This is a genomic window from Hymenobacter baengnokdamensis (assembly GCF_008728635.1).
Classification (GTDB): Bacteria; Bacteroidota; Bacteroidia; order Cytophagales; family Hymenobacteraceae; genus Hymenobacter; species Hymenobacter baengnokdamensis.
This window is the reverse complement of sequence record NZ_CP044285.1, coordinates 3,607,798-3,665,468: the sequence shown is the minus strand read 5'-3', so window position 1 is coordinate 3,665,468 and position 57,671 is coordinate 3,607,798. Positions and strand designations below refer to the sequence as shown.

The 57,671-nt window shown below is 59.5% G+C and carries 47 protein-coding genes (2 of these 47 only partly in view); 21 read left to right on the top strand and 26 right to left on the bottom strand.

Annotated features, from left to right (window positions below):
* The 7 genes from F6X24_RS15725 to F6X24_RS15695 all read left to right on the top strand — a co-directional run.
* A protein-coding gene (locus tag F6X24_RS15725) for a CBM35 domain-containing protein (protein ID WP_151088922.1) crosses the window boundary here: on the top strand, positions 1-796 show its 3' portion. It extends 617 nt beyond the left edge of the window; 796 of the gene's 1,413 nt are visible here — the last part of the coding sequence; its start codon lies off the left edge, out of view; the stop codon is at positions 794-796.
* 553 nt (positions 797-1,349) lie between these two features.
* Entirely contained in the window at positions 1,350-4,265 is a 2,916-nt protein-coding gene (locus tag F6X24_RS15720) for a PKD domain-containing protein (protein ID WP_191906355.1), read from the top strand.
* Positions 4,266-4,857: 592 nt separating this feature from the next.
* Entirely contained in the window at positions 4,858-9,810 is a 4,953-nt protein-coding gene (locus F6X24_RS15715; protein ID WP_191906354.1) for a DUF6443 domain-containing protein, read from the top strand.
* 2 nt (positions 9,811-9,812) lie between these two features.
* Positions 9,813-10,451, top strand: coding sequence for an Imm26 family immunity protein (locus F6X24_RS15710; protein ID WP_151088919.1), 639 nt, complete (start codon positions 9,813-9,815; stop codon positions 10,449-10,451).
* A gap of 946 nt (positions 10,452-11,397) precedes the next feature.
* On the top strand, positions 11,398-12,495 hold the full coding sequence (locus F6X24_RS15705) for an RHS repeat-associated core domain-containing protein (protein ID WP_191906353.1): 1,098 nt from the start codon (positions 11,398-11,400) through the stop codon (positions 12,493-12,495).
* A 38-nt stretch (positions 12,496-12,533) separates the two neighbouring features.
* Positions 12,534-13,244 carry a hypothetical protein gene (locus F6X24_RS15700; protein ID WP_151088917.1) on the top strand — a complete coding sequence of 237 codons (711 nt, stop codon included), beginning with the start codon at positions 12,534-12,536 and terminating at the stop codon, positions 13,242-13,244.
* Between the two features lie 598 nt (positions 13,245-13,842).
* Positions 13,843-15,315: a T9SS type A sorting domain-containing protein gene (locus F6X24_RS15695; RefSeq protein WP_151088916.1), complete on the top strand. Its 1,473-nt coding sequence runs from the start codon at positions 13,843-13,845 to the stop codon at positions 15,313-15,315.
* A 1,359-nt stretch (positions 15,316-16,674) separates the two neighbouring features.
* Here the strand turns inward: F6X24_RS15695 and F6X24_RS15690 are convergent.
* The 4 genes from F6X24_RS15690 to F6X24_RS15675 all read right to left on the bottom strand — a co-directional run bounded on the left by F6X24_RS15690 (position 16,675) and on the right by F6X24_RS15675 (position 22,165).
* Entirely contained in the window at positions 16,675-19,071 is a 2,397-nt protein-coding gene (locus F6X24_RS15690; RefSeq protein ID WP_151088915.1) for a GAF domain-containing protein, read from the bottom strand.
* Between the two features lie 102 nt (positions 19,072-19,173).
* A complete protein-coding gene (locus F6X24_RS15685) occupies positions 19,174-19,758 on the bottom strand; it encodes a hypothetical protein (RefSeq protein ID WP_151088914.1) in 585 nt (194 codons plus the stop codon).
* A gap of 102 nt (positions 19,759-19,860) precedes the next feature.
* Entirely contained in the window at positions 19,861-20,517 is a 657-nt protein-coding gene (locus tag F6X24_RS15680; RefSeq protein WP_151088913.1) for a hypothetical protein, read from the bottom strand.
* A 211-nt stretch (positions 20,518-20,728) separates the two neighbouring features.
* Positions 20,729-22,165, bottom strand: coding sequence for a dicarboxylate/amino acid:cation symporter (locus F6X24_RS15675; RefSeq protein WP_151088912.1), 1,437 nt, complete (start codon positions 22,163-22,165; stop codon positions 20,729-20,731).
* Between the two features lie 124 nt (positions 22,166-22,289).
* Here F6X24_RS15675 and F6X24_RS15670 point away from each other — a divergent pair, with 124 nt between their 5' ends.
* Complete coding sequence (locus F6X24_RS15670; protein WP_151088911.1) at positions 22,290-23,297, top strand: enolase C-terminal domain-like protein; 1,008 nt, start codon at positions 22,290-22,292, stop codon at positions 23,295-23,297.
* A gap of 118 nt (positions 23,298-23,415) precedes the next feature.
* On the opposite strand, the gene F6X24_RS15665 is transcribed toward F6X24_RS15670, so the two are convergent.
* The gene (locus F6X24_RS15665; protein WP_151088910.1) at positions 23,416-23,985 is read right to left on the bottom strand and encodes a DUF6799 domain-containing protein; all 570 of its coding nucleotides are present in this window, start codon (positions 23,983-23,985) and stop codon (positions 23,416-23,418) included.
* 149 nt (positions 23,986-24,134) lie between these two features.
* Here F6X24_RS15665 and F6X24_RS15660 point away from each other — a divergent pair, with 149 nt between their 5' ends.
* The 4 genes from F6X24_RS15660 (at position 24,135) to F6X24_RS15645 (ending at position 27,879) form a co-directional block, all read left to right on the top strand.
* On the top strand, positions 24,135-24,581 hold the full coding sequence (locus F6X24_RS15660) for a MarR family winged helix-turn-helix transcriptional regulator (protein WP_151088909.1): 447 nt from the start codon (positions 24,135-24,137) through the stop codon (positions 24,579-24,581).
* A gap of 84 nt (positions 24,582-24,665) precedes the next feature.
* The gene (locus tag F6X24_RS15655; protein ID WP_151088908.1) at positions 24,666-25,310 is read left to right on the top strand and encodes a YceI family protein; all 645 of its coding nucleotides are present in this window, start codon (positions 24,666-24,668) and stop codon (positions 25,308-25,310) included.
* 572 nt (positions 25,311-25,882) lie between these two features.
* The gene (locus F6X24_RS15650) at positions 25,883-26,704 is read left to right on the top strand and encodes an alpha/beta fold hydrolase (RefSeq protein ID WP_151088907.1); all 822 of its coding nucleotides are present in this window, start codon (positions 25,883-25,885) and stop codon (positions 26,702-26,704) included.
* Positions 26,701-27,879: a sensor histidine kinase gene (locus tag F6X24_RS15645; protein WP_151088906.1), complete on the top strand. Its 1,179-nt coding sequence runs from the start codon at positions 26,701-26,703 to the stop codon at positions 27,877-27,879. Before F6X24_RS15650 ends, F6X24_RS15645 begins: the two co-directional genes overlap by 4 nt.
* A 186-nt stretch (positions 27,880-28,065) precedes the next feature.
* Here the strand turns inward: F6X24_RS15645 and lpdA are convergent, their stop codons facing one another.
* Positions 28,066-29,460: a dihydrolipoyl dehydrogenase gene (gene lpdA / locus F6X24_RS15640; protein ID WP_151088905.1), complete on the bottom strand. Its 1,395-nt coding sequence runs from the start codon at positions 29,458-29,460 to the stop codon at positions 28,066-28,068.
* A 202-nt stretch (positions 29,461-29,662) separates the two neighbouring features.
* Between lpdA and F6X24_RS15635 the strand changes: the two genes are divergently transcribed.
* Positions 29,663-30,520, top strand: coding sequence for a tetratricopeptide repeat protein (locus F6X24_RS15635; RefSeq protein ID WP_151088904.1), 858 nt, complete (start codon positions 29,663-29,665; stop codon positions 30,518-30,520).
* A gap of 39 nt (positions 30,521-30,559) precedes the next feature.
* On the opposite strand, the gene F6X24_RS15630 is transcribed toward F6X24_RS15635, so the two are convergent.
* Positions 30,560-31,084 carry a YfiT family bacillithiol transferase gene (locus F6X24_RS15630; RefSeq protein WP_151088903.1) on the bottom strand — a complete coding sequence of 175 codons (525 nt, stop codon included), beginning with the start codon at positions 31,082-31,084 and terminating at the stop codon, positions 30,560-30,562.
* A gap of 41 nt (positions 31,085-31,125) precedes the next feature.
* Positions 31,126-32,475 (bottom strand): YfcC family protein, encoded by a 1,350-nt coding sequence (locus tag F6X24_RS15625; protein WP_151088902.1) that lies wholly within the window; start codon positions 32,473-32,475, stop codon positions 31,126-31,128.
* 74 nt (positions 32,476-32,549) lie between these two features.
* Between F6X24_RS15625 and F6X24_RS15620 the strand changes: the two genes are divergently transcribed.
* A complete protein-coding gene (locus tag F6X24_RS15620; protein ID WP_151088901.1) occupies positions 32,550-32,792 on the top strand; it encodes a hypothetical protein in 243 nt (80 codons plus the stop codon).
* A gap of 30 nt (positions 32,793-32,822) precedes the next feature.
* On the opposite strand, the gene F6X24_RS15615 is transcribed toward F6X24_RS15620, so the two are convergent.
* Positions 32,823-33,176 carry a hypothetical protein gene (locus F6X24_RS15615; protein WP_151088900.1) on the bottom strand — a complete coding sequence of 118 codons (354 nt, stop codon included), beginning with the start codon at positions 33,174-33,176 and terminating at the stop codon, positions 32,823-32,825.
* A gap of 204 nt (positions 33,177-33,380) precedes the next feature.
* The gene (locus F6X24_RS15610; protein ID WP_151088899.1) at positions 33,381-34,646 is read right to left on the bottom strand and encodes a PAS domain-containing protein; all 1,266 of its coding nucleotides are present in this window, start codon (positions 34,644-34,646) and stop codon (positions 33,381-33,383) included.
* Positions 34,647-34,861: 215 nt separating this feature from the next.
* On the opposite strand from F6X24_RS15610, the gene F6X24_RS15605 reads away from it, so the two are divergent.
* From F6X24_RS15605 to F6X24_RS15590, 4 genes are all read left to right on the top strand, one after another.
* Positions 34,862-37,096, top strand: a complete 2,235-nt coding sequence (locus F6X24_RS15605; protein WP_151088898.1) for a TonB-dependent receptor — start codon at positions 34,862-34,864, stop codon at positions 37,094-37,096.
* A 162-nt stretch (positions 37,097-37,258) separates the two neighbouring features.
* Positions 37,259-37,966: a hypothetical protein gene (locus F6X24_RS15600; protein ID WP_151088897.1), complete on the top strand. Its 708-nt coding sequence runs from the start codon at positions 37,259-37,261 to the stop codon at positions 37,964-37,966.
* A 77-nt stretch (positions 37,967-38,043) separates the two neighbouring features.
* Complete coding sequence (locus F6X24_RS15595) at positions 38,044-39,135, top strand: sensor histidine kinase (RefSeq protein WP_151088896.1); 1,092 nt, start codon at positions 38,044-38,046, stop codon at positions 39,133-39,135.
* A gap of 8 nt (positions 39,136-39,143) precedes the next feature.
* Positions 39,144-39,938 (top strand): LytR/AlgR family response regulator transcription factor, encoded by a 795-nt coding sequence (locus tag F6X24_RS15590; protein WP_151088895.1) that lies wholly within the window; start codon positions 39,144-39,146, stop codon positions 39,936-39,938.
* A 53-nt stretch (positions 39,939-39,991) separates the two neighbouring features.
* Here the strand turns inward: F6X24_RS15590 and F6X24_RS15585 are convergent, their stop codons facing one another.
* Genes F6X24_RS15585 through F6X24_RS15565 form a run of 5 tightly spaced genes read right to left on the bottom strand, consistent with a single transcriptional unit; the run spans position 39,992 to position 43,797 of the window.
* On the bottom strand, positions 39,992-40,576 hold the full coding sequence (locus F6X24_RS15585; RefSeq protein WP_151088894.1) for a Uma2 family endonuclease: 585 nt from the start codon (positions 40,574-40,576) through the stop codon (positions 39,992-39,994).
* A 37-nt stretch (positions 40,577-40,613) separates the two neighbouring features.
* The gene (locus F6X24_RS15580) at positions 40,614-41,432 is read right to left on the bottom strand and encodes a LytR/AlgR family response regulator transcription factor (protein WP_229725154.1); all 819 of its coding nucleotides are present in this window, start codon (positions 41,430-41,432) and stop codon (positions 40,614-40,616) included.
* Complete coding sequence (locus tag F6X24_RS15575) at positions 41,425-42,447, bottom strand: sensor histidine kinase (RefSeq protein ID WP_151088893.1); 1,023 nt, start codon at positions 42,445-42,447, stop codon at positions 41,425-41,427. The genes F6X24_RS15580 and F6X24_RS15575 overlap by 8 nt, the downstream gene beginning before the upstream one ends.
* A 35-nt stretch (positions 42,448-42,482) precedes the next feature.
* Positions 42,483-43,337 carry a hypothetical protein gene (locus F6X24_RS15570; protein ID WP_151088892.1) on the bottom strand — a complete coding sequence of 285 codons (855 nt, stop codon included), beginning with the start codon at positions 43,335-43,337 and terminating at the stop codon, positions 42,483-42,485.
* Entirely contained in the window at positions 43,315-43,797 is a 483-nt protein-coding gene (locus F6X24_RS15565; protein ID WP_151088891.1) for an ABA4-like family protein, read from the bottom strand. The genes F6X24_RS15570 and F6X24_RS15565 overlap by 23 nt, the downstream gene beginning before the upstream one ends.
* A gap of 187 nt (positions 43,798-43,984) precedes the next feature.
* On the opposite strand from F6X24_RS15565, the gene F6X24_RS15560 reads away from it, so the two are divergent.
* Together F6X24_RS15560 and F6X24_RS15555 are read left to right on the top strand one after the other, a co-directional pair.
* Positions 43,985-45,529: a TlpA family protein disulfide reductase gene (locus tag F6X24_RS15560; RefSeq protein ID WP_191906351.1), complete on the top strand. Its 1,545-nt coding sequence runs from the start codon at positions 43,985-43,987 to the stop codon at positions 45,527-45,529.
* A gap of 126 nt (positions 45,530-45,655) precedes the next feature.
* Positions 45,656-46,342, top strand: a complete 687-nt coding sequence (locus F6X24_RS15555) for a hypothetical protein (protein ID WP_151088889.1) — start codon at positions 45,656-45,658, stop codon at positions 46,340-46,342.
* A 52-nt stretch (positions 46,343-46,394) separates the two neighbouring features.
* Here F6X24_RS15555 and F6X24_RS15550 read toward each other — a convergent pair whose 3' ends face one another.
* From F6X24_RS15550 to F6X24_RS15530, 5 genes are all read right to left on the bottom strand, one after another.
* The gene (locus F6X24_RS15550) at positions 46,395-47,252 is read right to left on the bottom strand and encodes a DUF481 domain-containing protein (RefSeq protein WP_151088888.1); all 858 of its coding nucleotides are present in this window, start codon (positions 47,250-47,252) and stop codon (positions 46,395-46,397) included.
* A 9-nt stretch (positions 47,253-47,261) separates the two neighbouring features.
* Positions 47,262-48,383, bottom strand: a complete 1,122-nt coding sequence (locus tag F6X24_RS15545) for an AMP-binding protein (RefSeq protein ID WP_151088887.1) — start codon at positions 48,381-48,383, stop codon at positions 47,262-47,264.
* Positions 48,384-48,393: 10 nt separating this feature from the next.
* On the bottom strand, positions 48,394-48,723 hold the full coding sequence (locus tag F6X24_RS19495; RefSeq protein ID WP_394349949.1) for a DUF3368 domain-containing protein: 330 nt from the start codon (positions 48,721-48,723) through the stop codon (positions 48,394-48,396).
* Positions 48,724-48,799: 76 nt separating this feature from the next.
* On the bottom strand, positions 48,800-49,072 hold the full coding sequence (locus F6X24_RS15535; RefSeq protein WP_191906350.1) for a UPF0175 family protein: 273 nt from the start codon (positions 49,070-49,072) through the stop codon (positions 48,800-48,802).
* A gap of 37 nt (positions 49,073-49,109) precedes the next feature.
* On the bottom strand, positions 49,110-50,459 hold the full coding sequence (locus tag F6X24_RS15530; RefSeq protein ID WP_229725152.1) for an alpha-amylase family glycosyl hydrolase: 1,350 nt from the start codon (positions 50,457-50,459) through the stop codon (positions 49,110-49,112).
* Positions 50,460-50,589: 130 nt separating this feature from the next.
* Between F6X24_RS15530 and F6X24_RS15525 the strand changes: the two genes are divergently transcribed.
* Entirely contained in the window at positions 50,590-50,790 is a 201-nt protein-coding gene (locus F6X24_RS15525; RefSeq protein WP_151088884.1) for a hypothetical protein, read from the top strand.
* 74 nt (positions 50,791-50,864) lie between these two features.
* Here F6X24_RS15525 and F6X24_RS15520 read toward each other — a convergent pair whose 3' ends face one another.
* From F6X24_RS15520 to F6X24_RS15500, 6 genes are all read right to left on the bottom strand, one after another.
* On the bottom strand, positions 50,865-51,236 hold the full coding sequence (locus F6X24_RS15520; protein WP_151088883.1) for a hypothetical protein: 372 nt from the start codon (positions 51,234-51,236) through the stop codon (positions 50,865-50,867).
* Positions 51,237-51,462: 226 nt separating this feature from the next.
* Complete coding sequence (gene menB / locus F6X24_RS15515; protein ID WP_151088882.1) at positions 51,463-52,287, bottom strand: 1,4-dihydroxy-2-naphthoyl-CoA synthase; 825 nt, start codon at positions 52,285-52,287, stop codon at positions 51,463-51,465.
* 104 nt (positions 52,288-52,391) lie between these two features.
* A complete protein-coding gene (locus tag F6X24_RS15510; protein ID WP_317132488.1) occupies positions 52,392-53,708 on the bottom strand; it encodes a thiamine pyrophosphate-dependent enzyme in 1,317 nt (438 codons plus the stop codon).
* On the bottom strand, positions 53,705-54,172 hold the full coding sequence (locus F6X24_RS19355) for a thiamine pyrophosphate-binding protein (protein WP_317132487.1): 468 nt from the start codon (positions 54,170-54,172) through the stop codon (positions 53,705-53,707). Before F6X24_RS19355 ends, F6X24_RS15510 begins: the two co-directional genes overlap by 4 nt.
* Before the next feature lie 70 nt (positions 54,173-54,242).
* On the bottom strand, positions 54,243-56,393 hold the full coding sequence (locus F6X24_RS15505) for a M20/M25/M40 family metallo-hydrolase (RefSeq protein WP_151088881.1): 2,151 nt from the start codon (positions 56,391-56,393) through the stop codon (positions 54,243-54,245).
* Positions 56,394-56,447: 54 nt separating this feature from the next.
* Positions 56,448-57,671 carry the 3' portion of a chorismate-binding protein gene (locus tag F6X24_RS15500; protein ID WP_229725149.1) on the bottom strand. The gene runs 12 nt beyond the window's last position, so the window shows 1,224 of its 1,236 coding nt (coding positions 13-1,236); its start codon lies off the right edge, out of view; it ends in the stop codon at positions 56,448-56,450.

The window sequence follows — 57,671 nt, the reverse complement described above, 5'->3', positions numbered from 1 at the left end:
GTTTCCTCAGGAAATAACGGTTGATAAATTCACGGGGACGGCCCAGCTATATGTACCGCTCCATACGGTACAGGCCGGTAACGTTACCGTGCCACTGGGCCTGGCCTATGCGGCTGCCGGGGTACAGGTTGATGACCAAGGGGGGAAAGTGGGTATGAACTGGGCGTTGACCGGGCAAGTGAGCATCCATCGAGAAGTACGCGACTTACCAGATGACCGGCAAGTACTTGGCCCAAATCAAAATCGGTATGGCTGGCTGTTGTACCCATCGACTAGCACTGCTGTCCAAGCGACTATCGATGCGGTTCCCAATCCGCCGGCTGCGCTGGATGCTGCCGGCTGTACGGCGGGGGAACAAACCGCCTATCAGCTACTCACGCAGATAGGCAATATTCCGCAGGCGCTTGCCGGCGCTTCTCCCCTGAACCTGTATGACTCAGAGCCCGACGTCTTCTCGTATTCTCTGCCGGGGCATACGGGCAAGTTTGTCTTTGATGGGCAAGGCCGGGCGCGCACCATCCCCTACGACCCTATTACGATTACGGTGGGCTCTATTGACATAGGTGCAGGCATTTCGGCCTTTACTATTCAGACGACCGATGGGACAAGCTACGTGTTTAACAAACCTGAGACGATAACAAAAAAAGCAACCGATGTTACGGCCAGTCCCAGCTATTTCCTGCGGGACTATAGCTTGTATAAGTTTTCGGATACTAACACGGCGCTAACCTATATTTCTTCCTGGCAGGCTTCTACTATAACGACTAGTGCTGCGTCAGGCAAGTTCCTTACCTAATCGTTCTGGTGGGCGCCTCACCCCCCGGCCCCCTCTCCGAAAAGGAGAGGGGGAGCCAGTCGATTCTTTAGGTAATAAATTTCCCTGACACAGCACTAGCGCGGGCGACCAGATAAACTTCACCTATCTAGCCACTGCTACGCCCGATGGTCAATCGGATAAGACCTCGCGGCGTATGGCGCGCGGCGCAGACAGTGGCGCTGGTACCGAGGATTACAAACTGGAAACGACTAGTACGCAGTACTGGCTTCAGTCCGTCAGCTCTGCCGCAACGACCATCACCTTTGACCTAACCTTAACCGGCCAAACCGATTATTTCGCTACAGCGGCGACGATAACTTCCTCCCTTACGAGACAATTAGTAAAACAATATTTATTTGATTATATTAACCCAGTTCCCCTCGGGGGACTCTGGTATGATAAAAAGGGAGGTCCATTAGTAGACTTCTACAATCCGCGTCGGTTTCTAACGAGTATTCGCGTCAGTAATGGCTGTGCCACGCAACCTCTTTACACCTTTACCTATGACCAGACAACCGCTACAACGGTTGCCTTGCCGCCCTTTGGAGCAAATGACCGGGACTACTGGGGTTTTTACAACGCCAATGGCAGTAGTACGCTGATTCCCCAGCTGTATGTTTATCCGCAATTACTAGGGCAAGCTACTGTCGTTCCCGCGGCACCTTACCGCCTCTACGAATCGCCTACGTATGCCGGCGGTGGCTTTACCCTACCGGGGGCTGACCGTCGACCAGCCCCCAATTTCAAAACGGCTCTAGCGGGCACCCTTACCGGCGTAAGCCTACCGGGTGGTGGTAAAGCCCTGTTAGAGTACGAAGCTCCCCGCTTTTACGACCCGGTAGCTCAGGAGTCCTATCCGGCAGGGGGCGTCCGCATCCGGGCCATTCGGGTCCAGGACGGGATTACGGGGCTGGAAACCCGCCGGGAGTATGGCTACCAGCTGGCTAATGGCTCGGCCAGCGGCCTATTACTACGGGCACCACATTTCGCGCTTGCCCTGCCCGCCAGTGAAGCGACCGCGCAGCAGCAATGGACTAATGCCACGGCCCGCTGCGGAGATGACTTAACGACCGACCCCTTCGAGACCCGTGCCATTGGGTATCAGCAGGTGAGTGAGCAGCTACCCGGCAAGGGCCAGGTAATAACTACTTATCTGGTGCCCGGCAGTGCCGACGAAACTACGGCAGCAGATGGGGCCGCAGCCGGTATCAGCTGGGCCCGGGCTGCGATGGGCGTAGCCCGCCAAAGTCGTACCGTAGCACCCCATGGCACGACCACCTGCCCGTCGGTCGCTCCCCTGCAGGCAAGTACTGACCTCTATCCCTTTGCCCCGGCTACCAACTACGATTTTCGGCGCGGGCTGCCACAAAGTATTCTCTACCTGGCCGAACCGGTCGGCAATGCCGCGGGAGCTACGGTGCGTCAGGAAACCTTTACTTACCAATACCGCAACTTAGCCCCGACTTTGCCCCCCGTCACCGGCTTAGTATATGAGCAGCTACTGAGCGGGCCTGATAATGTGTATGCCTATGCCAAGTATCCGATTCTAACCGATTTTCTGTACGCGGTGCGGCAGCAAACCTCCCTCACGCCTAATGCGTCGGGCACTGCGAATCAAAGCCTTACCCAGTACAACTACAACAGTCGCGGCTGGCTCGCGGCCCAGGCAACGCGCACGAGTGAGGGCAGCTATTACCGCACCCGCTACAAGTACCTAACGGACTATCCGCTCACCGCTCAAACGAGTGAGGCCCGGCTGCTTGCAATGCAGCAGCGGATAGCTTCAGGGGACTGGCAAAGCAGTGGGGACGTAGTAGAAACCATTTCGGAAGTAGTCAGTCCGACCAGTCAGGTGAGCTTTCTTGGGGGTACGCTCAATACGTTTACAACTACCAGCCAGCCTGGGCCTACTCGTCCTTACCAAACCTTCCGCTACCAACCGGCTACCCCACTAGTCAGAGGCATAAGCGGCTCGAATGACTCCATTCAGGTCATTGTAAATGCGGCCGGCAGCTCGGAGTTACATGTGCCAGACGGCTATAAGCGGACCTCTACTCTACTAGAGACAACCAGCCACCTGCAGCCACTTTCTACCCGGACCGAGGCCGGCCGCCAGGTCACGGCTATTCACTTAGGGTATGCCAATACATTGCCTGTGCTGCAGCTTGCCAATGCCTTAGCAAGCGAAGTAGTCTTTTCGGATTTCGAGTCGGAAAAGGACTATGCTTTTTCAGCCTCGACCAGCGCGAACCAACCACTTGCTGCTTCCGGGCCGGCCGCTCGTACCGGCCAGGCAGGCATGGAGCTTCCCGTCAATGCGTTTCTGAGCAGCCGGTGGCCTACGTCTACGGCGCCAGCTTATCGGCTAAGCTTTTGGGCTCGCCGCACGAGTAGTAGCGCCGGCTCCCTCTTGCTGACTTTTACGAGCAGTACGGGCGGAACCCTGCCAGCTACCCAGCCCCTGGCTATCACTTCGGCTACCGGACAATGGCAGCTGTACGAGTTGCTTATCAACCTGGGGGCTGCATCGCCTACCGGCTTAGCGCTTCAATTGCTCAACAACGGCTCGACGGCTCTACAGGTGGATGACGTGCTCCTATTACCGGCAACTGCTGTGGCAACCAGCACGACCTATGACTTAACGAGGGGCAAAACCTCCGAAACCGACGGGCGGGGGCGTACCAGTTTCTACGACTATAACGTGCTAGGTAGCCTGGTCAGGGTGCGCGACCATAATGGCGCGATTGTGAAGCAGCTGGACCAGGTAGTTGCCGGGCGCACGCCAGCTATTGCGCCCTCTTTCGTGGTTAGCGGAATCCAGCAGGACGGCAGCCCGCTCACGTTTACGGCAAACAGTGCGTGTGGAACAGACTTGAGCTACAGCTGGGACTTCGGCGATAACACCATGACCGCTTTCTCATCGACTCCCAGTGCCCAGCATAGCTTCAGCGCCCCTACTCAGGAACAAGTGTATCAGGTAAAGCTCCTGGTGCGCATCAGTGGTCAAAGCAAGACGTCTACTAGTTATCAGTTTATTACTGTTCGGCCTGCCCCTATCACCATCACCTCGTGCACTAATGGGGTAGTCGCCATTGATAACTGTGGTGCGGTGGCCAACCGGCTCGAAAATACTTGTGGTTCTTCGGCTACCAATACTTCGAGCACAACATTTAATGTTCATATAGATATTCCAGGTAGCTACACCTATACCTGGAGGTCTATCACACCAGGTACATCTACTTGGCAAGAGATGCCGGGGCTCACTAGCTCCTCGATTACAGTCTTAGCAAGCGGTCAATCACCGGCTAGCTCGTCGGCGCAGGCTAAACAGCTGTATCAGTGTACTATTACCAACGCCAGTGGCTATGTAGTGGGCACTTCGGATGTCTTTTCCATCGAACACTACAGTAGCTCCGGCACGCAGCAAATCCCCTGTGGTATACAATAGGGCAGCAGTAGTGCGCCCATTCCTTCTTTCGAAAAACGCTGCTGTGTCTATGTTCCCATTTACTACTTGTTTCCAGGGTTTGCTGCGCGGCATCGTGCTGTTGGGTGCCTTAGTGGGATTTTGTCAGGGTACTGCCCATGGGCAATTTTCCCCGTCGACTCAGCAAGTCACCCTTAACATAAGCGGCCCTGCTCAGGTATGCGTAGGCCAGCCGGCCACTTTCAGTTGTAATGCAGATTTCTGCAGCAGCTGGAGCTGGAGTGGAGGCGATAGTCTTACGCCCGCCGACGGAGATGGCTTCACGTCCGCCACTGTTACCTGGAATACCCCCGGAGTCTATCAAGTAGCCCTTACGGCGACCTGTACAGATGAGATGAGCGGTGGCACCACTTCTCCCCCCACTGCTTACCACGACGTAACGGTGGTGGGGCCGCCCGCTAACCAAGTACTAACAGTCCAGGGTAATGCGGTTAACGTGACAGCAGCTAGCGCTACTATTTGCCCGCGAGAAACGCTCATTCTGGTGCCACCAGCCGGAGCCGCGAACTGTAGCTGGAGTAGTAGCTATACCTCGGCTAGTGGGGCAAGCGACATGACCCTGCTCTCCAATGGGCAAGTCCAGGTAGGCGCCTACGACTATCCCGATAACCGCAGTGTTAAAAGCGAGGTGTACGTCCTGACCTATCAGTTGCCCTCGTCCCCCTGTCAGCAGACCTACTCGCTGTCTTTTACGGTTACTGTAGGTACGCAGGCTAGTGCGGTCGTAGGCGGGACGGAGCGCTTCGGGCCCGGTAGCGTTAACCTGACAATCAGTAACTATAACGCCGCTTATACCTATACCTGGTATGAGGACGCCACCAGCGCTACCCTAGCTTCGGGCTCCTCCAGTGGGGCCACCTTCACCACGCCGTCGCTGACGCAAAGTCGCGACTATTACCTAGCCGTGACGGATTGCCAGCAGAATGCGCGGGTACCCGTGCATGTGCTGTTGCGCCGGGTACAGCTGCTTATTGCCGGGGTAGTACCTACGCAGCCCGTTGCCCTCGCGTATGGCACGGGCCTTACCCTACAGGCCAACCCCGCCAACGCCGGGCCTTACACCTGGCTACTCAACGGGCAGCCGGTAGCAGGGGAGACCTCCGCCCAACTGACGGTTTACACGGCCGGCAGCTACACCGTACGCCTGGCCGGGGGCACGAGCCCCGAGGACGAGTCCGCTCCGGTAGAGGTGCTGGATGCCCTGGCCGGACAGCAGGTTAACCAACAGCCGCTCACCTATACCAGTACCCTCACCGTTCTCAAGCCCGGCGTGACGGACCCCACGCAGCTTATCAAGCTGGGTCCCACTGAGCGGCAGCAAACCGTGACGTATGCCAACAGCCTGGGACAGCCTATCCAGCAGCTGACCGTACAGGCCGGCCCGGCCCAGGAAGACATAGTGCAGCACCTTAGCTATGAAGGCAGCCCCACGGCAGCTCAATCCTTCCTGCCTTTTTCGGTTCCTTCAGCCACCAAGACACCCGGTTATTATGAGCCCGCGGCTTCTGCTAAACAAACGGCCTATTATGCTCCGAAGGACAGCCAGCCATTCAGTACGACCACGACCGAGGCTTCACCGCTGGGCCGGCCGCTGGAGCAAACCCAAAGCGGCCAGGCCTGGACGGGACACACTACCCGCCTGAGCTATGCCAGTAATACGGCTACCGAGGTGCGCCACTGGCAGGGCTTCGACGGCACCCAGTTTTACCCGGAAGGGCAGCTAACAAAAGAGATTTCGCTCGACCCCGACAACCGCCGCACGGAAGTCTTCAAGGACCAGCTGGGCCGGGTAGTGCTCCAGCGCAAAGTTGTGGCCAGCGGGGCGGGGGCGGGTACTTACGATACCTATACTGTCTACACCGATGCCGGCTACGTGCAGCTGGTCATCCCGCCCGCGGCCATCCAGGCACTAACCAGCTCGGGGCAGTGGAACATCCAGGATGCTGGCTTTAAAGACCGCTGGCTCTACCAGTATACCTACGATGACCGGGGCAGGGTCGTAGAGCGCAAGTTTCCGGGCGCGGCGGCCGTGTACCTGGTGTATGATTCCTTCGACCGGCCTGTTCTCGTGCAAGATGGCACGCATCGGGCCAGCAATCAGTGGCTGTTTACCAAGTTCGACGCCCAGAACCGGGCCGTGGTGGAAGGCCTCTGGTCCGACAGCCGCCAGCGCTCGGATGTGCAGGCCGCGGCCGACCAGTTTGCACCGTCCCTGGACTATGAGACCCGCAGTGGAGGCAGCTACACTACCAGCAACACGTTTCCGGTGGTGCAGGACGGCGCGTCGGGCACGCTGCTCGCGCTCTCCTTCTTCGACGACTACGACCTGAACGCGGATGGGCAGCCGGACTACACTTATCGCTCGGCACCGGAATTGAGCACGGCCGAGCAGCCTACAGCCACTACCCAGACGCGGGGCCTGGCCACCGTCACGCGCCGCCGGCTCGTGGCCCCCGATGGCCAGTACGGCGACTGGCTAACCACCGCCCTGTTTTACGACCAGTACGGTAACCTCATTCAGAAGCAGGGCAATAACCTGTTGCAGCCCAGTGCCAGCCTGCTCGACGTCACCACCCTGGTTTACCGCGAGCAGGGCTTCGTACCGCAGGTGCTGAAAACGATTAAAAAGCAGGAGTATGGCGGCGCTACGCCCGTCGTCATCCGCAACCGGTTTACCTATGACGCGGTTGGCCATTTACTGCAAACCTGGCAGCAAAACCAGACGCAGGGCAATCTGGAGCCGGAAGTACTGGTCAGCAGCAGCACGTATACCGGCCTGGGAGAACTGACTCAGAAGAGGCTGCACAGTACGAACGCGGGAGCGACGTTTCTGCAAACCGAGGATTTTGCCTACAACCTGCATGGGCAGCTGAGTAGCATCAATCACAGCGACCTGACGACCAATCCCGAAAATGACCTGTTCGGCCTGGAGCTGGTGCGCGAGCAGGCCAACGCCACGGGCAATGCGCCCCGCTACGACGGGGGCATCTCGGCCGTGAGCTGGACGGCCCACAACGCCGCCCAGCAAAACCAGCCCGAGCGCGAGCGCCGCTACCGCTTCGGCTACGATGGGCTGGGCCGCCTCACCGATGCCACCTACGCGGCCCGCAGCCGGCCCCAGGATGCGTACGCGCTGGAAACGGGCGCCTACGACGAGAAGAACATGACCTACGATGCCAATGGCAACCTGCTGACCGTGCAGCGCTTTACGCAGGCCTCGGCGACCGCGGCCGTGGAGCAGATTGATAACCTGGCGCTCAACTATGGCCCCACAGCCACACAGGGCAACCAATTACTGAGCGCTTACGACAACCAGCAGGACCCCCGGGGCTTTGGCAACGGCAGCTCCAGCGCCTATGCGTATGATGCCAATGGCAGCGTGACGCAGGATGGCCACAAAAACGCCAGCTTCCAGTACAATACCCTCAACAAGGTAAGTAAGCAGACTGTAGGCGGCGGCACCATTGCCTACACCTACGATGCGGCGGGCACCGTGGTGCGCAAGGTCACCACTACCACAACGGTCAAGACGGAGTATTTCGTGGATGGCTTCGTATATGAGTCCTCTACCGCCTGGAATGGCTTTGGACTGCGCTCGGTGCCCACCCCCGAAGGCCGGGCCGTGGCCTTGCAGCTTACCCCCGCCCATTTAGTGTATGAGTACCACCTGCGCGACCACCTGGGCAACCTGCGCGTCGCCTTTCGGGCGCGGCAGGATGAGGTGCTGCACCTGGCCATGGAAGACCCCAGCCGGGAGGAAGGCGACTACCCACTCTTTCAGCACGTAGCGTCTTCGCAGGGCCCCGCTGGCATCTCGTATCACGGCCCCGGCCAGGATGCGGGCGCCTATGCCGCCGCCGTGTCGGCAGGGCAGCCGGGGCCTTCGACGCGCATTCCGATGGTGCAGGGCGATAAGCTGCAGGTAAGTCTGTACTACAATACCGCTGTCCAGGCGGCCCCCAGCCCCGACCCGACCCCGGGGCCTGAGCCGCCCCTGCCAACGGGCCTGCAAACCAAACCCGTCTGGCTGCTGGCCCCCTCCCTCACGACAGGGCCCTCTTTTAGGGGCCACGAGGCCGGGGCCGGGCCTTCCCGGCCCGTGGTAGGCGTGCAGCTCAGTGTGACGGGCCTGCTGGCTCGCCTGGTTGGCAAAGCGGCTTCGCCACCGCTGGCGCCACCTGCCTCGACGTCCTCCCTGGCCTTTCATCCGGTCATGGAAAATGTCGCGGCCTACGTGGCCGTGCGGGTATACAATGCGCAGAATCAGCTGCTCACCCAATGGCAACAACCAGCCCCAACGGGAAGCCTGGGCTGGGCTAAGCTGCGCTTTGAAGTCCAGCCCGACCTGTCGGGGGTGGCCGAAAAGGCGGGCTACGTAGAGGTGCAGCTACTTAACGATGGGAGCCAGCCGGTGTACTTTGACTCCGTGACGATACGCCAGCCCCAACAGGGGCTGCTGGTGACCCAGGAGCAGCACTACTACCCCTTTGGCTTGCCCCTGAGTGGGGTGGCCGTCAATACGCTGGCCCAGCCCCAGGTCAGCAAGGAGCAGTTCAATGGCGGCTCGACTGTAGACGATGCCCTGCTGGGTAGTGAAGGCGGCGTTTACAGCACGTTCTACCGCAACTATGACCCCACCACGGGGCGCTTCCAGGGCGTCGACCCCCTGGCTGAGAAGTATGCGGATGCCAGCCCTTATGCTTTCAGTTTTAATGACCCAGTTAACTTTAGTGACCCTGATGGAGACGACCCTATCATCATGAATGGAAGGGTAATAAACCAACGGAGCGTCGTCACAGGACAGGAAACTTGGAGTGGCTCAGCTTTGGAATGGCAAGCATTCCAAATGGGCGGAATTGGAATACCGCAAGGACCAGGAGTTAATGGAAACTATGTTGGAACATACATTATATCTACGCAGGTACATGAGGCTCAACAAAGAGTCGGTTATGACAAAAATCGAAACCCAATAATTGAAGGGACCGGGGAGAAATGGACTACTGAAAGCATTAAATGGGAGCTAAGGGTCGATAGCAACTATATAAAGTCGGATGTCAATTATTATGGCAAAGATTTCGGCGAACGGGTTACCAATAGCGAGTATTGGCTCGACGTTGTTCTTGATCAACTCGACTTTAAAGGCGATCCGCATATAGCATATGCAACTGTTCCTGACCTTGGAATAACTGGGCCGGCACCTGAATTAAAAGTGGTTAAAGGTGCATATAGCGTCTATCAAGGAGTTCGTGATGGAAAGATTGTCTATTGGGGACTAACAAAAAACTATGCTGCACGAGTTGCTCAGCATGTAGCAAACGGAAGAGCATTTGCTTTAGAAGAGGTATTCTCCGGATTGTCTCGCAGTGCAGCACGCGGTCTTGAACAAATTAAAATTGACCAATATGGATTAAAGAATCTAGATAATATAATCAATGGTATTGGAGTCAAAAATCCACGGATGGCTGAATACTACCGAGAAGCTGTGCGATATTTACAAAATTTTTAATCATGGCAAAAAGACTCAAATCCGGTCATGTTTTACGTATTCCTCTCTTGCACGGTTGGGGATTTGCATACGCTAAATACATAAACGTCCTTCATATAGCGAACAACAACTCTTATCCAGACTTGATTAAAGTTTATGATTATCATTCTTTAAATGCTGACGAGATAAACACTGCCAAATTAACCAGTTATCTGATGCAGCCAATTCTGCTTGCAGGCCGCCTAGCAATCATGCGGGAACAGCGATGGCAGATTATAGGTGAAGTACCAATTCTTTCCGAAGATGAGGAATTGCCAGACTTGCGTGTGCCAGAAGGTACAATAGCTGATAGAATGATTATTTCGCATCAACCTCGACCAGGGGCCACATTATATACTAAAAACCTTGCGCTACGGCCTTATTTTGAAACTGCTCTATACAATGTTGAGCATCTAGAGTTTCTTTCAGCATACCCATATGATATGATAGAAGCCAGCATAACCATGTGTTTTATGCTTAACAAAGGCATTAATCCGCTTAACTATTTCAATTTACAAAACCCGACTTACAGTTATTTATTCAGTCTTTACAGTAAAAGGCCGCTTGCAAACAGTCTTCCAAGGCAGTTGTATGGACGCGCACGTCAGAATGGTAAAATATGATAATTTTATTATATAAATACAATTTTATTCATACCTTGCTTCCTTGTCAACCTCAACTGGCGCGAGTTTAGCGTAGCGTAACTCGTGCCGATTTTTCGGGGGAGGCTGTGCCTCCCATAGAACGAGCTGCCGGAATGACCCTGGCAGTGCGGTCCCGCCTTGCCGCTGGCGCAGCAGTGGAGGTAAAACCTCCACGTTATAAAAGGCACAAGTTAGGGCTTCGCCTAAACTCGTGCCAGCATTGGGATAGTTGAAGGAGGCTTCTCTACTGCAAGTGCTGCATACGATACCTATAATTCAACAAAAAATCTTTCTGGAAAATAGAAAACATGGAAAATTTTCATTGCAATAACTTTCAAAAGGTATATATAGAAACACGAAAACGCTCTCCCAAGAGACTTATGTTTCGCATAGGGCCACTGGGCTTAATCCTTGTATTTTACTGGCTATACCATATGATTGGCTTTCGACCTTATTTTTCACTTTACCTAACGGCCTTTTATTCTGGTATTTTTGTCTATCTATATTATTTCCCTTTATTTATTAGTGGCAACTATATAAATAAAGTCGTTAGTGCCTGTAGTGTCGATAAAAATTCATGGACATTTATCACTACACGCTGGTTTTTTAAGAAGGAGTTAATTATAAATGCCTCTAAGATTATAGAGTTTAATAGACTAGAAAGTAGTTCTTTTAAAGGCGCTGGTAATATATGGGAGGCCAGTGTTTTCTCTAATGGTATTATAACAAACATTTATTTCCTATCCAACGGGTTCGATAATTTTGAGGAATTGAAAAATACCCTTAAATATTCAATTATTATATAATTAAAGTATAAATCATATGACTTTTCGGCACGCCCGACCTGTCGGGGGTGGCCGAAAAGGCGGGCTACGTGGAGGTGCAGCTACTTAACGATGGGAGCCAGCCGGTGTACTTTGACTCCGTGACGATACGCCAGCCCCAACAGGGGCTGCTGGTGACCCAGGAGCAGCACTACTACCCCTTTGGCTTGCCCCTGAGTGGGGTGGCCGTCAATACGCTGGCCCAGCCCCAGGTCAGCAAGGAGCAGTTCAATGGCGGCTCGACTGTAGACGATGCCCTGCTGGGTAGTGAAGGCGGCGTTTACAGCACGTTCTACCGCAACTATGACCCTACCACCGGGCGCTTCCAGGGCGTGGACCCGCTGGCCGATTCGTACGCCGATAGTAGTCCCTATGCTTTCAGTTCTAATGACCCTGTTAATTTCAACGACCCGGCTGGCGATGAGCCTATCTATGTTGATGGGCGATTGATGAATCCGCGCGATATTGCAACAGGAAAAGAAACTTGGTCAGGTTCAGACTTGGACTATTCTGCCTACCAGCTGGGTGGCCCAGATGTGAGGACGGGGGACGGTAGTGGCGGCTACCTGGGAAGCTATCGTGAATATGACCCCAATAATGGCACCTATGCTAATATCCAAGTTAATGGGAAGTGGGTTAGCCCTTATTATTATGAAACCATAAAAATATATGCTTCACCAGTAAACACATTAAGTATCTATACGCCTTATCTTAATGCCTACGCCAATCAGGTGGGCTACCCGGTAGGATTTAAAGTGTTTGTTGATATTATAATGTCTGAAGCATCAACACGAAAAGATGCTGCGGGAATTGGAAGTGTATTAATAAATAGAATGAATGCTGTTGGGACTAATTTGAATAACCCCAATTGGATCAACAGAATTGGGACAAAAAGCCAATATCAAGGGTTTACTAATGGCCAATACAAAAAGGCCAAAGGAATGTCTCTCTCAGAGATTCAGAATGATCCTGATTTTAAATTTATGTACCAAGGAGCAGTAGAAGCCTATGACAATTGGGGGACGGATTTCACTGGTATGCCTGATGGACATCCATCCTACTACTGGAACGCTGCAGGATATAACGGTGGAGGCCCAGCACTTGAACTATATAGAAAGGGTAAAGCAATTCTTAATACAATAGATGGCACAGACTTTTATTCATTCAAAAACCCGAGAGGAATATGGACACCAAAATAAAACAAATTTCGATGATTGCTATACTACTAATAGTGACGATGATTAACGTTGCTAAAAGTCAAAAGTATAGCCTGCTATCACTAAAGGGTGATAAAATTCAGTTTCAATTAGCAAAAAATGCTAAAAAACATGTCTTATACATTGCTTATTCTACAGACACTATTTACGTGCGTGATGTCGAAGATGTGAAAAAAGTAAGTGTTATAAATGACAAATTTTTAAATATTATTTATGGCGTTCGCGCTGGCACAGGAATTACTGAGACAAGAACATTAATAGTGTCAGGTTGTAATAATAAAATTAATCAATCATTAAATATAACTTCTTTATTTAGTGATAATTTTTTAGATTTCAATAACCATGTTACATCTACGATGAAAGTTGAAGTCAAAAGCAATTATATTGTAGTATTTTACTTAACAGGAAATGATATTAATAACTATAAAATAGTTGCAAATCTGCACGACAAAAGGAGCTCGCTACACAATCCTAAGGCAAACTACAATAATCATCGAATTACAACTTTAAAATTCGATAGGAGGTTAAATATTTTTTATAACTCCCACGAACAAATTTCGGGGTATTACACAATATGGGATCCCAAAATTCAGAAGAGAATAAAGCAATATATTAAAGGGTATTTTTATGTTGTGCACCTTGGTACTTATAGTTACTACTACATTAATAATGTTTGGTGTATGATATCTGATGGGTTTTATATTAATAAGTATAATTATAAAAGTTCTTAACTAAATTTAAATAGATACTATCTCAACTGGCGCGAGTTTAGCGTAGCGTAACTCGTGCCGATTTTTCGGGGGAGGCTGTGCCCCCATAGAACGAGCTGCCGGAACGACCCTGGCAGCGCGGTCCCGCCTTGCCGCTGGCGCAGCAGTGGAGGTACAACCTCCACGTTATAAAAGGCACGAGGTACGGCTTCGCCTAAACTCGTGCCAGCATTGGGGGTTGCATCTATGATAGCAGATAAAGGTATTAGCTTATATAAAGACACATTATATAGCGGATATGCGATGGCAGGAGCGGGGGTTTTATATAGCGCATGGCAGTATAACGCTGCTCATACTACCAGTGGAGATAACTACGGAGGTCAATCTACGGCTATGTGTCTGAAATCCTAGCTCGTTAGGCTCGTGAACTGCCCCAGGCTACGTAGAGGCGTAGCTGCTCAACGATGGCAGCCAGCCCGAGCATGTTGATTTGTTACCATCCTAACATAAGTACGCACCCATAGAAGAGTCAGTCCCATTCTTCCGCTTGTCCATTCGTATATTTCGCCGCTAGTAGTCATCATTCTTATACCCGTACTTAGGCCCATTACTTAGTCCTATGAAAAAACTCCTACCCTTGCTCTCCCTGCTAGCCCCCACCCACGTGGTGCTGGCCCAGTTCGCCCCCGCCGTTAATCTGCAGCCGGGCGCCGTTATTACCTTGCCAGCCGGGGCCTATCCCAATGTGCTGGCCCTGGGCGATTTCACCCAGGACTTCCGCGCCGACATTGCCGTGTGCCAGCGTGGGTTAGGCACGGTGGGCATTTATACGCAGGGCCTGGGGGGCACCTTCACCTCGACTCCGGTGAGTACGTACCCTATTGGGGTGGGTCCCACGGGGCTGGTAGCGGTGTCATTGAGCAACTCCTTTCAAACGCCTCCACTCGACTTAGTAGCTGTCAGCGCGGAGAGTAATACCTTCACGCTGCTCCTCAACAAAGGGGATGGCAGTGGCACTTTCGCGCCCGCCCCTAAACAGAACCCTCCTTATGATAATTATTTGGGCGGCAACGATAAAGGGGTGAGCCCGAAGCTGCTTACGGCCGACCTGAATGGTGACCACTGGCCCGAGTTTATTTATACCTTCGATACGCCGGCCTTCCTGCCCTATTGCGGGGTCTTTCGCCGCACCCTACTCCCTAACATTGCCCTGGATACCCGCAAGCTCGACAGCTTTAGTCCGGGCTTTGCCCCCGCTAGTGTGGCGCTCGACGATTTCGACCGCGACGGCACGCAAGATGCGGTTCTTACCGACCCGGCCGGCAACGGAGTCACCGTGCGCTTTGCTCATCGCGTTGATAAGGACCAGTCCTGGTCCAGTTCCTACTTTGCCACAAGCTGCCAGCTGACGAGCGGCCTCTCGCGGCCGATTCAGGTTGCTACGGGCGATTTGAACCGCGACTACCTACCCGATTTGGCCGTGGCCCAGGAAGGCAGCGCCAGCATTATGGTCTTTCTGAATCTACAGAATCAGCAATTTGGTGCTCAAGTGCCCTATGCCCTCTCGGCTCCCGCCCGCCAGGTGCTGCTCACCGACCTCAACGGGGATAATCAACCGGAGATGCTGGTGCTCACGGCCGATAATAAGCTGCAGGTTTTTCAGCATACCGGGGCCCTAGACGTCACGCGCTACGGCAAGCCGATGCAGCTGGCCACGGGCGATAACCCCACCACAATGCAGGTACGGGACATGAACGGCGACCAGCGCCCCGACGTGGTAGTAGCCTGCGCGGGCGACAACACGGTGCGCATCTATCTCAATCAGAGTGTGCTGGCTACGCGCCCGCAGCAGCTGGCCGGTATCGAGGTGTACCCCAACCCCGCCACCGACCAGCTAATGATAACGCGCCTGGCCACGCCGGGCGGCCCGCTTACCGCCGTGTTGCTCGATGCACTGGGCCGCGAGGTACGCCACCGCGAGCTGTCGGCGCCTCAGGTGGCGCTGTCCGTGGCCGACCTGCCGCGCGGCGTGTACGTGCTGCGCCTGACGGCAGCCGAGGGCGTATTCAGCCAGCGCATCGTTGTGCAGTGATGCCGGGCTGGAACTAAGGAGCCCGCCAAACGGGCCCTGCAGCCCTGGTAGCCGTTAGGTTTCTAGGGCTAGTGTGACGTAAAGGGGCTTATGACTGCGGTCATAAGCCCCTAAACCGGCGCGAACTGGTAGCTCGTGTCAGGCAATAGTACTTGTCCTCTGCCGGGCAATAATTAATTCTAACTAAGTTTCTGGGATAATTAGGAGGAAAAGTAATTCGCATCAATGTACAAAACTATCATGGCTTCGATACTTAGTTCTTACTTTTTTATAATGCATGGCTTACAAAGTAGCCCAGTCCATAGAATTAAAGTAGGGCTGTTTAATTACAAATTAGTTGAGGAGTCCTCTTTTTTACACGATGAAAATCTGTTCGTAAAATATTTTATAGTTTATACAACAACAGGAAATTCTATAAGTGCCTATAAAACAGGGAAACTTAACAACATAATTGTTATAAGAGGCTCGTACTTTATAAATGGAAATTCCTTGATATTTAAACAATATAATTTGCGCAATTATAATCCCTCTGTTGATTCACTTAATAAAACATTCATAACAGATTCGCAGGGTGAATTAATTTTAAAGAAAGTAATAGAATATAAAAAAGGCAAAGAAAAAATATATAATTATTAATTATTTCAGTTTAATTATTTTTGTTTTGGCCAGCCTATTGTCCCCGATAGCATCCAGTCCGGCGTGGTCATAAACCTGCCTCAATTAGGCACGGGCCTGTATCTCGTGTCAGGCAATTTTGTGCAATGGGTTTAATAATATATTCTAATCTTTAAGAATAACCTGCCTTCTACACCTAACAGCATTTAGACAAATAGACAGAAATTTACTTTGACGTTAGCTATGCTGGCAAATAATTTTAAAGGTATTACAAGGGCAAAAATAATTTTGTATGCCTTGCTACTTGTGCTTCCGTTTTTTTTGATTACGTGTGTAATAGATACTTTTGACACGAGATTGAATATAGTGAACAAAACGCCAGAAATAGTATTTATCAATCTTTCAAATAAAAATCGGTTTACCTCTCCTGTTGTTATCAAAAGTATAAGCGGTGACACCTTATGGGATAGAATGCAATGGTCTTCACCAGGAGATAGTTCGGCCCACATACCACCATCTTTAGGCGGGTGGGAAGACTACATTAACAATGAATGTGAAGACAGTACATTGACCATTTTTCTTTTTGACAAGAAACTTCTAAAAAGCGTGTCATTTGACAGCCTCGCCACGAAACAGCTTTACACCAGGAAGTTTGCTTACAAGGTCAAAGACTTGGATAGGTTAAATTGGCGAGTGGAGTATAGATAATAAAGGTAATCGAATTGTTCATAGCTTTGCTTTTCGCTACAGCTTCACGGTCACGCGCAGGGCCAGCAGGCCTTTCACCCCCTGAAGCTCGTCGAGCTCCAGCTCTTCCATGCCGGGCTCCAGGAGCTTACGGTCTTGTAGATAATCAATATACTCTATGTATTCGGCGGCATCGCGGGGCTGCGTGTACACCAGAGCCAGCTTGCCGGGCTGAGTAAGGCGCTCGCCGGTAGCCAGCACCACAGCCTTGTCAATTCGCTTCTTAATTATCTCATAGCGAATATTATACGCGCCGTCTACGTCAAACTGCCGCTCGTCTTGCCGGAAGCGGATACTCAGCGGCTGCGAGTGGATGAGAATAAGCTGGGTTGTGTCGAGCGGCATGGGCAGCTCGGCTTTGAGCGCGTTGGTGCGGCGGGTTATCTCCACCATTACCAGCAGCTGCCAAAGCCGCAGGTTTTTGAGGAAAACCAGGTCGAAGGGCTTGTCCTGCACCAGGCTGCCGCCCACGTAGATATTGTGCTCTACGCCATCGGTTTTCATGCGCTGGAAATAGTGCGGAAACATCTGCTGCGCCTTCACTTCTTCCTCGTCGAGGTAAGCGCTGATAGTATCGTTGAGGCGCGTAACGCTTTCCTCAAACTCGCGGCGGCGGTGATACAGGATACCCAGGCGCGGGTCAATCTGCTGCCAGTAGGCGGCAATGGTAGCGCGCAGCTCGGGCGTGTTCTGGGCCAGGTACTCAAAAAGCGGCTCTACCTCCGTGCGCAGCGAGTCGTAGATACTCACCTCATCGCCGCTGATGATGCCCTGGCGCAGGCGGCGCAGGTTTTTGGTAACGTAGAACTTGAGCTCGTCGAGGATGGGCAGCTGCTGAAAATCGGAAGCCTTTTTGAGCACCCTATTAGCCAGGGTAAGGTGTTCGATAAGGTCGCCCTGCACGGCCTCGTTGCGGGCCATGCTGCTGCCCCGGATGTCGCAGGAGCCATGCAGCGGGTACACATCCTCAAACACGATGGGCTCCATCTCGGCGGTGCGGTCGCCGTCGTCCTGCCGGGCCAGCAGGCGGCGGGCCGCATCGTTGAAGCGCCACTCCATAGTGGGATGAATAGCGGTAAATTTTTCCTTGATAACTGCCTGAATGCGGGTTTCCAGGTCTTCGGCATTGCGCTTCACGGCCACCGCAAACAGCGGTACAAACTGGTTAACCAGCTCTAAGTCAAACTCGTCCAGCGTATCAGGATTGGGCGAGCCCAGCTCCAGCAGGCCCACCGTGTCGGGCCCGTAGGGCAGCAGCGCCAGAATAGCCGAGTGAATTCCCATGCCCAGTATCTGCTGGCGCAGGCCTTCGGGCAGGTTGGGCGCGGTGGCCACGTTTTCGAGCACCAGCGGGCGGCGCTCAATCAGCAGGCGCTCGTAGAGCAGGCGAAACTCGCCTTCCAGCTGCTGGCCCTGGAGCTGCTTAATCAGAAAGCTGTGGTTGATTTTGCGGCCAAAATCTACAAAGGCCTTTTTGCGCTCGTCGTAGGCCGCAATGCCTACCTGCAGCGCCGGCCGCGCAAAAAGCACCCGCAGCTTTTCCTGAATCTGTTCCAGGCGGTCGGGAGCCTGTAGCACGTCACGCTCCAGCAGGTCGTATTTCAGCTCCGACAAAATTTCCTGAGTTGTCACGTCTACCAGCTGCAGCAGATTAAACCCTTCGAGCGCAAAGTGTTCGGACGGCAGTAGCTCGTGCCACAGGTCGAGCCGGTGGCGGTTGTGGAGCAGCAGCTGCACCTGTGCGGGCGTCAGCACCGGTTTTTGGCCCACCAGGCGCACCTGCACAAAGGTCGAGTCGAGGCTAAGGCCGTAGTGCCGGTAAAGACCAATCTGATAATCGGGCACCGTAAAAATAAAAGAGCCCGTTTCGGGCGCCTCAGCGCCATACTCGCGCACCAGAATAAGCAGGTAGGCCATGCGCGTCAGCTGCGCTTCGAGCGTCGCCAGGTCTACATTTAGGGGCTGCTTGATGGTGCGGTCCTTGCCCAGCAGCACCTCCGCAAAGCGCGCCGTATGGTAAAAGCTCTGCCGCTGAAACGGCGCGATGGCCCCGCTGATAGCCGTGGCCGTGGTGGCCGGCGGAAACACGGCCGTCATCAGCGTATCAACCACATCGGGGCACTCATCGAGGGCCTGAACGCCGACGAGGTTGCCCCGGCAGCCGGCCGTATCGGCTACCTGCGCGAGCACGCCCTGAGCCAGCCGCGCAATGCCGGGGTTGGCGGCTTGGGCGCGCTCCTGCCAGTAAGCAATGAGTGGCTCCAGGCTCAGGCGCGAAGCAAAGGGGAACCGCGCCTGCCCTTCGGCCGCCGTACTATGCTCCGCGCTACCCGCCGGCGAGGCTAAGGCTTCGGCGGCAGCCAGAGAAACAACAGGAGCAATAGTGGCAGGCATAAGCAGAAGGTGAGCGGGCGATAGGAATAATATACTAATGTGAATGTTATAATATATATATATATATATCAGGCAGCCAGCAGTCGTACTCACTGCTACAAGCTAAGGCTTGCTAAGCGTAACTGCTACCGGCAAGCCACCGCTTTCGGTCACATCCTGGTAGGGGCCGCCATTCACGCGAAATCGCTTGTACGTATTTTTATAGCAGGTGCTGCAGGCATCGGCTACATAGTCGCCTTTTAGCTGAATACTATTAATTTTAAACTGGTATGTTGGCGCTCCCTGCGCGTTGTCGTGCACCGTTAGCAGGTAGTTATAGGCATTGAGCTTACCGCCCGTAATACTGGGTGGGAAGGGCTCATTATTGCTGATAACCAATGTAGTGCTCGGGTCTAGATTGGCGCTTTTGAGAGTAGCGAGGAGTGAACTGTTGGTTTGTTGCTGCTGGGCCCGCACAATAGTTACCGGGTCAGAAAGGGTGGTTGAGTCAGTAGGGCTGTAGCGCCGCAGGTACACGGTATCAAGCTCGGCTGCCGAAAAGCTATGGCTGTCAGCAGGGTTACTATTCAGAATTAAATACAGGGAATCAGCCTGTAAGTCGTTGCAGTTAAGGGGATTGTTGGCGCAGCAGCTTGCTGCCAGTGCCAGTAAGGGCGCGAAGGCAACGCAGCGAAGGAAAAGTTTCATAGCTGATATAACGTATAACGCAAAACCCGGCCCCGGCAGTGCCCGCAAGTGGCACCGTGCCGGGGCCGGGCTGCTCAGACGCGGCGGGGCCGCCTACTTAAGTTATTGCTTGGTGCTGCCGCCGGGCAGGGTAGGGTTATTTACCTGGCCGCCGGCCATCAATAGCGGGCGCAGGCGGGTGGCCGCCGTGTCGAGCTGCGGCCGAATCTGGGCCAGGGCCTCGCGCAGGGCCAGCACATCGGCCAGGCGCGGGGCGTCGGTCTGCGAGTAGCCGTGGTACATGGCCACCTTCACGTTAGAGGTGCCTCTGCCCGTGTAAGTGCCCAGCAGCTCGCCGTTGGCATTCATCAGCTGCACCTCGGCCTGAATATCGGTCTTATACCATTCGAGCGGCGCGCCAAACAGGCTGGGTATCAAAAAGGTAACCACCTGTGCCGCTTGCAGGCTGCGGCCGGTGCGGGTAGTTTTTACTTTCGTTACCACTAGGCGGGCGTAGCCGTAGGTAGCGGTGTCGGTAGGCTCTACTACGTTGCGCTGCAGCTCAGCTTTAAACATCCGGAGCGGGTCTTCGGGCAGGGCCCCGTCGTTCATGGCGAGCGGGCCGGGGTCGGCCGTAATTTCCAGCGGGGGCAGGCGCTTGGTAATGGTCGCCGTTGGGGTAGCGGTAAAAGTGCCTTTTACGGATTTACAGGCCCCGAGGCCAGCCAGCCCGCACACGCTCAGCGCCAGAATGCGGCTAGTGCCAGATAGTAGCTTCATAGTAGAGATAAATGGAAGCGCAATTGAATTATGCGGGGAACGCGTTAGCTGTTAGGCAGGCAACTACTTAGATATGAGTGAAATCTGCTCTAAAGTTAGGGAAGAATCTGTAATGCCTCCGCAACTATTCCCTTCTCTTTTACTAAAACAACTACTATCGTTTTGTTTAGCAGCACTTAAAAAAACTCGGCTTGCCGGCCCCGGTTGGGGTTTACTGGGCAGTAACGGGCGCCGGCGCTTCGGCCGCAAACAGGTCGGCCGGCGCTACGTAGTTGTCGATAAACTCGCCCTCCCAGCGGGCCACCACGGCCGAGGCCAGGCAGTTGCCGAGCACGTTTACGGCCGTGCGGGCCATGTCCATCAGCGCGTCGATGCCCAGAATAATAAACACCGGCCAGGCCGGCAGGTTGAACGAAGCCACCGTAGCCAGCAGAATCACGAGGGAGGCGCGGGGCACGCCGGCCACGCCTTTGCTGGTAAGCATCAGCGTGAATACCATGAGCAATTGCTGCCCGAAGGTGAGGGGCACGCCGGCCGCCTGCGCCACGAACACCGCCGCCAGCGATAGGTAAAGCGTAGTACCATCGAGGTTAAATGAGTAGCCCGTGGGCATCACGAAGGCCACAATGCGGCGCGGCACGCCAATACCTTCCATCGCCTCCATGGCGCGGGGCAGCGCGGCCTCGCTGCTGGTGGTAGCGAAGGCAATGCTCACCGGCTCGGCTACGGCCCGCGCGAAGCGCTTGATGGGCAGGCGCATCAACACTGCCACCGGCAGCAGCACCAGCAGTACAAAGGCAATGAGCGCGCCATATAGCGTAAGCAACAGTTGCAGCGCATTGAGCAGGGGCCCAAAACCCATTTTGCCTACCGTGTAGGCCAGCGCCCCGCCCACGCCCAGCGGGGCGAAGTACATCACCACGTTGGTAAACTTAAACATGACTTCCGACAGACTCTCGCAGAAGTCGAGCATGGGGCGGCGCGTGCGCTCGGGCGTGAGGGCCAGGCCGATAGCAAATATGATGGCAAAAATGACTACCTGCAGCACCTGCCCTTCGGCCACCGACTTGGCTATGTTTTCGGGGAAGATGTGCAGAATGATATCGGCGGCCGTCTGGGGCGCGGCAGTGGCCAGGCTAGCTGCCTCCGAAGCCGTATTGGCCCGCTGGGCGGCTGCCAATACCGCCGGGGCTAGCTTGCCGGCTTTGGTCAGGTTGATAGCAGCCAGCCCGATAAAGAGCGCAAACGTAGTGACGACCTCAAAGTAAATCAGGGCCTTCAGCCCCATGCGGCCCACCTGTTTGAGGTTGGCATGGCCGGCAATACCCACCACCAGCGTGGCAAAAACCAGCGGGGCAATAATCGTTTTGACGAGCCGCAAAAAGGCATCGCTCAGTACCTTCAGGTGCATGGCGGCCGCCGGGGCGTCGTGGCCCAGCTCAATGCCGACCAGCATGCTCAGCACAATCCAGAGGGTGAGCGAGCGGCGTGGCGCCAGCGCAGCGGCCAGCGCGGCCAGGGCCAGCCAGCGCGCCGCTACGGGCACGGCCGGTGGCAGGGAAAGAAGGCCGTAAGCGGCCAGTAGGGTTAAAACAACCGCCAGGGCCGCCACCAGTACGGCCAGCCCAAAGACACGCGAAAACTTCATGTAGGTAAGGTGAAAAAGCAAATCGGGTATAAAGAACGGCAGGGCGCGCCGAAACCGGGGCGTTGCCAGCCGCCCGATACCCCTGCGCTTCCCACCTTTGTACCGCCCATTTTGTCGCCGCCCCATGACTACCTGGACCCTGACTGCCTACGAGCTGCCCCTGCGCTTTCTCTGGAAAATATCGCGGAATGCCTCGGCCAGTAAAACCAACCTGGTGCTGCAAGCCACCCAGGCCGGCACCAGCGGCCGGGGCGAAGCCGCGCCCAACGTGCGCTACGACGAAACCCCCGCGCTGCTCCAGGCGCAGTTCGACGACCTGCTGGCCCACGGGCTGGCCCAGGTCGATACGCTGGCCGACCTCACGGCCCTGCTGGCGGCCCGACCAGTGGCGCACGCCCTGCGCTTTGCCCTGGAATCGGCCCTTACGCACTGCCTGGCCGCCCGCGCCGGGCAGCCGGTGTGGCAGTGGCTGGGTGTGCCGCCGCCCGGCCCACGCGTAGCCACTGCTTTTACCCTGCCGATTATGGAGCCGGGCGAGGTGGCCGCTTTTATTGCTGCGCAGCAGGCCGCCCGCTTCGGCCTGCTGAAAGTGAAAGTAAACCAGGAGGGGGCGCTCGACCTGCTGCGGACCGTGGCGGCAGCCTTGCCCGGCCGGCCGCTGCTGGTAGATGGCAACGAAGCCTGGGCCGATGCCGACAGCCTGCTGCGCTTTCTGGAAAATGCTGCCGCCGTGCCCGGCCTGCGCCTGCGCTTACTGGAGCAGCCGCTCCCGGCCGCGCTGGCCGCCGACTACCGCTACCTGCGCCCCCGCGTGGCAGTGCCGCTGCTGGCCGATGAGTCGGTAACCGACGAGGCCGATTTTGCCGAGATTGCCCGGCAGTTTCACGGCGTCAACGTGAAGCTGATGAAGGCCGGCGGCTACCAGCGCGGTATTGAGCTGCTGCGCCAGACCCGCGCCCACGGCCTGCTGCCCATGCTGGGCTGCATGGTCGAAACCTCACTCGGCATCTGGTCGGCGCTGCAAATCAGCGCCCTGGCCGATGTCCACGACCTCGACGGCATTCTGGTCGTGCGCGACGAGCCATTCGGGTTGGTGCAGGAACAAAATGGGGAGCTCGTGCCAGTCGCGTAACCCGGGATGGCTTTAAAGATTGAGGAGAAACATCCGGGCGGGCTTAATATAGTATAAAAACTATATTAAGCCCGCCCGGATAGTAGGATAAGCAGCCGCAAGCAGCTACATCTGAAGCTTACTTTACCGTTTTTAGCTGCGTGTCAATTTCCTGCAGCTGTTTATCTACAACATCTGTATTCGGCGCGTTGGGGTGGGTTTGCTGGAGCAGCGCCACCTTGCGGTTGAGCAGCTCAATCTTGTGCATCAGCAGCTGTTCGCGCTCGTTGGGGGCATCGCCCAAAATGGTAGTAGGAGCGGTGCCCACCTGCACATATTTGTCGAATTTGGCATCAGCCGCCACCGAGTTGTCGCCACGGGCAGCGGCGGCGCTGGCCGGCGAGCCAAATACAATGCCGCCTTCCGCATTGATATAGTCGTTTTCGTGCAGGCTGGTGATTTTACCGCCCGGAAACTCCACAATACCACTCTTTACGTTGATTTTTGTGCCGTTGGGCAGCCGGATATTCTGCTCCAGCGGCGTAATCTGGGTGCCCAGGCGCTGAACTACTTCGCCATCGCGAAACACAAATTGCGCGTTGCGATTGGGCCGGATGGGCGTGCCGCCCGATTGGGCCTGGCTCGTGTAGGAAGTGAGCGATAAGGCAGCCCCCAGCAGGGCAGCGGCGAAAAACGGAGTACTACGCATGGGGTGAGAGAGCGCGACAAAAAGGGGAAAAGACCAGCCAGGAAGGCCTGCCCTTTTACGTGTGAAAAAAAAATTAGTGAAAAATCCTGAACGGTGTCACTACATTTAATGTATGTACACTAAATTTGCATCCGTAATTCCGCTTAACCGTGCGCCTCGAAGACGAAATCAAGCAGCCAACCTTCCAGAATGAAGGCCAGAAAGCTTATTTAAATATCCTGTTTACTGCCGGCTGGCTGTCGCTGCGGCAAGCGGCGGCATTTCGGCCGTATGGGGTTACGCTGCCGCAATTTAACGTGCTGCGCATCTTGCGCGGGCAATATCCCAAACCGGCCACCGTGGCACTGCTTATCGAGCGCATGCTCGACAAAACCAGTAATGCCTCGCGTATCGTCGATAAGCTCGAAGAAAAGAAGCTCGTAACCCGCACCGTTTGCCCTGCCAATCGCCGGGCCGTGGATATCTGCATTACGGAGGCGGGCCTGCGCCTGCTGCGGCAGATTGACGACAGCGGCCTTACCACCTTCGAAGACAGTGGCCTCACGGAAGGCGAATTAATACAATTAAATAACCTGCTCGATAAAATCCGGGCCTAAAAATTGGCTGCGGTGCTCAGCCGTTGCCTGCACGTACGGCACGCATTCTCATTTTATTTTAATCACCTTTTTTTGCTTTTGTACATGAAAAAGATTTTGATGCCCGCCCTACTCGGCGCTGTTTTGCTCGCTGCTCCGAGCGCTTTCGCGCAGAAAGCTGTGAAAACCAAGGTAGCGGCTGCCAGCGCCGTGGCTACCTACAAGCTGCAGCCGCAGCTCAGCACCCTGGGCTGGGAAGGCAAGGCGGTCACGCACGGCCATACCGGTACCATTCAGTTTACCAGCGGCGACTTGCAGGTGCGGGGCAACCAGATTGTAGGTGGCTCAGCCGTGGTCGATATGAAGACCATCAAGGCGACCGATATTACGGATGCCGCCAACCACGCCAAGTTTGTGGGCCACATGAGCAGCGATGATTTCTTCAATGCGGAGAAATTCCCGACCTCGACCTTTAAAATCACCAGCGTTACGCCTATCAAGGGCGCGGCGGCTGATGCCGACAACGTCACCATCACCGGCGACATGACCATTAAGGGCACGACGCAGAAGGTGAGCTTCCCGGCCAAGGCCGGCGTGAAGAATGACATTGCCGCCGTAACCGGTAAGGCGACTATCGACCGCACCAAGTTTGGCCTGAAGTACGGCTCGAAAACTTTCTTCGACAGCATTGGCGACAAAGCCATCTACGATACGTTCGACCTGACTTTCAACGTAGTAGCCAAGCAGTAGTTGCCGCGTATCCGCGTAAGAAAAAGGCCGCTTCCCAAGCCGGGAAGCGGCCTTTTGCATGCCTGGGCTTTTACTGCTTAAGCAGATTGAGCCCGTAGAGAAAAGGCGAGCTGATGAAGCTGAAGCCAGGCAGGTGGCCGGTGGTGAAAGGCAGCAGCGGGGCAGCAATGCGCTGAATAATGGCGGGAAGGCTATCGCGGCGTACCTACCCGGGGACCGCCAGGCAGTCGCTGCCCTGGATAGTGAAGCTGAGGGTGCGCAGACTGGTAACGGCCGGCAAGGCCTGCTGAAGTTCTGGCCGCCTGTATGGCAGAAGCATTGCTGCCCTGGGTAGGGCGCACGCTGCCGCCGTAAAGCTCCTGCATTTCGTACAGCGCCTGCCTTTCGCTTGCCAGGGTGCCGACGAGAAAAAGTGGGTGCAGTACTAAAAAAGTATATGATTCCTGAGCAAGGCCCCTCTGTTTCACGAGTAATAACTGACCAAGTAGAGTATCTTTGAGTTTGCCCTCCTCAGTCGCGGCTACCAGAGCAGTTACGCTGGCAACAAGATTGGTTTTCACCCGGTAGTGTATATGGATGTTCTGCGCCGCAATAATGTGAAGGTATCGGGCACGGGCGAGCGCACGCTGGTCTTTCTGCACGGCTTTGGCTGCGACCAAAGCATGTGGCGGCTGGTAGCCCCGGCTTTTGAGAATCGCTACCGGGTAGTATTGCTCGACCTGGTGGGAGCCGGCCAGTCGGACCTGACGGCCTATGACCCCGCGCGCTACAGTACGCTCGACGCCCACGCCGATGACCTGCTGGCTGTGTTGCGCGCCCTTGACTTGCCCACCGTGGCCTTGATAGGACACTCGGTAAGCGCGGTCATCGGTATGCTGGCGGCCATTCGGGAGCCCGAGCGGTTTGCCGGGCTCGTGATGGTGGGGCCGTCGCCACACTACCTTAATGAGCCCGGCTACGCCGGCGGCTTTGAGCGGGCAGACATCGAAGAATTGCTGGAAGTGATGGCTAGCAATTACCTGGGCTGGGCTGGCAGCTTTGCGCCGGTAGTGATGGGGGCGCCCGAGCAGCCCGCCCTGCGCGAAGAGTTAGCGGCCAGCTTCTGCCGCACCGACCCGGCCATTGCCCGGCACTTTGCCCGGGTTATTTTTCTGGGAGACAACCGGGCCGACCTGCCCCGCCTGCGCACACCCACGCTGGTAGTGCAAAGCGCCGAAGACGCCATTGCGCCCCGCGCTGTGGGTGCCTACGTGCATCAGCAACTGCTCGGTAGCCAGCTGGTAGTGGTGCCCACCACGGGTCACTGTGTTCATCTGAGCGCGCCCCGCGAGACGATTGCCGCCCTGGCTCCCTTTCTCGATGCACTGCCGCTACCGGTGGCCCAGCCCGCGTGAGCCAGCGCCTGCCCCCTAACGACCTGCGCCTGACCGAGGAGGACCTCATCGACCACTACGAGCAGGCTCCCTGTGGCTACTGCACCAGCCTGCCCGATGGCACCCTGGTGCGCCTCAACGGCACGCTGCTCCAGTGGCTGGGCTACACCCGCGACGAGTTGGTAGCCCGTGCTACCGTGCAGCAGTTGCTGACCGTGGGCGGCCGGCTGCACTACGAGATGCACGCCCTGCCGTTGCTCCTGCTCCAGGACGAGGTGCGCGAGCTCAGCTACCAATTGCGCCATAAAGACAGTAGCACCCGGCCCGTGCTCCTCCATGCCCGCCTGTTGCGCGACACCGACGGTCAGCCCCTGGTAGTACGCCTCACGTTTTTCGACATCACCGAGCGCCACCGCTACGAGCAGGAGCTGCGCCGCAGCCATGCCCTGGCCCAGGAGCACAGCATTCAGCTGGCCCAGGCCAACGCCCTGCTCCTGACCCAGAACGAGCAGCTCAGCCGCAGCACCGCCGACCTTGACAACTTCGTGTACATGGCCAGCCACGACCTCCGCCAGCCGATTAACAACATGGCCGGGCTCTTCGCCGAGCTCAAATACGCGGCGGTCTTTACCGACCCCGAGACGGAGGGCATGGTCCACATGTTTGAGGCCGCCTTGCAGCAGGCAATGCGCACTATCGACGGGCTGGCCGAAATAGTGCAGCAGCAGCGCCAGGAGTTGGTGCCCATCGCAAACCAGGCCCTTTACCCGTTGGCCGAAGAAATTCTGGGCAGCCTCCAGCCGCAGGTACTGGCCCGGCAGGCAGTGTTCACGCTCGACTTTGAGGCCGCGCCCACGGTGCATACTACCCGGCCGGCGCTGTACAGTGTGCTTTATAATCTGTTCAGCAATTCGCTTAAATACGCCGAACCCGGCCGCCCGGCGCGGGTGCGGGCCCACTCGGAGCTCGTGGCCGGTACGGTAGTGCTCACAGTGCAGGACAATGGGCGGGGCCTCGACCTGGCTCGGTACGGGGGCAAGCTCTTTCAGCTCTTCAGCCGCTTCCATCCCGAGGTGGAGGGCACTGGCACCGGCCTGTACCTCGTCAATCGCCTGATGACCCAGGCCGGCGGCCGCGTGGAGGTAACCAGTGAGGTGGGCCAGGGTACTACTTTTCGGCTGGTGTGGCCCCAGTAGGGGCGGGCTCGGTAGTCGGCGCTGCTATCGCTTCCGGAGGAAGCAAAAAGCGGGACAGCTGGTGGTAGTGGCTGCCGAGAGCGCTTACCCGGAGCGCCTTAAAAAGGGTGGTTTTGGCGCAACATAAAACCCCCGGCAGAGCTGCTGCCGGGGGTTTATGCTGCCGCGGGCGAATGCCCTGGCCAGCTACAGGTGAATCACCTCATCGTAGGCGGCGGCCGTAGCCTCCATAATGGCCTCACTCATGGTGGGGTGGGGGTGCACTGCCTTGATAATTTCGTGGCCGGTGGTTTCGAGCTTGCGCGCTACCACTACCTCGGCAATCATCTCGGTTACGTTGGCGCCAATCATGTGGGCGCCCAGCCACTCGCCGTATTTCTTGTCGAAAATCACTTTCACGAAGCCATCCTTGACGCCGGCGGCGGCCGCTTTGCCCGAGGCCGAGAACGGGAATTTTCCCACCCGGATGTCGTAGCCCTTGGCCTTGGCTTCGGCCTCGGTGAGGCCCACACTGGCAATCTCGGGCTGGGCGTAGGTGCAGCCGGGAATGTTCTGGTAGTTGAGGGGCTCGGGGTTGTGGCCCGTGATTTTCTCCACGCAGATAATGCCTTCGGCTGAGGCAACGTGCGCCAGCGCGGGGCCGGGCACAATATCGCCAATGGCGAATATACCGGGTACGTTGGTCTGGTAGAAGTTATCGACCAGAATACGGCCGCGCTCGGTTTTGATGCCCAGTTCTTCGAGGCCCAGGTTTTCGAGGTTGGTTTGCACGCCCACGGCGCTCAGCACCACGTCGCAGGCAATCTGCTGCTCGCCCTTGGCCGTTTTGATAAACACCTGGCAGCCCGCGCCGCTGGTATCTACCTTGGTTACTTCGGCGTTGGTCAGGATGTTGATGCCCAGCTTTTTGTAGGATTTCTCCATCTGCCGCGACACTTCCTCGTCCTCTACCGGCACGATGCGCGGCAGGTACTCGACAATGGTAACTTCGGTGCCGAGCGAGCGGTAGAAGTAGGCAAACTCGACGCCGATGGCGCCCGAGCCCACTACCACCATGCTTTTGGGCAGGCTGTCGGGGGTCATGGCCTTGCGGTAGCCGATTATCTTTTTATCGTCAATCGGCAGGTTGGGCAGCTGGCGGGCGCGGGCACCGGTAGCCAGAATAATGCTCTTGGCCTGCACGGTTTCCTTGGTGCCATCGGCGCGGGTTACTTCCACCTTGCCAGGGGCCAGCAGCTTGCCGGTGCCCATGACGGTTTCGATTTTGTTTTTCTTAAACAGAAAGTTGATGCCCTTGCTCATGCCGTCGGCCACGCCCCGGCTGCGCTTGATAATGGCCTCGAAATCGAAGCCGGCCTCCTTCACCGTCAGGCCGTAGTCCTGGGCGTGCTGGAGGTATTCGTACACCTGGGCGGTTTTAAGCAGCGCCTTAGTCGGGATGCAGCCCCAGTTGAGGCAGATGCCGCCCAGCGACTCGCGCTCGACCACGCCTACCTTCAGCCCAAGCTGCGCGGCGCGGATGGCGGCCACGTACCCACCGGGCCCCGAGCCAATTACTACCAGGTCAAATTGCAATGCCATAAGGTTATGTTGTGCGGAATGAAATAGGAAACAGCTGACCGGCCGGGCCGGGGCCGGCAAAGATAACCCCGCCGCCGGCCTGGCGGTTCGGTAAAGTTTTTGCGGTCCGGCTTATCCCTGGGCATTACTATTGTAAAACTTTTTCGTAGAAGTCACTCAGCTTCGGCGCTCCGACCGGTCAGCTTATCCAATTTTCTGTCTAATGAAGTCGTTTTCTACTGCTTACCTGCCCGCTACGCTGGCCTTACTTACCCTGGCTACCAGCTGCGCAACCTCTACCGAGGCCGACCGCCCTAACTCGGGCTCGGCCGTGGTGACGCGCAGCGCGCCCACTACGGCCGCCGCCACAACCCCGCCCGCTACCGACCCTACCAAGCTGCCTATGCCCGACCCGGCCGCCACGGCAGCTACGACCCCGGCAGTGCCGGTTGAAACCCTTGATGCGCCTTCGCCCGAAGCAGCTATGGCTACCGCCGACCCCAATGCGCTGTCGGCCGCTGCGGCCTCGGCCGAGCGCGCTGCCGAGCGTAAGCTGAGTGTGGCCGACTACCGCTACCAGCTGGCGCGGGCCAACCTCGTGCTCAAAACCAAGCCCAAGGATAGCCGTGCCCTGCTGGAGCGCGCCAAAGCCTATTCCAACCTCAAAAACTACAAGGAGGCCAAGCCCGACTATGCAGCGGCCCTGCGCACCATGCGCGGCAACCCTGACCTGTACTACAACAAGGCCGTAAACGAGCTGATGCTGAAGGAGTACAAGGCGGCGGCCAACGATTTTAGCGGGGCCGTGAAGCTACGGCCCGACGACAAAGAAGCTTTCTTTGGCCGTGGAGTAGCCAAAATGCAGATGTATCAATACAAGGCGGCCGTGTCGGACTTTACCCGCGCTATTGCCCTCGACTCGCTTTATGCCGATGCCATTGAATACCGCGGCATCAGCTACGCTAGCTACGACCGCATGGCGGAAGCCCGCAAAGACCTGGAGAAAGCTGCCAAGCTAAACCCAGAAGCCGAAAAAAGCCTGCGCCGCTACGGCAAAGGCAGCAGCATGGTGAGGAAGTAATAGGTAATGGGTAATGGGTAACTAATTACCCATTACCCATTACCCAAGTAAAGAAAGGTGGGCCAGGTGGTGCCGGCCGTGCCAGGCGTACAGCGCCAGGGTCTGGTCGAGGGTAGCCGTCTTTTGATTGCCGGGGTGGTAGAAGGTGCGTTGCCACTGCGCCTCATCGAGGTGGTGCAACAGGGTTACCCAGCGGCTGTGCAGGTTTTCGAGCAGGGCCAGCGATACGGTGATGGGCGTGGCGGCTACGTCGGGCAGCTCGGCCCAGGCCTGCTCATCATAGGGGCGAATAGTAGGGTTTTCTTCCGTAAGCGCCAGTCGGAACCGGCAGTAGGCGTTCAGGTGCGAGTCGGCAACGTGGTGGATAACCTGCCGGCCGGTCCAGCCGCCGGGGCGGTAGGGCAGCTGCAGGCGCTCGCCCCCCGCGTGGTGGGCCGCCGCCGTAAGCTGGGCCGGTAATTCGGCCAGCTGCTGAAGGTAGTGCGTGCGCTCAGCCGGGGTAAGCGGCGCGGCTGGCAGCCGGGGCCGGCCGATGGGGTAGCGTAGCGGGTCGAGTTCGGACATACAAGCGAAGAGAAAAATAAAATATAGTAAAAAACTACTATTTAAGCAATGTTCAGCCAGATGCCTAGCAGTACACTGGCGGCTCCCAGCGCCAGCAGCAAGATATAGAGTGGCCCGGCAAAGCGCAGCCACTGGTCGTAGCGTACGCCGCAGGCTGCCAGCATTGCCATGAGCGCTCCGTTGGTAGGCGTGAGGAGGTCGGTCATGCCTGCGCCATATTGGTAAGCCAGCACCGTTACCTGCCGGGGCAGGCCAATGAGGTCGGAGAGGGGTACCAGCAGCGGCATCGTGAGCACGGCCTGGCCGCTTACGCTGGGTACGGGCAGGTGCAGGGCCGTTTGCACGCCCATCATGCCCAGGGCGGCCAGGGCTACCGGCAGGTGAGCCAGCGGCGTTGCCAGGCCCTGCACAATGGTATCGACGATGTGCCCCTGCTCCAGCACCACAAAGATAGCCCGCGCAAACCCAATCAGAATAGCCGAGAAGGCAATGTCGCGGAAGCCCGTTACAAAGCCTTCCGCAGTGCCCGTAAAGCCCAGGCCGCCCAAGAGCCCGGCTCCCACGCCCAGCACAAAAAACAAGGCCGACATCTGGTCAAAATCCCAGCCCAGGCTCACGACACCGTAGGCAAAGAGGCTGAAGGCGATAAGCAGCAGCAGCAGTACCAGCCCGTGCCGCCCGGCCCCGGCAGTAGCGGCTGGCTCGTCGTGGGCGGTGGTGTTGGGGGCGGTGCGGTAGCGGGTGGCGTAGCGCACGGTGCCCATTATCCAGATGAGCAGGGCCAGGGCCAGAAATGCCAGCCGGTAGCCGGCGGCCGACAACAGCGGCAGCTGGGCCAGCTTCTGGGCGATGCCAACCTGGAAGGGATTAATGGGGCTGAAGGCGGCCCCCACCACGGCGGCCCCCAGGCTGGCCGCTACGGCCGTGAGCACCGGGTAGCCGAGCCGGCGCATCAGGACCAGCAGCACCGGCACGAGGGCAATAATCTCTTCGCCCATGTTCTCCAGGGCGCCCATGGTGGCAAACAGCAGGCAAACAAGCGGAATAAGCAGCACCTCGCGCCCCTGGGCGTGCCGCAGCAGCCAATCGACACCGTAGCGCAGCGCGCCGGTCTGGTCTACTACCGTGAAGGCCCCGCCGGCTAGAAAAATCAGGAAGACTACTGCGCCGGCTTCCAGCAAGCCTTTGGGGACGGCCAGCGCCACCCCCAACGGCCCCACGGGCGTGGCCGGCAGCCGCTGGTAAGAGCCCGGAACGACTACTTCACGGCCGGTAGCGGCATTGGGACGGCGGTCGAACTGGCCAGCGGGCAGCACGTAGCTCAGGGCGGCGGCCAGCATTATAAACAGGGTAAGCAGCACCAGCGGGTGCGGAAAGCGAAACGATTTCATAGCCGCAAAGTTGCGGAGCCGGCGCTAAGCACGGCACTATCGGGGCTCGCCCGTTGTATCTTCGGGATACTCCTATGACGTTTGCCACTTTTAAAAACCTGCATCAGCGCCAGCAGGCTGATTACCTGACCCGTCACGGCCACCCACTGGCCCAGCGCACCGAAGACAGCTTCGACCTGCACCTGTTTGCAGTCGGCAGCTTTTATGCCGAGGTGTGGCGCAGCCGGGGGGAGGACGCTATTTTATTTATCCACGTGTTTGAGCACGCGGGCGGCCTGCACGACTACCTGGCGTTGATTTCCATCGGCAGCTACTAGCCTGCTTCAGCCGGGGCTGATGGGTAGCGGCTAATTTTTGTGGTGCTCTACGGAGGTAAGATGCTGCTCTATCTCCGTGGCCAGGCGCTCAATCTGCTCCAGGCCGGTGCGGGCCTGCTCCAGCTCGCCGCGCTGGTATTGGCGCACCAGGCCCTGGCCGGTGTCGAGCGTCTGGCGCAGCAGCCGCTCAATAGTGGCCACTTCGGGCCGATGGCCGTACTGAGGCTTCAGCACAGTAGTAAGCCACTGACCCAGTGGGTTTTCTTTCATCGAAAATAGGCCGGGCTCTGCTTCCCGTACCCCGTACAGCACCGAGCGCAGGCGCGACTTAAACAGCACCTGCTTGACGCGGGCTTGCTGAAAGTCGAGGGCGGTAAGCTCCATAAAAGGGTGTGGAAAAGGTAGTGGCGGGGCCAGTCGGCTGGTCATACCTACCGACCAGCGAGAAAGCCAAAAACAAGTAAAAGGCACATTTGCCTCCGTAGAGGCAGCCGGCTGACCAGCAAATTAACGGCCAAACTGAATAAAGTCTGTTCTCTATTGGTGCTTAACAAGTCAGATAACAGTTTCTGACGGCAAAGGTTGCAGCTATTCCCGTGCTTTACGGGCGGCTACCAGCTCGGTCACTTCGAAGGCAAAAACCATAATGCCGGCAACCTGCCCGTATTCCTTGAATTGCTGATAGGTAAAATTGAAGTACCCCTGGCGCATCTCAGGGCTGCCTTCGTGGAGCTGCAGCTGCAGCGGCACCTCGTTGCCGATATAGGTTTCGCCGGTTTGGTATACGCCATCGAGCAGCTCGATAATACCTTGACGGCTCACTTCCGGTAGGGCCTCCTGGAGGGGGCGCCCAACCAGCTGCCGGTCGGGAAAGAGCGACTGATAAGCGGTGTTTACGAACTCGAACTGATGCTCGGGGCCGCGCAGGATGCAGATGAGCGCTGGGGCCTGCATAAAGAGCCCGTGGTAGATAGCTCGCTGGCTTTCCGCCCGCTGGTAGTTCTGGTACGCCTGCTCTGAGAGTAGCGCCTGCTGCTCGTTGGCTTCCAGAATCTCCTGCACCAGCATTTTCTGGTCATGAATGTCGGTAGCCCCACCCACCCACATGCTAATCTGGCCGTTGGCGTCGCGGCGGGCCTGGGCCCGTGACAGTATCCAGCGGTACTGGCCATCGTGGCGGCGCAGGCGGTATTCTACCTGGTAAGGGGTGCCATTTTCCACAGCCTGCTGCCACTGGGTACGCACCCGCTCCTGGTCGTCGGGGTGAAGGTCGTTCAGCCACTGGTAGCCTTGCTGTTCGGCCAGCTCCTTGCCCGTAAAATTCAACCAGCGGGGGTTAAAAAAGTCGCGTTGTCCATCGGGCGTAGCCGTCCAGATAAGCACCGGCAGGTTGGCCAGCACAAAGCGGGTACGCTCCTGCTCATCGACCAGCTGCTGCTGAGCCTCGGCGGTGGCCTGGGCAGCGATATGCTGCTGGGTCACGTCCTGGGGAGTTTGCAGAATATAGAGCAGGTTTCCCTGGTCATCCAGAATAGGATGGTGGGTTAGCTGCCAGTAGCGCTCTTCGCGCCCGTTCGGCCCATCAAGGTCGTAGCGTATGAGCGGCATCGTATCAGCCTGCCGCGTTTGGCGAACTTTCTCCTGGCTTTGAAATAACTCCTCCTGGCTACGGGGGTCGGATGGGTAAGCGTCGAAAATATTGCGGCCCAGCGTTTGGGAACGCGGGGCCAGGGCAGAGGCAACGTGCTGGTCTGAATTGTCCAGTACCGTGCCATCGGGGGCAAGCAGGAGATAGAGACCGGGCAGCGCCCGAAAAAGCTGTTGATAATCGACGGGCAGAACAGGGGCGGGCATGGGGCAGAAAAGTAAGCGAGCCGAAGAAGTAAGCGTGCCGAAAGTTAAGCACACGGGCCCTAAACGGCAGGAGTGGGCGGGTGTTGTGCGTTTTCGGCCAACCACCTCTGCCAACGGTTCAGCCTTAGCTTTTGCTGTTTCGGGCACTTTTACTTGAAAGCCGCCGGCCGGGACGGGCACCTTTGGGCCAGTCAATCGCCTCCCTTGCCAGCCCCATGAAAACCCCGCTCCTTGCCGCCCTGCTTACCCTGAACATGCCGCTGGCTGCGCTGGCCCAAGCGCCTGCCCCTACTACTTTTTCGGCCGCTACCCGCCTCAGCGGCCTGGTGCTCGACGCGGCGGGCCGCCCGCTGCCGGGAGCCAATGTCTTTCTCAAAACCACCTTTGATGGCGCTACCACCGACTCGCTGGGCCGGTTTAGCTTTGCTACCAACGCCACCGGCACCTTGCCGCTGGTTATTACGCTCATTGGCTACGAGCTACAGGAAACGCCCCTGGCTCTGCCCGCCGGCGGCGGTCCGCTGGTGCTGCCCGCCCGCCGCCTGCGCGAAAGCCGGGCCTCGCTGGGCGCGGTCGTTATTACGGCCGGGGCCTTCGAGGCCAGCGATGAAAAGCGCTCGGCTGCCCTCAAGCCGCTCGACATTCTGACCACGGCCGGGGCGATGGCCGACATTGCCACGGCGCTTAATACCCTGCCCGGCACCACGCGGGTGGGCGAGGAAGGCAAACTATTCGTGCGCGGCGGCGCGGCCTCCGAAACCCGCACCTACCTGGATGGCCTGCCCGTGCAAAGCCCCTACGGCGGGGCCGTGAGCGGCGCACCGGCGCGGGGCCGGTTTTCGCCGGCACTGTTTAAAGGCACCATGTTCAGTACCGGCGGCTACTCGGCCGAGTACGGGCAGGCGCTGAGCGCAGTGGTGGGGCTGAGCTCCATCGACCTCGACCCCGAAACCCAGACCGGTATCTCGCTGCTGAGCGTGGGCGGCAGCCTTTCGCGCACCCGGCGCTGGGACCGCACCTCCGCCTCGGCCACGGTCGATTACACGAACCTGGCGCCCTACTACGGCCTCACCAGTTCCGATAACCGCTGGGAGCGGGCCCCCGAGCGCCTCGGCGGCTCACTGCGCCTGGCTCATCGTATCGGCGAAACCGGCATGTTGAAAGCTTACGCTACGTTCAGCAGCCAGCAGGTAGCCGTGCGCCAGCCCGACCCCGAAGCCGCTTACGCGGCCAATGGCCGCCTTACCGGCCTGCGCAACGACAATTTTGCCCTCAATACCACTTACCGCACTGCCCTGCGCCGGGGCTGGAGCCTGAACACCGGCCTGGCGCTGGGCCGCGAGCGCAACACTACGCGGCCCGAGCCCCAGCGCATCGACGAGCTGGAGCAGACCGCCACCGGCCGCCTGGTGCTCACCAACGACTCGGCCAGCACCTGGTTCAACTTTAAGCTTGGGGCCGAAACCACTTTGCAGCGCTACGGCCTTACCTACCAGGCCGCGCCCGACTCGGCCAGCTATACGCCGGGCTTTCTGGAAAAACGCACCGCTTTGTTTGGGGAAAGCGACCTGAGCCTGGCCCCGCGCATCACGGCGCGGGTGGGGCTGCGCGGCGAGTATTCGGCCCTGCTCGGCCGGGCCAACCTGGCCCCGCGCCTGGCCCTGGCCTGGCAGCTCGGGGCGGACAGCCAGCTCTCGGCCGCCGGCGGGCTGTTTTACCAAAGCCCCACCAACGACCTGCTGCGCGTGCGCCCCGACCTGCGCTTCGAGCAGGCGGCTCATTACATAGTAAGTTATCAATATATGGCCCGCGACCGCACCCTGCGCGCCGAGCTGTATTATAAGGATTACCAAAAGCTGGTGCGCTTCGATGGCGCTACTCCGTTGAATGCGGCGGCTTATGCCAACACGGGCGGCGGCTACGCCCGCGGGCTCGACCTCTTTTACCGCGACCGCTACCAGACCTTCAAGAAGGTAGACTTTTGGGTGAGCTACGGCCTGCTCGCTACCCGCCGCCAGTTTCGGGCCGACCTGGCCCCGGCCGTGCCCACCTTCGCCGCCACCCACAACCTTAGCCTGGTGGGCAAGTACTGGCTGGCCCAGCTGCACACGCAAGTGGGCGCTACCTACAGCTACGGCAGCCCCCGCGCCTACTACAACCCCAACCTGCCCGGCTACAACCAGGGCCGCACGCCCAGCTTCCAGACCCTCGACCTCAGCCTGAGCTACCTCACGCACCTGGCCGGGCAGTATACCATCGTGTACCTGGGCGTCAGCAATGTGCTGAACCGCGACAATATATTCGGCTGCCGCTACGCCGCTGCGCCCGATGCCGCCGGCCACTACCCCGGCGTGCCTACCCGCCTGCTGGCTCCGCAAATGCTGGTGGCCGCCGTGTTTATCTCGATTAATAAAAAGGCTCCCGGCGATACGTCGGTTGCGCCCGACTAATGGCCCGCCCAGCCGTTGCCGCCCAGTCGCGTTTTGCCGCGCTTCAGTCCGGGTTTTTGCCGCTTCGGCAACCCCGGTTTTGGGCGCGCGGCGCGGCCGGCCACCTTTGAGCCATCAATCACCTCACCTGCCTTTTCTCGCTTTCTTCACCCCGTCATCGCCATGAAAAAGTCGCTGCTTACCCTCGCCTTTGCCGCCGCCAGCTACTGCGCCGCTGCCCAGACTACTCCCGCTGCCCCAGTGGCTCAGGCTGCGGCCCCCGCCGGCTACGCCGACCTGCTCGGCGCAACCATTACCGAGGTAATGAACACCGGCGATGCGGCCACGCTCAAAGGCCTGGCCAATAAGCTGGAGCGCGCCGCAGCGGCGGCCCCGGCCGACTGGCTGCCGCGCTATTACCAGGCTTACGCGCTGCTTATCAACGTTTTTCAAAGTAAGGAAGACGCGGATGCCAAAGACAAGACCCTTGACCAGGCCGAGGCGGCTTTGGCCCAGGCCCGCAAGCTGGGCGGCGACGAGTCGGAGCTGCTGACGCTGCAAGCCTATGTGTATCAGGCCCGGCTGGGCATTGCGCCCCAGCAGCGGGCCCGGAAATACTCGGCAATGGTGGCCGAAACCGTGGCCCAGGCCGAAAAGCTAAACCCCGCCAACCCGCGCCCTTACCTCGTGGCGGCTAACAACGTATATTACACGCCGGCTATGTTTGGCGGTGGCCCGGAGGCTGCCCGGCCGCTCTACGAAGCGGCGAAAGCGCGCTTTGCGGCCTTTCAGCCGGCTAGTGCCCTGGTGCCCAGCTGGGGCCAAAGCCAGGTGCTTGGCCGGCTCAGGCAGTACGAAACAGCCGCTACTGCGCTACCAGCAACTCATTAGCTAATCTGAAAACCACGCGAGGCCACGGGGCTTCGCGTGGTTGTTTTGTAGATTTCGCCCTTGCTTTTTGGATATAAATGAACCTCTCTGTCCCCGTACCCGAATCGGCGGCCTGCGCTACGGCTAAGCCCGGCGGGCTCTGGCAGGCGGCGGAGCTGCGCCGCATACTGCTGTACATGGTGCCCGTGGCGGTCAGCGTAGCTTTTATAACCAGCGGCCCCGACTGGCGCAACCCGCTGGCGCTGGCCTTGAACTTTGGGTATGCCTACTTATTCGCGGCCGGGCTGGGCGTGGGCAACAGCCTGCTGGCCGATTGGCTGAGCCTGCGCGTAAGCTGGACCAAAGAGCCCACCAAGCGCCTCTGGCTCTCGCTCTTGCTTACGCCGCTTGTATCGGCAACAATTATTGGGGCCGTCGATGGCCTCACGGTAGCTATCTGGCAGCTGTCGCATCACGCGCTGCTGTTTCGCATCAGCTGGTTCTGGAATTTCTGGTTTCCGCTGGTTATCACCAGCGTGATTTCGCTGGGCTTTCATTCCAGCATTTTTTTGCGAAACTGGCAGGCCGCCGCCGTGCGGGCCGAGCGCCTCGAAAAGGAAACCGCCGTGGCCCGCCTCGACTCGCTGCGCCGGCAGGTCGACCCGCACTTTCTCTTCAACTCGCTCAACGCCCTCACCAGCCTGGTCGAGGAAGACCCGACCCGCGCGGTGCGCTTCATCCGGCAGCTCAGCAGCGTGTACCGCTACGTGCTCGACAGCCAGAGCCAGGAGCTGGTGCCGCTCGGTGAGGAGTTAATATTCGCCGAATCCTATATTTTTCTGCAAAAAACCCGGCTCGCCGCCGCCCTGCAAGTGGAGTTTAGCGGCCAGCAGGCCGCTGCCGGCTTTTACCTGCCACCGCTGGCCCTGCAGCTGCTGCTCGAAAACGCCCTCAAGCACAACACCGCCTACCAGGCCGACCCGCTGCGCCTGCACGTAGCCGTGGACGCCGCCGCGGCCACGCTCACCGTGCGCAATACCCTGCGTCCCCGCCGCCTGGCGGCCGATGAAGCCTCGGGCCGCGGCCTGGCCAACCTGCGCGCCCGCTACGCCTTCCTCACGCCGCGCCCGGTAGTGGCCGGGCCGGTAGGCGGGGAGTTCGTGGTTGCGTTGCCATTACTTACGCTTTAATTTTACGTATGCTCCAAGCCTTACTCGTTGAAGATGAGCCACTGGCGGCCCGGCGGCTAAGCAATCTGCTGCAAAAGCTGCCTGAGGCGTTCGAGCTACTCGGCCCGGCCGAGTCGGTGGCGCAGGCCGTGGCGCTGCTGCAAGCCGGCCCCGCGCCCGACGTGCTGTTCCTGGATATTCACCTGGCCGACGGCCTCAGCTTTGAACTGTTTGAGCAAGTGAAAATCACCTGCCCGGTCATCTTCACCACCGCCTACGACCAGTATGCGCTGCGGGCCTTCAAGGTCAACAGCGTCGATTACCTGCTCAAGCCCATTGATGAAGAGGAGCTGCGCGGCGCCATCGCCAAGTTGCGCGCCCGGCTGGCCCCGGCGCCCGGCGCAGTGCCGGCGCCCGCGCTCGACGCCGCCACCCTGGCCGAGCTGGTGCAGCAGCTGCGCCAGCCCGCGCCCAGCTACAAAACGCAGTTCGTGGTGCGGGTGGGCGAGCACCTCAAGGTGGTGCCCGTCGAGCAGGTGGCGTACTTTTTCAGCCTCGAAAAAACGACGCTTCTGCAAAGCACCGACGGCCGCAAGTACGTGGTCGACTACACGATGGAGCAGCTCGAAAGCCTGCTCGACCCAACCCAGTTTTTTCGCCTCAACCGCGCCTACCTGGCTCGGCAGGCTGCTATTCACGACATTATTCACTACGCCAGCTCGCGGCTGCAAACCGTGCTCAAGCCGGCTCCACCCGAGAGCGAAGGCCCCATTTTGGTGAGCCGCGAAAAGGTAAGCGTATTTAAAAGCTGGCTGGACAGGTAGGGAAATCAGTGAATAGTGAGCAGTGAATTGTTCACTGCTCACTATTCACTGATTTACTGTTGTCGCAGGCGGCGCAGCTCCAGGGCGAAGCCGGGCAGGACGGGCTCGGCGCTCAGCAGCTGATCGAAGCCGACGACCGGGCGTACGGGCTGGCCGGGCTCAAAAATGTAGGCCGATTCGCTGGCCGGTACCAGCAGCCAGCCCAGCCGGGCGCCCGCTTCGAGCCACTGCTCCAGCTTGCGCATGGTATCGGTGAGGCGGTCGGAGGGGGAAAGCAGCTCGACTACAAAATCGGGGCAGATGCGGGCGAAGCCGCGCCGGTCGGCGGCACTCAGCGCATCCCAGCGCGCCCGGGCAATCCAGCTGGCATCGGGCGAGAGCATGGCCCCGGTCGAAAGCGTGCAACCGGCCGATGAGTCGAAGGTGAGGCCCAGCCTATGTTCAACATTCCAATTAGCAAGCTGGCGCGATAACTCGCTGTTGGTAGCGCCGGTTTCGGAGCTGGCGGGGGGCATAATGGTGATTTGATGGGCGGAATCGCGCTCGATGCGCAGGTCGCGGTGGTCCTGACAGAACTCGAAAAACTCCTCATCGGTGAGGCGGTCCAGCACCGGGGTTTTCAACTTGATGACGTCCATAGCGGCGGGCAGTTAAGGCAACAAGATACGGGAAAACTCAGCCTTCGAGCCAGCTTTTTACGGCGCCGGCGCGCTCCTTGCTCACCAGTATCTCGTCGGCCGGCGCGGGGTGCAGCTCCACCAGCAGCTTGCCGCCGAAGTGCGGCACCAGCCGGCGCACGGCCGGCAGCTGGGCAATGAGCTGGCGGTTGAGCCGGAAAAACTGGGCCGGGTCGAGCAACCGCTCCAACTGCTCCAGGGTGTAGTCGACCACGAAGCGGCGGCCATCGTGGGTGGCCAGCGTCACGGTTTCGTGGCGGCTCCAGAACCAGGCCGCCTCGGCGGTGGGCAGCGGCAGCAGGCTTTCGCCCTGGCGCACCAGAAAGCGCGCCTTGTAAGGCTGCTGGGGCCGGGGCAGCGCATCGAGCAGGCGCTCAATGGAAAAGTTATGAGTGATGAATTCTGAGTTAGAAGTTGAGCTTGGAGCGGCGGCCGGCACGGCGGGCCGCTCATACCGCATGGCTTGTAGCTTGGCAAGAGCCGCTTGCAGCTCGGGCAGCTTTAATGGTTTTAGTATATAGTCGATGCTGTTGGTTCGGAAGGCTTGCAGCGCGTACTGGTCGTAGGCCGTGGTGAAGATGACCGGGCTGCGTACCACGGTCTGGGCAAAGACGTCGAGACTGAGGCCGTCGGCCAGCTGGATATCACTGAGGATGAGGTCGGGCGCGGGATGCGTGTCGAGCCAGGTCAGCGCCCCGGCCACGGTATCGAGCACGGCCAGCACCTGGGCCGTGGGCGCGGCCTGGCTCAGTAGCCGCTGGAGGCGCTCGGCGGCCGGGTACTCGTCTTCGAGAATCAGGATGCGCAGCTCAGGCATGGGGCAGGCGGGCGGAAAGCAGCGGCAAGGTTACGGCAAACTGGTCCGCCGTCTGCTCCACGCGCACCGGCTGCGCTACGCCCAGCAGCGCGTAGCGCTGGCGCACGTTGGCCAGGCCCGTGCCGGTGCCGGGCGCCAGGCCGGCAGCGCGGGGCTGCCAGTCGTTCTCGACGCGCAGGCTGGCCGCGTCGGCCACGAGGCGCAGGTGCAGCGGCCGGGCCTGCGAGGCTTCGTTGTGCTTAAGCGCGTTCTCGACCAGCACCTGCACGCTGAGCGGGGCCACGTGGCCCGCCAGCGCAGCGTCGGCAATCTCGTATCTTACCCGCACGTTGTCCCGAAACCGCACTTTTTGCAGCGCCACGTAGGTCTGCACGAACGCCAGCTCCTCGGCCAGCGGCACGGTGGGGCGCTCGCGGCTCAGCAGCACGTAGCGGTACACGTCGGCCAGGCCCTCCACGTAGCGCTGGGCCGACTCATTATCCGGCTCGATGAGGGCGGCCAGGGTATTGAGCGAGTTAAAGAGAAAGTGCGGGTCGACCTGCCGGGCCAGCGCATCGAGCTGGGCCTGGGTGCGGGCCTGGGTTAGCTGCTCGGCCCGGTGCAGGTTGGCTTTCCATTGCTCAAACAAGTGCCGGCTTTCGTACACGAGCAGCACGATAAGAGTCGAAACCAAGTTGAGGCCCGTTTCGCGCAGGGCCTGGGGCAACTGTAGGTGGTAGCCCTGCAGCGCCCCCAGGCCCGCGCCGAGGGCCAGCGTCACGAGTAGCGTGTAGCCCACCGACCCGGCCGCCAGCCACCACAGGCGGTGGGCTGTGTCGCGCGCCTGGGGCCAGCGCCGCAGCAGCCGGCGCCACAGCGCCACGTTACCAAGCCACAGCGCCAGCGTGAACGTGAGCGAGATACCATAGGCCACCAGCCAGTACCGGCCCAGCGGCACCTCGAATATACCGCGCGGCACCAGCTCCAGCGCCGCCACTAGTAAGATACCTACGCGCAAAAACTGCCGGTTGTTCATCGCCGCGAAGGTCGGGGTAAGTGGCCGGCCCAGCGCTAGAGCAGCGGCCGGCCCGCCAGCGCTTGCAGCAGCAGCCCGCCCACCGCGGCGGTGTAAACGGCCGCGCCCAGCCAGGTAAGCAAGGCGGCCCGGCGCGGCACTTGGCGGCTCAGCGCCCAGCCCAGCAGCGGCAGCGCCTGCAAAGCGTGCATGCCCAGGAAATGCGCGATGCGCAGGTCGCCGGCCGCGGTGCTCCAGCCCAGGCCCGGCAGGCCGGGGCCACCGTCGGGGGCGCCTACGGTATGCTGCTGATTGTGAATCATAAAACCCCCGAGCACTGAGCCCACCAGAAACACCAGTAGCCCCAGGCGCAGGCCCCACACGTAGCCGGCCGGGCCGTGGGGGCGGTAGCGCCAGGCCAGGTACAGCGCCCAGCTGGTCATGGCCGTATTGACTACGATAAACACCCCCATCAGCCCGAAGAGCACGCCGTTGAGCGGGCTGCTCACGTTGTAGTGCGAGGTAGTGCCGCGCCCGGCCTGGATGAAAATAACCGCCTGCTCAACCACCATGCTCAGGGCCACGCCGCCGCTGAGGCGGCGCACCGCCCGTTGGGTGGGCGCGGGCAGGTCGGCCAGCAGCCAGGCCAGCGTCCAGGTATAGGCCACGATGGAAAGCGAAAACTTAAGCGGCTTCACCCACACCAGCGCGCCGGTAACGTGGCGGTGGTCGAGGGGCAGCAGGGCCAGCGCCAGCGCGGCCAGCCCCACGTTCAGCCAGCCCGTGTAAGCCAGCGGCTGGTTGACGCGGTGCAGCACGCGCAGGGTCTCGGCCAGGCGCTGGCCCAGGCCGGGCGCGGCGGCCGGGCCAGGGGCGTTCGAGCTGAAATCAGCGAGCGAGAGGGTTTTCATATGTTTGAATGATAGCGGGTTGAGGAAATGGTTTTTGTCCGAAAAGGCGGCGCACCCCGAAGTAGCCCAGCAGCCCCACCGGCCCGAACAAAAAGGTGAGCGCCAGGGCGGGCACCAGGGCGGCGTGCGGCACGCCTCGTCGCTGGGCATCGCGCACTTCCCAGGCCCCCGTAAACAGGTCGAAGCACAGGTAGTGCACCCAGCCCGCCAGCAGCGCCCAGGGGTCCTGAAACAACGCCGCCACCTGCGCCAGCGAGCCGAAGCCACTCGCGCCGCCGTGCGCCCCCAGGTAGTGTGCGGTGATGAGCCCGGCGTAAATTGCAGCCAGCCCCAGCGACCATACCCCACTGAGCACCAGCATCCTGGTGAATCGCCAGCCGGGGGCCAGCACCAGCATCGCCCAGCCCAGCAGGGCCAGCGGGTTGGCAATTGAGAATAATAAGTCAGGAGTCAACAGCATGAGGCAGAGCAAGTGAGTAGGTGCCTCAAAAATAGCGTTTGCCCCCACTGGGGTAGCAGCGGTTTCGGGGTGAAGCGGCGCTTCGGGCCCGTGAAGCGGCCGGGCACCGGGGTGAAGCGCTGGCGGGTAAGAGGCTATATTTGCAGCCCGGTCAGGGTCAGGCAAGCCGGTAGATGCTATGCTGGTTTTGAGACAACGCGCGGCCCGGCGGGGCCGGTTTTTTTTAGAGATACTGGGCCGTTTTCGGCTGGTGCTGGCCCTGGCGGCGCTGCCGCTGGTAGCCGGCGCGCAGGCACGGCACCCCGCGCCGCCTCCCTTTAAGGCCCCGGCATTTCGGTCGTCCACGCCCGAGCCCGTCGGGGCGGGCGTAGTGGTGAGCGGCCACCTCGATAAGGCGCCCGCCAGGGTAATTACCCTGAGCTATGGGCCCGACTGGCGGGGGCACCTTACCCAAACCCTGGAGGCGACGCTGAGCCCGACCGGCGATTTTCGGCTGGTGCTGCCCCGGCTGGCTGCTCCTACCGAAGCCCGCCTGGGTTATAATAACGAGTACGCTACCCTATACCTTACCCCCGGCGATGCGCTGCGCCTGACCTTTAACCCGGCGCGCCTCGACCAAACCCTGGCATTTGCCGGGCGTGGGGCCAGTGCGAATAACTACCTGGCCCAGAGCAACCTGGTTGCCAGCCTCGACGACGAGGCCGGCCGGGCTCCCGATGCCCAGGCCGCTCACCTGAGCGCCGCCGCCCTGCGCAGTGCCGCCGATACCTACCGCCAGCAGCGCCTGGCAGCCCTCACAGCCTACGCGGCCGCCCGGCCCTTGCCGCCCGCGTTTGTGCGCCAGCAGCAGCAGGCCATCACCTACGAGTGGGCCAGCACGCTGCTGAGCTACACGTCGCGCCAATCGGCCGAGCGCCGGCGCGATGGCTACGCCACGCTACCGGTGAATTACTACGATTTTCTGCGCGAGCTGCAGCTCGACCGCCAGGATTCGGCCCTTACTCAGAATGCGTTTCAGAGCCTGCTCATGACGTATGGCTTCACCCAGCTCAACGACGAGGCCGGCAACCTGCCGGCTGGCCCCGACGCCGGCCGCCGCCTCTACCAGCGGGCCACCGATGCGCTGGGCGATGGCCGCGTGCGCGATGTGGCGGTAGGGCAGTACCTGATGGGCAAGGTGGAGTCGGAGCATACCGATATCCGGCCGCTGCTGCCCGATTTTCAGGCCCATAACCACGACTCAACCATTGCCCGCGACCTGCGCCGGGCCGTGCGCGCCCACCTGGCCCTGGCCAACGGCCAGCCCGCTCCCGACTTTACGCTCACCGATGCCAGCGGCAAAAAAGTAGCCCTGAGCGAGCTGCGGGGAAAAGTGGTGTACCTCGATTTCTGGGCTACCTGGTGCGGGCCCTGCCTGGCCGAGATGCCCGCCAGCCTGGAGCTTCGTCGTAAATTCGCGGGGCGAGATATAGTGTTCCTCTATGTGTCGCTCGATGCCAAGGCGGCCGACTGGCAGAAATATCTCACTACCAAAATGGTGGCTACTCCCAACGCGGTAGAACTGCACGATGGCGGAGCATTTGACGGACCGTCTGCCCGGGCATTTAGCGTACAGTCCATTCCGAGCTATTGGCTTATCGGGCGCGATGGCCGCCTCATCTCCAACAACCCGCCCCGGCCTTCTACCAGCCCGGCTATTGACAATGCCCTTGAGCAGGCCCTGCAACCTTAGCCCTGCCGGGTATAGAAGTGCCTACTGATTATTTAGTTACAACAGCATGGCCATGCCTTGCGTAAGGGCTGCGTGTAACTGTTAACTTATTTGCTTATTTATAGTACTACCTTAAGTCGATTGCCCGTGCTCCTGGCCGTTCTGCTGCTGGCCGCCGGCCTGGCTCGGGCGGCCCCGGCCCCGGCCGATTCGCTGCGGCCCGCCCCGCTTTTTGCCCGGCGGCGCCTGGTGGTGCAGTACGACTCGCGCTACTCCATCATCAACAGCCACTTTTGCACTATCAGCGGCCTCAAGCTGGGGCTTGAGTGGCGCGGGCGGGTGCGTACCGGCGCGGCCGTCTATTTTTTGAGCTCGGGTATCCCCACCGTGCGCGAGCTGCCCGATAATGCGGCCGATACCGCTAATGCGCAGCTGCGCTTTCGCTACCTGGCCCTGTACGGCGAGTATGCCATACTTGAGAATCCCCGCTGGGAGCTGAGTGGCAGCCTGCAAATGGGCCTGGGCTCAGCGTACGTGCTTTACCAGAACGACGACAACGTGAGCGACACCACCCCGCGCGACCTCATTGGCCTGCTCGAACCCTCGGTCGCGGCCCAGATGCGGCTCTTCCCGTGGGTGAGTCTGGGGGCCGGCGCCGGCTGGCGACAGCCGGTTTTTGTGCCCCAGCCAATTCGCAGTGAGCTAAGCGGCCCTGTCTTCTACTTCAGGGCCAAGGTGTTGCTGGGGCCGCTGGTGCGCACCGTGCGCCAGCATAAGCCGCTTTTTACGCAGGAAGGCCTGCACGCGCACCACTCAAAGCACCACCGCCGTTAACGCTTCCTGGCCGGCTATACCAGGCAGCAGGAAGTGCAATAGCCCCAATAGCCTATTTACCAGTCGAATAGGTAAAGCCTACGGTCAGGTTGGTATTGAGTGAGCTGCGATTCTCCACCGCCACGCTTTCGTAGGAGTATGTGTAGGCGGCCGTCAGGGCCAGGTGCCGGCTCACGCTGAAGCTCAGGCTGCTGGTCGAGTTGAGGCGGTAGTCGTTGGCAAAATCCTGCAGCGAGGGCTGGTAAAAGGTCAGCGACGTAAACACCACCGGCCCCTTGCTCAGGCGCAGCTTGAGGCGGGTAGAAGCGCGCGGCACCTCGCGTAGCAGTCCTGCGAGGTACTGCGTGTGCTCATACAGAAAAAACTGGCTGACACTGACCTCATTGCGCAGCGTATCGAGGTAGAGCTGATAGCCCGCGCCCACGCCGCCCACCAGCCGCCGCGCAATGGCGCGCAGGTTGCTCTGCTCGCCTTCGGCCAGGGCATAGTACTTCAGGCGGCCCCGCTTGTAAGCAGGGGTCAGCAGGCCCAGTAGCTCGCGCTCGCGTAGGGCGCCGTCCTGCTTGCCGTAGCTGAAGTTGAGCGCCGCCGGCAGCAGCCAGTGCCTGCCGAGCGCCAGGTTGCCGGTGTGGCTGGTGGTAAGGTACACGCGCTCTACCGTGCCCGTGCTGTAAATGCCCGTGAGCGCCGCCGTGTAGCGGATGCCCCGGCCACTCACGTTATAGGTTTCAAACTCCGACGACGGCAGGCCACCCGCCGCGTTGGTGCTGGCCGCCACTACCGGCGCGGTCGTAGTCGCAGGCGCCGCGCGGGTCGAGTCGGCCGGGGTTTGGGCTGAGGCCCGGCGTGCGCCGACCAGCAGCGCGGGCACGATAAGGAGTGTGTTAAATAGTATTTTCTCTATATTCATCGGGCCGACTTACTGGTCGCGGCGCGGGCTCTCCACGCCCCGCAGCGTAGCGGCCCGGTCGAGCTTGCCCGAGGCCGTTGCTTTAAAGGCCGGCACGTACACCACGCTCTTGGGTACCTCATACTTAGCGAGGCGGGTGCCGAGCAGGCTCAGCAGGCGCTTTTCGGCGGCGGCGGGCAGCGCTTCGCCCTCCACGTAGGCCGTCACGGCCTGGCCGAAGCGCTCGTCGGGCCGGCCGGCCACGAAGGCGCGGCGCGACTGCCCCAGCTCGGCCAGGGCCACGTCGAGCACCTGCTCCACTTTTTCGGCCTGCACCTTCACGCCGCCCGAGTTTATCACAAAATCGACCCGCCCCAGCCAGTCGAAGGTGTGCTTGTCAAGCAGCTCGATGCGGTCGTTGGTCACGATAAGCTGGTCGTCGGTCACGTCGCCGCGCACCGTGAGGCAGCCGCGCTCGTCCTGGCCCAGGTGCAGGCCCGGCAGCACGCGGTAGTGCGGGCCGGCGTCGGGGCCATTGAGCCGGCGCAGGGCCATGTGCGAGGCCGTTTCGGTCATGCCATACGTCAGGTACACCGGCACTTTCAGCTTCTGGATTTCCGTCAGCAAGCTCGGCTCGACGCCCGCGCCGCCCACCAGAATGGCCCGCATCTTATTGAGCCGGCCGGCCCGGCCGGCGGCTAGCACCGCCCGCAGCTGCAAGGGCACAAAGGCCGCAAAATCGAACTCGGCCCCGGCCGGCACGAAGTCAAACGGGTCGGCGTGCGGCTCCACGACGGTCAGGTGCATGTGGCGCTCCAGGCCGCGCACCAGCATCATCTTGCCGCCGATAAACTCGCAGTTGAGGCAGACCAGTGCCCGGTCGCCCGGCCCGAGGTCGAAGTAGTCGCCGGTGCGCCGGGCCGAGGCAGCCAGCTGGCGGCGCTTCAGCACAATCAGCTGCGGCTGCCCGGTGCTGCCCGAGGTGCGCAGCCCAAACTCCTGGGCCCCCGTCAGCCACTGGCGCAGCAGCTCCAGCACCTTGGCCTCGTAGCCATTGAGGGCAGTGTGCGGGTTGGGCGTCTGCTGAATACTTGCGTAGCTGAACTCGCGGCCGTTGAGCAGGAGCGAGGTGGGGAGGTTGGGGGAGGACATGGGGGCAAAGTTATTCGCCTGCCTCACGGCAAGCGCGCTCGACTACGGATTCGGCTAGCCACATACCAGCCGCCCGTAGCTCGGCGAGCACCCGGCGCAACAGCGGTAGCCTACCCCGTGCTTTTGCCAAAATGAGAATACCGACCGTACCCGTGAAAGTCAGGTGTAGTAACGCCGCCAGCTGTCGGGCGGGCGCGTCGTCCAAAACCAGCAGACTACCTGGTATTTCCTGAGCCAATGCCAGGGCACTGCGCTCGCCTGCATGGTGCTGATGCGTCACTAAAGCAAGCGGTAGCTCGCGCAAAGGAGATTTTACGTGTAGCCATTCCGGGAGTGGCATCCCAAATTCTTTCGCTACTACCGGAGTAATAAAACACTGTTGAAACAACCTGCTCAGTAATTCCAGCTGCCCAATTTTACTGAGTAGCATCAGGCAACTGGTGTCCGAAATAATGATGGATGGCGGTGAGGTCGTGTTCAAGGTCAGCTTCGGTGTAACTGGCTAGAATGGAATATCCGTACTGACCCATTTGCGTGATAAACTCGCCCCGACCGATACCCACTAGCGCTGCTGCCTCGCTGGTCGAAAGCAGGCCCTTCGTGTAGAGCGTACCGGCCAGCTCCATTTTCAGGTCGTGCTCCTGCTGGGGAGTAAACTCCTGCGGTAAGTCGATGGTGAGTGTTTTCATACCCGAAAAATACGTGCCGGCAGCTAAATCGTTCCTGCTACCGTCCATACTCATACACCACGTAGCCCCAGGGCTCCATCTTCCACGGCTTGCTCGTGAGCGGCTCAGTGGCGTACCTGAACAGGTTAGAGGGCTTGCCCAGCAAGGCTTTTTCCTTCACGCTGATAGTCTGGGCCTTGTTTGATAAGTTCAAAATGACCAATACCTTTTTGCCGGCTTTTTCGCGCACGTAGGCATACACGGCCCGGTCGTCGCCCACGCTCACCTTGCGAAACGAGGCATCGGCCGCTAGGGCCGGGTTGCGCTGGCGCAGGGCCAGCAGCGTCTTGTAAAACCTGGCCCGCTGATACTTGCCGAAAGCCATCGGGTCTTTATCAAAAAACTTTAGCGGACGCAGCACCGGCTCTTCCTGCCCGCTGTAGATGAGCGGCACGCCGTTGCCCATCGTTTGCGTAAACACCGCGAACGGCGCGTGTACCCGGCCCGGAAACGTGCCGTAATCGGCTTTGTTCCAAGTGTTTTCGTCGTGGTTGCTGGTGAAGTACATTTCAATCGTGCCCTTCGGATACCTGCCCTGCCAGCCCCGGTACACGCTGTCGAGCGCCGTAGCCGGGCTCTTACCGGCGGCTACCTTTTCCATTGCGTGAAACATGTGCCAGGGATACACGGCGTCGAAGCCGCTGCGGGGCAGGTAGGCGCTGTCGCCCTCGGCCAGCATAAACAGCGGCTTGCTCTGGCGCAGCGTCGGGATGGCGCGCTGCCAGAAGCTGGCCGGCACGTTCCAGGCCACGTCGCAGCGGAAGCCGTCGATGTTGCTGGTTTTTACCCAGTAGCGCATGGCCGCAATCATGCTGTCCTGCATTTCAGGGTTTTTGTAGTCGAGCTGCTTGGTATCGGCCCAGTCGAAAGCCACGGCGGGCTGACCAGCCTTGTCCTTTACAAAGAAATTGGGGTGCTGGGTCAGCCAGCGGTTGTCGGCGCCGGTGTGGTTGGGTACCCAGTCGATAATCACTTTCATGCCCCTGGCGTGGGCGGCCTGCACCAGGCGCTGCCAGTCGGCCATGGTCCCAAACTCGGGGTTGAGCCTGGTGTAGTCGGCCACGGCGTAGTAGCTGCCCAGGCTGCCCTTGCGGGCCACCTTGCTGATGGGATTGAGCGGCATAAACCACAGGGTTTCGACGCCCATTTTTTGCAGGCGGTCGAGGTGTTTGGCAAAGGCATTCAGGGTGCCTTCGGGCGTGTACTGGCGCACGTTCACCTCGTAGATATTGCCCTGTAGTATCCAGGCCGGGTGGGCCGCCGGGATGCCGGCAGCCATTGGCCGCTGCCCAAAGGCCGGATGAAAGCAGCTTATACTGAGCAAAGCCAGTAGCAAATAGTTTTTCATGGCAGCAAATTAGAATGGCAGCAAGCAGAATAACAATTCACGGCCAGCTATTTCGAATAAAAAGGTGAGTGAGTACTTGCTTTTGCAAAAAAAGCCTCGTATACTTACTACGCATTAGACCCGCCCCGCCATGACAACCTATTCGCCTTCCGCCCCCGAATCGGTACCGGCTACCGAGGCCAGCGATGTGCAGGCCACGATTGTTCCTTGTCCTATTGTGGCAGCTGTGAAAGCGCGTGCCAAAGCCTTGAAGAAGCTGCGTAAGCACGAGAACAAGCGGTTCTTCTTTAGCTGGTGTGCCTGCCTGCACGCGCTGGGCTTCAGCTTTTAGCCTCCTGAGATTATCCTAAAAGAAACGCCGCACTGCTTACAAGCAGCGCGGCGTTTCTTTTGATAGCCTGAACCTTACACAATCTTGCAGCGAATAGCGGCATCCTCATTCACTGCATACACAGCGCACAGGCGATGGTAGCCGTCGGCAATTGTCACCTTGGTATTGGCGCTATCCCGGACCAGCAGCAGCGGCGCCAGCTTCTCGCCACGGGTTATCTTATTGTATTCCTGCTCTACATACCGGTTGCCAGTGTCCAGCATTGCAAGCGCTGATGCCCGAAAGATATCCTTGGCCTGAAAATCGGAGGAGGGGGTTTCTTCCAGTTCCTTTACCATCTGTTTGGCTAGGTCCGCTTTATATAACAGGCTCAGGTAGGTAATAGCTGCCTTGTAGTCGTGCTTTTTAGGCTTTTTCAGCCACTTTATTTTGTAGTCGTCAGACATGGAGGATAGTGCAAAAAGGCAGTGCTGTTTGAACGTTATACTTCCGGTTCAGGCCCCTGGTTTAAGTCAGCACCACAACAGGCCTAACCTGCTCTGCTATTATCCCGGTTTTCAGACAAGGCACTTGCTGTAGAGACGCAAAGCTGCGTCTCTACAGCAGGGCGCAAACTGCTGTAACAGAATAACATCTAAGGTTTATAAATATATTATAAATAATATATTATGCCTACGGAAACTTCGGAAACTTCGAGAAGTCGGGCTTGCGCTTTTCAATAAACGCATTTTTGCCTTCCTTGGCCTCTTCGCTCAGGTAGTAGAGCAGCGTGGCGTTGCCGGCCAGCTCCTGAATGCCGGCCTGGCCATCCAACTCAGCATTGAAGGAGGATTTGAGCATCCGGAGCGCCAGGGGACTCTTTTCCAAGATTTTGTGACACCAGGCCACGGTGGTTTCTTCGAGCTTGTCGAGCGGCACTACTTTGTTTACCAGGCCCATGTCGAGCGCCTCCTGGGCGTCGTACTGGTCGCACAGGAACCAGATTTCGCGGGCTTTTTTCTGGCCTACGATGCGGGCCAGGTAGCTCGCGCCAAAGCCGCCATCAAACGAGCCCACCTTGGGGCCGGTCTGCCCGAAGCGGGCGTTGTCGGCCGCGATGGTCAGGTCGCAGACCACGTGCAGCACGTGGCCGCCGCCGATGGCCCAGCCCGCCACCATCGCAATCACCGGCTTCGGGATGCTGCGAATCATCTTCTGCAGGTCGAGCACGTTGAGGCGCGGTACGGTGTCGGCGCCCACGTAGCCGCCGTGGCCGCGCACGCTCTGGTCGCCGCCCGAGCAGAAGGCCTTGCCGCCCTCGCCCGTAAACACGATGACGCCGATATCGGAGCGATTGCGGCAGATGTCCATTGCCTCAATCATCTCCTGCACCGTGAGCGGTGTGAAGGCGTTGTGCACCTGCGGCCGGTTAATGCTGATTTTGGCAATGCCCCCGTGCTGGGAGAAAATGATTTCCTGGAACTCCTTAATCGGGGTCCACTCGATTGGTTCGGTCATGAGCGCAAAGTTTCGCTAGGTTAACAGTAGGTTCCGCAAGGTTTCGTTAGGTTAAATAAGGTTTGCAAATTGCAAAACTCATATTAACCTAGCGAAACTCTGCGCTAAAAGGCAGCTTTCACCGCTTTTCGGTATTCTTCAAAAAACGCCGCGTTGGTCTTGCTGTCGGTGAAGACTTCGAGCACCGCCGCGCCGCTTTCGGCTGCAAAGAAAACCGGCAGCGCGGCATTGAGTTCGTCAAAAGAAGAAACCGGGAAGTAGCGCAGGCTGAAATCGCGGCACAGGTTCTCGGCCGTGAGCGCTTGGGTGGTTTCAAAAAACTCGTCCAGCTCCGGCTGCTGGCGCGGCCCGTCGATGATACGGAAAATGCCGCCGCCGTGGTTGTTGAAGAGCACCACCCGCAGGTTGGGAGTAGGGTAGTTGTGCCAGAAGGCGTTGCGGTCGTAGAAAAACGCCACATCGCCGGTCAGTAGCACTACCGGCCGCTCAGGCCGGGCCAGCGCCGCGCCCACGGCCGTGCTGGTGCAGCCGTCGATGCCGCTGGTGCCCCGGTTGGCGAATACCTCGATTTGACGGCCTGCGGGCAGGCCCAGAATATTGGCGTAGCGCACGGCCATGCTGTTGGCTAGGTGCAGCGCGGTAGATTCGGGCAGAGCGGCCAGCGCTAGCCGAAAGGCCGAAAACTCGTTGAATGGCTGGCCTGCGCCGGCAAAGTAGCGCTCCATAAATTCAGCTGCTGCCGCGTCGGCTTGCTGCCAGGCCGCCGCGACGGAGGGCACATTCGCCGGCACGACTGCCTCCGCGACCGCAGAGAAGGAGGGATTCGAACCCCCGGACCCGTTATAGTCAGCGGTTTTCAAGACCAGGAGTTGTTGAAAAAACGTGGCGGGCTGCACCCGAATAATACGCGTAAGCCGGCGAAAGGTATCGGCTGCTTCGCCGGAAGCCTGCAGGTGCCAATGCTGCGACGGGGCGGCGTCGCGCAAAAACAGCTTCAGGCTTTTCGAAATCAGCGATTGCCCGAACGTGATAAGCAGGTCGGGCTTCAGCGCTGCTTTCTGCTCCTTGGAAAGGCCCGCTAAGAAGATATCCTGCCGCTGCACCGTGCGGCGCACGTCGCTCAGATTCGAGATGACATCGGCTACTAAGGCCGCTTGCCGGGCCGCCGCAAACTCATCGAGCGCTGCTGCCAGGCCCGGACTGGCGGCCTGCTGCCCGGCCACTACCACTACCCGCCCGGCTGTGCGTAAGTGCTCGCGCAATTCCAGAATTTCCGCCGGGGGTAGGGCATGGTGCGAGCGGTCATCCCGAATAATCTTCACATCCGGCTCGTACACCACTTCCTCGCCCGCCTTCGGATAAAACGGCTCGCGTAGCGGCACATTTACCTGTACCGGCCCGGCTGGGCCAGCCTGCGTCAAATTAATTGCCTCATTAATAACTCTTTCACCGTGCCACTTGGCATCGGCGTGCGAAGTGTCGGCAGGAAAGTCGAAGGCACCCTTGGCGTGCGCGCCGTAGAGGTTGCGCTGGCGGATGGTCTGGCCGTCGAGCTGGTCAATCCACTCGGGGGGCGGTCGGCGGTGAGAACCAGCAGCGGAATTTGCTGAAAGAAAGCCTCGGCCACGGCCGGCGCGTAGTTGAGGCCGGCTGTGCCGCTGGTACACACCAGCACCACGGTGCGGCGCGTGGCCTGCGCAATGCCCAGGCCGATAAAGGCGGCGGCGCGCTCATCGGGAATAACGCGCAGCTTGCCCCTGTAGGCCGGGTGCCGCGCAAACGCCAGCGTGAGCGGCGCCGAGCGTGAGCCCGGCGATAAAATAACATCGGTAATTCCGTGCCGGGCGCAGATTTCGGCGATGTTAAAAACGGCTTGGTTGTTCATCTACTAGGATAATTCGGAAGGCGCCGGGTGGCGGCGCTTAGTGGCCTGTACGCACAAAAAGGAGGCTCAGCTACGATTTGGGCTTAGCGCCGGCAGCAGAAGTTTTGAGGGCGGGGCTGCCTTGCACCAGCGCTCCGAGCAGGCGTACCAGGCTGGTCATGTCGCGGTAATCGAGCACTTCGACGGGCGAGTGCGAGTAGCGGCCCGGCCAGGAAAGCGGCACCGACGGAATGCCGTAGTTCATAAATTCCATGCCGTCGGTGCCGCCCGCCGTCATGCCTTCCTGAATCGGAATGTGCTGGCGGTCGGCCAGGGCGTGCACGTGCTGCACCAGGTCGCGCCGGGCAAAGTTGATGCTTTCGACTACCCGTATCACGGCGCCCTGGCCAAGCGGGCAGTAGCCAAACCCCCGCGACTCCTGCGGCGCGTCGGATGACACAAACGTGTCGATGGGATACACCACATTGGCATCTTGCAGCTGCTGCGCGGCAAAGGCCGAGCCCAGCAAGCCGATTTCTTCGCCCGTCGACCACACGTAGGTAACGCGGCAGGGTAGCCTGGTCGGGTCGAGGTGTTGCAGCGTCAGCAGCAGGGCCGCGCAGCCCACGCGGTCGTCAAGGCCGCGCGCAGCGGCCCGGTTCGGGCCCAGCGGCCGCAACTGCTTGGGCATGGTCACGGTAGTGCTGCCCACCCGTATGCCTGCCGCCTGCGCCTGCTGCGCCGAGGTATAGCCCGCAAACACGGTGAGCGGCGTGCTCGGGGCACTTTTGGTTGCCTGCTGGTAGTGCGGACGCGGCTCAAACACGGCCGGCACGTCGGCCTGGCCCGGCGTGTGCAGCAGGGCCGGCTGCGCCTCCCACAGCCACGGGAAAGCACCGCCTTTCAAACTCAGTACCAGCCGGCCGTTGGGGCGAATGGAATCGACCACAAAGCCGACCTCGTCCATGTGGGCCACGAACACGAGGTGGCGCGGGCCCTGCCCAAAGGTCAGCACGAGGTTGCCGGCCTGGTCTACGGCGGGCCTGGCCCAGGCCGGCAGCTGCCGGGCAATGAAGTCGCGCACCGGCTTTTCGGCCGTGCTTACGCCGTACTGGCCCACAAGGCCGGCCAGGAGCTGAGCCGCGGCCGGGGAGGAAGGCAGCACTGGCGCCGAAGCGGCGGCGGGAAGTGCCGGGGTAGCCAGCGGGGTAGTAGCTGGGGCACCCGCCGCCAGCAGCCAGGCTTGCGCGAGCTGCTGCACGTCGGCCACTGCGACGGCCTCCACGGGCGTATTGGCGTAGCGGGCGGGCAGGCCGAGCAGGTAGGTGTGCGCGGCGGCCAGCTTCGTATTGGGTAGCACGGGCTTGCGGGCGGGCCGCGCGGGCGTCGTCAGCACGAGGCTCGGCAGGGAGTAGGGCAGGGCCTGGTCGGCCAGCAGCTGGCCGGTGCCGGCAGCCTCGGTTTCGAGGGTGCGGTCAAATCGGTACACTTCCTCAAAGGGACCGTAGCGATTAGCTACGGCCTCAAACCCTTTGCCATTCAGCAGCTCCAGGGTAGTCCAGGCAATGACCACGGTACCCCGTACCGGCGCAGTGGCCAGCGCTTGCGCCACGCTGGCCAGGGCGATAGCAGCGGCTTTGGCTTTCATGGCCGGTGCGGCTACCCACTGCTGGCCCAGCACAACCGGCTTTTTTTCCAGGGTAAGCGGGTCGAGCAGCTGAATGCCTTGCCGGGCCACGTCGGCGGCCGAGGCGGCCCCCACATCGAGAAACGCGGCTTGCCACGAAAAAGGCGGCTTATTTTTTTCGGGCTCGGCCCGCAGGTTGTCGTAGTGCGAAGAAGGCACGCACGAAATGGCATTGCGGGCCCCCTGCCCGCTGACGATACGCACGTCGTGGCCTTCCAGAAACTGGTGAAACAGCGGCCCGGCCTGCCCGCCGCCCACCGGCGCCACGCGCAGGTAGCCATCAGCCTGAATCTGACTTACCACGTAGCCCGGCTCGTCGAGCGGGGCCACGAACAGGCGGCGCGGACTGCCGCTGCCGAGCACCAGCACCAGGTTGCCGAGCTGGTCCTGCTGCAAGGTGCCGGCTTTAAACAACGACTGCACAAACCGGCTGGCTTCGGCTTCCCGGCCGGTTACGGCGCTGGTGCGCGCATACGCCTGCAACAGCGCGGGCAGCTGGGCCTGGGCAAGCCGAACCCAGCCAATTAGTAGTAGGAACAGGGTAGTAAAGCGCATAGGCCAGGCAGGGAAAAGTAGAACGTACTAGGGACTTGCGTTGTCAGGCAGCGGCTAAGCCGGGGGGGTAATAACGGATGCCACGGTCTGGAGCTTGAGCTCCGTTTCCTGCCATTCGCGCAGCGGGTCGGAGTCGGCGGTAAGACCGGTGCCGGCATACAGAATGGCTTCTTCGGGCCGCAGCTGCAGGCAGCGCAGGTTAACATAGAGCCGCGAGATGCCCGGCGCGGCCACGTTTACCGGCCCCAGAAAGCCGCTGTAGTACGCCCGGTCGTAGCCCTCGTGGCGGTGCAGAAACTCCAGCGCCGCCACTTTCGGCATGCCGCCCACGGCTGAGGTGGGATGCAGCAGGCGCAGCATATCGGTGCCCAGCGACGAGGGCGAGGGCACATTTTTTAAATCGACCTCAAAGTCGGTGCGCAGGTGCAGCAGCTGGCCGGCCACCGCCGTGCGCGGGCCGGCTTCGTGGTATTCGCGCAAGCGCAATTGTTTAAAACAATTTACTATATATCGTGAAACTAATGCTTGTTCCTCTATCTCCTTCTGCCGCCAGATGGCATCCTGCGGGGCGCGGCCCGGCACCAGCGGCTGAGTGCCCGCCAGGGCCATAGTATGGAAATGGCCGTCGGCCGTGACTTCGGCCAATACTTCGGGCGAGGCCCCGAGCCAGGTGCCCACGCCCGGCACGCTTACCAGCGATACAAATGCCCGCGGATACTGCCGGCTCAACTGGCCAAATGCTGCCAGCGGGTCGAAGCCGGCCGGCAGCGGGCGGTGCGCTACGCGCGACGTCACTACTTTCACTACTGCCTTGTCTTCAATAGCCTGCACGCCGGTGCGCACGAGCTGCGTGTAGTCGGCTTCGGCAGTACCGGGCGGGGCGGGCTGCGCGCTGTAGTGCCAGGCCAGCTCAGGTGGCGTGGGCAGGCTGAGCCAGGCCGTAAGATTGGGCACCAGCTCGCGGGCGGCCGGAGCCACGCGCACTACCTCGGGCCGGGCGAGGTCAAACTGCACATCGGCGGGCAGAAAAAGCGCCGGGTTGTGGTCAGAGTCGCGAAAAGGAAAGAAGGCGAAGCCTGCCGGTGCCTGGGTATCGAGCGCGGGCGGCAGACCAGTATAAGCGGCTTCGAGCGAGCGGCTCACCAGCAGGCGCGGGTGCTCGCTGGCCGGCTCGCGCCAGATGGCCAGCGGCCGGCCGGTGCGCAGGGCTCCCGCCGCCAGGTGGCGCAGCCGCGCCGTCGCATCGGGGCTGGCCGCGGCCGGCCAGGGCAGGAGCCG

Coding starts and splice junctions, on each gene's coding strand:
- F6X24_RS15650 (WP_151088907.1), top strand. CDS start 25,883: ATGGATGTTCTGCGCCGCAATAATGTGAAGGTATCGGGCACGGGCGAG.
- F6X24_RS15695 (WP_151088916.1), top strand. CDS start 13,843: ATGAAAAAACTCCTACCCTTGCTCTCCCTGCTAGCCCCCACCCACGTG.
- F6X24_RS15580 (WP_229725154.1), bottom strand. CDS start 41,432: ATGCCTGAGCTGCGCATCCTGATTCTCGAAGACGAGTACCCGGCCGCC.
- F6X24_RS15675 (WP_151088912.1), bottom strand. CDS start 22,165: ATGAAGTTTTCGCGTGTCTTTGGGCTGGCCGTACTGGTGGCGGCCCTG.
- F6X24_RS15635 (WP_151088904.1), top strand. CDS start 29,663: ATGAAGTCGTTTTCTACTGCTTACCTGCCCGCTACGCTGGCCTTACTT.
- F6X24_RS15550 (WP_151088888.1), bottom strand. CDS start 47,252: ATGAATATAGAGAAAATACTATTTAACACACTCCTTATCGTGCCCGCG.
- F6X24_RS15665 (WP_151088910.1), bottom strand. CDS start 23,985: ATGCGTAGTACTCCGTTTTTCGCCGCTGCCCTGCTGGGGGCTGCCTTA.
- F6X24_RS15575 (WP_151088893.1), bottom strand. CDS start 42,447: ATGAACAACCGGCAGTTTTTGCGCGTAGGTATCTTACTAGTGGCGGCG.
- F6X24_RS15615 (WP_151088900.1), bottom strand. CDS start 33,176: ATGGAGCTTACCGCCCTCGACTTTCAGCAAGCCCGCGTCAAGCAGGTG.
- F6X24_RS15655 (WP_151088908.1), top strand. CDS start 24,666: ATGAAAAAGATTTTGATGCCCGCCCTACTCGGCGCTGTTTTGCTCGCT.
- F6X24_RS15625 (WP_151088902.1), bottom strand. CDS start 32,475: ATGAAATCGTTTCGCTTTCCGCACCCGCTGGTGCTGCTTACCCTGTTT.
- F6X24_RS15605 (WP_151088898.1), top strand. CDS start 34,862: ATGAAAACCCCGCTCCTTGCCGCCCTGCTTACCCTGAACATGCCGCTG.
- F6X24_RS15630 (WP_151088903.1), bottom strand. CDS start 31,084: ATGTCCGAACTCGACCCGCTACGCTACCCCATCGGCCGGCCCCGGCTG.
- F6X24_RS15565 (WP_151088891.1), bottom strand. CDS start 43,797: ATGCTGTTGACTCCTGACTTATTATTCTCAATTGCCAACCCGCTGGCC.
- F6X24_RS19495 (WP_394349949.1), bottom strand. CDS start 48,723: ATGCCACTCCCGGAATGGCTACACGTAAAATCTCCTTTGCGCGAGCTA.
- menB (WP_151088882.1), bottom strand. CDS start 52,287: ATGACCGAACCAATCGAGTGGACCCCGATTAAGGAGTTCCAGGAAATC.
- F6X24_RS15590 (WP_151088895.1), top strand. CDS start 39,144: ATGCTCCAAGCCTTACTCGTTGAAGATGAGCCACTGGCGGCCCGGCGG.
- F6X24_RS15505 (WP_151088881.1), bottom strand. CDS start 56,393: ATGCGCTTTACTACCCTGTTCCTACTACTAATTGGCTGGGTTCGGCTT.
- lpdA (WP_151088905.1), bottom strand. CDS start 29,460: ATGGCATTGCAATTTGACCTGGTAGTAATTGGCTCGGGGCCCGGTGGG.
- F6X24_RS15585 (WP_151088894.1), bottom strand. CDS start 40,576: ATGGACGTCATCAAGTTGAAAACCCCGGTGCTGGACCGCCTCACCGAT.
- F6X24_RS15520 (WP_151088883.1), bottom strand. CDS start 51,236: ATGTCTGACGACTACAAAATAAAGTGGCTGAAAAAGCCTAAAAAGCAC.
- F6X24_RS15595 (WP_151088896.1), top strand. CDS start 38,044: ATGAACCTCTCTGTCCCCGTACCCGAATCGGCGGCCTGCGCTACGGCT.
- F6X24_RS15570 (WP_151088892.1), bottom strand. CDS start 43,337: ATGAAAACCCTCTCGCTCGCTGATTTCAGCTCGAACGCCCCTGGCCCG.
- F6X24_RS15710 (WP_151088919.1), top strand. CDS start 9,813: ATGGCAAAAAGACTCAAATCCGGTCATGTTTTACGTATTCCTCTCTTG.
- F6X24_RS15670 (WP_151088911.1), top strand. CDS start 22,290: ATGACTACCTGGACCCTGACTGCCTACGAGCTGCCCCTGCGCTTTCTC.
- F6X24_RS15610 (WP_151088899.1), bottom strand. CDS start 34,646: ATGCCCGCCCCTGTTCTGCCCGTCGATTATCAACAGCTTTTTCGGGCG.
- F6X24_RS15530 (WP_229725152.1), bottom strand. CDS start 50,459: ATGAAAAACTATTTGCTACTGGCTTTGCTCAGTATAAGCTGCTTTCAT.
- F6X24_RS15715 (WP_191906354.1), top strand. CDS start 4,858: ATGACCCTGCTCTCCAATGGGCAAGTCCAGGTAGGCGCCTACGACTAT.
- F6X24_RS15525 (WP_151088884.1), top strand. CDS start 50,590: ATGACAACCTATTCGCCTTCCGCCCCCGAATCGGTACCGGCTACCGAG.
- F6X24_RS15690 (WP_151088915.1), bottom strand. CDS start 19,071: ATGCCTGCCACTATTGCTCCTGTTGTTTCTCTGGCTGCCGCCGAAGCC.
- F6X24_RS15700 (WP_151088917.1), top strand. CDS start 12,534: ATGATTAACGTTGCTAAAAGTCAAAAGTATAGCCTGCTATCACTAAAG.
- F6X24_RS15685 (WP_151088914.1), bottom strand. CDS start 19,758: ATGAAACTTTTCCTTCGCTGCGTTGCCTTCGCGCCCTTACTGGCACTG.
- F6X24_RS19355 (WP_317132487.1), bottom strand. CDS start 54,172: ATGAACAACCAAGCCGTTTTTAACATCGCCGAAATCTGCGCCCGGCAC.
- F6X24_RS15620 (WP_151088901.1), top strand. CDS start 32,550: ATGACGTTTGCCACTTTTAAAAACCTGCATCAGCGCCAGCAGGCTGAT.
- F6X24_RS15680 (WP_151088913.1), bottom strand. CDS start 20,517: ATGAAGCTACTATCTGGCACTAGCCGCATTCTGGCGCTGAGCGTGTGC.
- F6X24_RS15535 (WP_191906350.1), bottom strand. CDS start 49,072: ATGAAAACACTCACCATCGACTTACCGCAGGAGTTTACTCCCCAGCAG.
- F6X24_RS15545 (WP_151088887.1), bottom strand. CDS start 48,383: ATGTCCTCCCCCAACCTCCCCACCTCGCTCCTGCTCAACGGCCGCGAG.
- F6X24_RS15600 (WP_151088897.1), top strand. CDS start 37,259: ATGAAAAAGTCGCTGCTTACCCTCGCCTTTGCCGCCGCCAGCTACTGC.